Below are 57,671 nucleotides of genomic sequence, written 5' to 3'. Positions count from 1 at the left end.
TTGCCAAGAAACCTTACGGATCTATCCAATTGTAATCACTGCTTTCTTTCGGGTGCTAAAATACCCAATTGAAATTATGGGCTACAAATTACCCGCAGGTACAAGAGTTCTGCCTAGTATTTATTTAGCGCACCATCGCCCAGAAGTTTACCCACAGCCAAACCAATTCAAACCAGAACGCTTTTTAGAAAGACAATTTTCCCCTTATGAATATTTACCCTTTGGTGGCGGAAATCGTCGGTGTATTGGTTTAGCCTTTGCTCAGTATGAAATGAAAATTGCCCTCGCCACAATTTTGTCGCAGTTCCAAGTCTCTTTACTAAATAAACGCCCAGTGCGTCCCGTACGTCGTGGTTTAACTTTAGCTTCACCCGCCGGAATGCAAATGGTAGCCACACCACAACACAAATGCTGAGTAACGTACACTGAGCGAAGTCGAAGTGTACGTTTCGCTCATTGTACGTCTTATCAATATTGCCAGGATGTTTACCAATCAACACAAAGAAAACCAATAAATTGGATCTTAGTAAGCAATTTGGCAGATTGTTGACTTATTTTGCCAAACTGTTTACTGATTTTGGTATATTCCACAAGTAAAATGTCATATTGCTAACTTATTTTGTTAAATTGCTGACTGTTTTTGGTGTATTCCGCAAGTAAAATGCCATACTGCTAACTCATTTTGCCGAATTGTTTACTAATTTTGGTACATTACGCAAATAAAATGCCATATTGCTTTTTAATTCCAGTACATTCCGCAAGCAAAATGCCATATTTTATATAGCAATCCTAAATTAGTCGTGAAAAACATAGATATGGAAACGAACCGCCAAAAACGAGGCAGCGCGTTGGACGGGTTTCCCGGCTTGAAGCGACTGCCGTGCCAAGGACGCAAAGGGAAGAAAGAAGAAAAAGATATAGAAATTTTACAAATGATTTAGGGCTGCTATATAGCAGTAGTTGGAACCCCACCCCGCATTTGCTGACGCAAACGCTCCCCTCCCCGCAAGCGGGGAGGGGTTGGGGGTGGGGTTGAAATGTACCTCATCTAACCGAGAACCGCTATATTCTGCACCAAGCAACTGTAAAGAGTATGGCGAAACAAAAACCTTACACCCCTCACACCCTTTCACCCTTTTTTAAAAGACAACCTCGGTACTGAAATCTTAAATACTAGAAAGGTTGTAAATTTCTGCTTGCAAGTTAGCTCTGGCAGATGCTTCAGCCACCTCAAACATTAGAGGTGTAAAATATATACGCTGTCTTTGCAGAAATTTTTCCAGGACTTGTTTGCGCCCTTGAATATATTCTGATTCTGTTACCCAAGCATATTCTTGACGAATAGCATCAGCATATTTTTGATAATCAACAGAGCCAGCAGCTAAAATTGCCAAATCAGCATCTAATAAAATTTGGCTATCAATATCGTCATTAGCTGCTTTATGGTGTTTGGTGTTGAGAATGAGACGCTGAACAGTTGTAATTTGATTTTGGGGAATTGCCAGATAAGTTAATACCTGTCCAGCATATTCAGCACTTTTGGCTTCGTTATCTGGTGCTTGAGAAGCATACACTACATCATGAAACCAAGCTGCAAGCTGCACAACAGGCAAATGTTGAGCATAAGCTTGCAAAGCTTGAATGTTATGCAACACATTATCAATATGTTGCAGTGTATGGTAGTAACGCCCAGGGGTATGATATGCGTCAACTAATTGAGTAAAAGTTGTGGCTATTTTATCTTGGTCAACGCCAAAAAATTGCAGTGTGTGTTGCCAGTGATGAAATAATTTATGTGTTTCCGCCACTCCCCACTCCTTATTTCCTATAGGAATTACGCAGAACAACAATAAATCAAGGGTATAAGGGTGCAGGGGTGCATCTATCTAAAATCATACCCATACACCCATTTTTAAAGCATATCTATTTTTCAAAGTATTGAAATTACATTTCTCCTCCAGACGTACACTGAGCGTTCGCGCAGCGTCTCCGATAGGAGAAGTCGAAGTGTACAGCACTCAGCACTTGGCTACAACTGAGAAAACAGTGCTTCCCAATTAATTACAGCAGGTCTGGTTCCTTGATTGATGATGTCAAAAGCTTTATTAGTGGTAGATGGTATAGAAATTGATTCTACACAAGCGGCGGCAACATCGATACGGCTGGCATCTCCTGATAAGGTGTCGCCTTGACCTAAAACTACACCCAACTTACCATTAGTAGTGGCTTTGAGGAGAGTATTCAAGTCATAGGAAGTGAAAGGCCCGTCAATTAAACGACCAGGGCGAATGATAGTGTATGGTAAACCAGAATTAGCGATCGCAGTTTCACCTTTTTGTTTAGCATCCAATACACCAAAAGCATTCAGCACACTAAAGGGAAATTTATCTTTGCGGTAAACACCACAAGAAGACACAAACACAAATCGTTGCAAATTGCGAGGTGCAGCCGCTACCAAATTACTCACCCCCTCAGCATCCACCTTCGCCGGCGTATTTTTTGCCTTAGCTTCCCGATATTCAGCATCCAGAAAAATTTGTCCCCATTCTAAAAAATTTGGTTGAGGGTCAAAGTCCCATCTCGTTGAAGGAAAAGCAGTTGTGCCAGTACAACAGATAATGTGAGTAATATTCGGCATCGCTGCTGGCAATGTGTCAGCCTCCCGGATATCTCCTACAGCAATTTCTACTTTGTTATCAAACATCTTTTGGGCTTTTGCCGCATTGCGAGTCAGGACGCGCACCTTGACATTCTTCTTTAGCAGCTTTCCTACAACCAACTGCCCAACCCCACCAGTAGCACCAACAACCAGCACCAAATCTTCAGCACTCATAACTTTCTCTAGGATGGTCTATTCCTAATCTACTCAAAATCTAGACCAGTCTGTTTGTTTCCCAGGGGAGATATTCTTTTTAGATTGACACAGTGATAAGCAAAATCAAGAGTTTGAGGGAGGGTGAAGGGTTATAGGGGTGTAAGGAAGCAAAAACTCTTACACCCTCACACCCCTACACCCAGTCTCTGACACTCAAAAGCCCAGCCATAATGGCCGGGCTTTTGAGAAAGGCAGTGGGGCTATATTCCCCAAATTTACATATAGAGTTTCTGTATAAATCGCTGTACTGATAGGTAATACCACTACACCAAGATGAATTCCGGAAACCGAGGAAAAATTTTTTGGGAATTTGTCTAACTATTTTGAACTTACGCACACAGTTTCTCTGTAGAAACTGGGTGAAAGGGTGTAAGGGTATAGGGTGTAAGGATTTATCCAAAATCCTTATTTTTTAATTACGACTTGCGAATTGCGAATTGGTATAAGTCCTATATTTTGGACAATATTCATGCACAACTAACAACCCCAGCCTTTAGGATTTAAATGGAGAGTCTGGTTTTAGCAACGGATGAACAATACATTGGGTAGCTGGGAAGAATGGGTAACTGTCTTGGGTTATGTGGCGTTTACGGTGTTTATCATTGGTTGTGTGTTTGCCACCCAGAAAAAATAACTCCGAGAAAAGTCAAGGTTTTTTGAAAAACTTACAGATGAACTGTCCAGGGTCTTGATTTTCCAATGGTACAACAGTCCCATCTGACTGAGTTTTGACTTTTTGACGGCAGTTGTATACTTCCAGGGGTCTTTTTTTGCCATCCACACTCAGAACTGCCCGATACTCCCAATAATTTTTGGCGCTGCGGTTAATACTGAGAATGCAAATCTGATGACCATTGTAATTACGGCAGACAGCAGCATACGCGGGGAAAATGTAGAAATTTGAGAGTATCACTAGCAATATCAGAGCAAAATATTTCATCTTGGGCAATTTCTCTTAAATCTACTCTCAATACGGTTCGGATAAGAAACTTACTTGTGTAGGCAAGCAAGGGTGCAGGGGTGAAAGGGGGAACGAAGGTACGCTCTCCCCTGCACCTGAAGCTCCTCCGCCCCCCTGCTCACCTCAACAGATACATTTGTTAACCAAACCGTATTGAAACTCTCACCGATTGAGATGCTGTAAGTCATGTCTATAACAAGCGTTAGCACAACAACTGTTAGTAGGCATTTTAGCGGCGATCGCACCTTCGTCAGCACACAATCATTAATTATTTGCTAATTTTTGCCGTTCATGTGGCATAACCTAAGATAATCCCCATGATTTGAGTTATGACGTGAACTTAAACATCTGCAAAACCAGCCTGGATCACATGCTATTCTTAACTTGTTTTGCTACAACCAGATGCGGAGGTTTAATTCACAAACATTCTCAAATCAAATGGATAAGCCTGACTACACTATATTATTGATGTGAAATGGAGGGGTATATTTTTATCTCGTTAAAAAATAAATAAATAATTATAATTCTGTTTATGTTAATAAATAAAGTAAATAACAATTAGTGTTTGTTAAAATAACAATGGCATAAGTAGAATTTTATTATAAATAGTATATTTAGAAAAATATAGATTGCTTGCAAGTAAACTTTTAAGCTTTCAAGCATTAAGTTAGTATCAAATAAAAACAAGGAACAGCGCATGAAATTTGGAATTGATATCGGCCATAACTCTCCACCAGATACAGGTGCTAGAGGCATCAGAATAGAAGATAATTTAACACTGGAAGTAGGCAATAAAGTTATAGAAAAACTCAAAGCATTAGGTCATGAAGTGATACCATGCAGACCAGACCGTCCGACATCTTCGGTGAAAGACTCACTTTCACAAAGAGTCAATAAAGCTAATGCTAATCGAGTTGAACTCTTTGTATCCATACATTTTAATGCCTTTAACGGTCAAGCCAACGGTACAGAAGTTTTTGCAGGTAGTGAAACAAGTCGAAGAATAGCAAAATCTGTATTAGATGAAATTATCAAACTAGGTTTTTTTAATCGTGGTGTTAAAAGTGGTTCTCACTTATTTGTCATCCGCAATACAAATATGCCGGCGATTTTAGTTGAATGTTGCTTTATTGATTCGCAAAAAGATATTAATCTGTTTAATTCAGAAACAATGGCTAATGCTATTGTCAAAGGTTTAACAGGTCAAGTTCCAACTACTCCAGTTCCGCCAGTACCAGATGAAGAACAGAATGTTGATACAACAACCCTAAGATTGCAAAAAGCCTTAAACCGATTAAAAATTACCGATAAAAATGGTAAGCCCTTGGTAGAAGATAATGTACTGGGCGAAATCACGAGTTCTGCTGTAGAAAACTTTCAAAAAATTGTCGGAATAGCCGCATCAGGTGTTGCTAACACATCTACATGGAATGCAATTAATTTGATTTTGGCTAAACGCATTATCCGCCCCAACCATGCTGGTGGAACAGTTGTGAGATACTTACAATATCGTGTAGGTGTAGAAGCTGATGGGATTTACGGGCCACAAACAGAAGCAGCAATTAAAAAATATCAGCAGCAAAATGGTTTAACTGCTGATGGAATTGTTGGGCCAAATACTTGGCAAAAATTAATTGGCTAATTATTAGCAATTAAGTCAGGCAAAATAAAATCGGGCTTACGTATAAAGATTTTCTGTGAAGACTGGGTGAAAGGGTATGGGGTGTGAGGGTTTTAGATACACACACCCTCTCCCCAATCATTGATTTTTAGTTTTTATGCGTCAGTCCTATAAAATATTTTGCCTGGAGAAATTAGCCACGATTTTTCTCTAATAGCAGCATCATAATTAAACTTAACAAAATCTGTTGTTCTTCGCGATCGCTAATTTGATCAACAGCTTTAATAATAAATTTCCGCGACAAGAAAGTCGGAATTTTCTCCAACCGCATCACCACCGTACCATCCGCCCGACTCACCAAATAGACAGGGTTGAACACAAAACCAGTAAACATACCCACAACGGGAATTTCGGCAAATAAAGCATCCGCAACCTTCACCCAAGGATTTTTTTCTTGGATAGTTAAATAAGTATTTTCGCCATCAAAAATGTCATACCGCGCCCGCCAAATAGATTTTAAACCGCGACGTTTGACCGCACCGATATTTGTACCGTTAGTGTCGCTAAATTCATAACGAGCCGAGAAATCAATAATGCGATCGGCTTTGATGTAGTATTGAGGGTTAGTTTGTTCAGCATCAGCAAAAATTGTTATCGCTTCTTTGAGCTTAAAAAGTTTCTGTTTAACGTAGAAAACTAAATTACCCTGAGCGTTAACAATAGAAATTTGGGGTGCTAATGCCCAAAATTTAAATGTAAGTTCCAAAGGATACTGCATAATTCAGTAGAAGCAACAAGGTTGATGGCTCTATTAATCCCAAAATCAGTAAATAACCAATGTTTTTGTAACTAATATATACAAACTGATATATTCCTTGACTGAAATTGATATTTTATTTTTTTTGGAGGTTGTTTGAAAAGTAACTGGTTGTGATTATTAGCACATTTAAGCTTACATATATAGGACTCATATTTGATTTCTGTAGGACTTACGCAAAAAAACGAAAAAATAAGGTTTTAGAACAGGGTGCAGGGGTATGAGGGTGTAAGGGTGTAATTATCCAAAACCCTTACACCCCATACCCTTTCACCCTCACACCCAATCCCCACAGAAAATTTTGATGCGTAAGTCCTGTTCTGAAAAAAATCAGTATACCCAGGTCAGGCTTTTTCCTACTCCCTACTCACCATTCCCTACTCCCTGCCTATCGCGCTTGCGCTGCGCTTCTCTGCGAGACGCTTTGCGAACGCGCACCACACAACTAGATTCAGAAATCAAATCGGATTCCTCTAGCTCATTTCTAATTAGGAATTTTATTCAGTTTTCTCGTCATCAAAAAGCCTTTAAATCTCCGCCAGTTGGCTTTGACAACTTTCCATTGTTGTAGTATGTGCAGAAGAATCAAAGCTAAAAATGTATAGGCTATCCAAAAATGAACGCTTCGACCTAAGTCTACTAAACTAGAGTTTTGTGGGAAAAAATCTGGTAAAGTCAACCAAAAAAAATTGACATTGTTACTTTTATAAGAATTGGAAAAAAAGAACCCACTAACTGGAACTGCAAACATCAAGAGATAAAGCAGAGTATGGAGTATAAATTTACGTGTCCATTCAGGCGTAAATCTTGGCAAATTTTTAGTGTATTTTCGCCACCATACCTGCAACAACACTAAAATCCGCCAAGTTAGCAAAGCTACTACCAAAGCTCCGATTGATTTATGAAAATCATATAGTTCTGATCTGAATAAAGTTCCACGGGATAAACGCGCCATACCTGAACCAGTTATAAATAAAACTAAATAACAGGCAGACATGATCCAATGTACAGACATGAGTTGCTTAAACGCAGAATTAATCCTACCTTTCTTAACTGCTGATGTTAAATTCATATCAATACATCTGAATTTTGTTATGGTTTTAATTCACAGTGCTATCGGGCGTTTTTTGGTTTTGTCGCTAAGTAAGTAATTATCTTACTTAAATAATCTTAATATATTTTATTTTTTTGCGGTTGTGTGAAAAGTAGTTGGTTGTGATTGTTAGCACGTTTACGCTGACAAGGGTGGAGGAAACCGAATATCTGCATTGAAATTTTCTATATTTGCTGAAAGATGAATAGGTAAAACATATTCGAGATTGTCGTGAGGACGAGGAATAATATGAAAAGAAAGCACCTCACCACCATTGACGCGAGATATTGCGGCTAGTCCTGAGACGACTGCAACGTTAACTTCCCCAACTTCTCCCCGAATCAGTACGGTTATTCTGCCCAAGTCAGTATTTTCGTAACCAACAAAAGTAATACAAGCAGCTTTACACATAGCATCTGCCGCTTCTACGGCGGCGGGAACTCCATAAACTTCAATCATCCCTAGCGCAAGTGTCATACTGATTTTCTCTGACCGAATCTGTTCTGCTGTTGTTCCAAATTGTAAATCAATGAGAACATATAGCGTTTTTCAGTTTGTGCAGTACACCTTTCAAGGGGAGAGAGGCTAGAGGCTAGAAAAATTTACCTCATCCAGATGAAATATGCTGTAATGTTTGATGCTATGAGACATCGAGCAAATATATTAACCATTAACTAGGTTGACTACATAATCCAAAATTTAAAATATGCTAACTATTAGAAACCTAAATAAATCTTATTCTCAAAGAAAAGTTATTCAAAGTTTAAACCTGCACATAGCAGCAGGAGAAATTTATGGCTTACTTGGTGCGAATGGCGCTGGTAAGACAACCACGATTAATATTATTTGTAATTTACTCAAGGCTGATAGTGGTGATATTACAATTAATCATCAGCCAATTTCAGAGGCGACAAAAAAAATTATTGGTGTTGCACCACAAGAAAATTTACTGTATAAAACTTTGACTTGTGAGGAAAATTTAAAGTTTTTTGCTGATATTTATGGATTAGATAAAAGAACTTGCCAGGAACAAATACAAACAACGCTGACGGCGGTAAGGTTATGGGATAGGGCAAAAAATCCTGTAGAAACTCTCAGTGGTGGGATGCAAAGACGATTGAATATTGCTGTTGCTTTGGTTCATCAACCAAAATTTTTAATTTTAGACGAGCCAACTACCGGATTAGATATTGAATCAAGATACGAGATTTGGGAGTTAATTCGACAGTTGAGTAATCAGGGAATTACGATTTTATTGACGACGCATTTATTAGATGAAGCCGAGCGCCTTTGTCATAAAATTGGGATTCTCAAAGATGGGCAAATTTTGGCTGAGGGCAGTTTAACCGAGTTACGTAAATTAATTCCAGCCGCCGAAGTTTTAGTATTACAAACTGCTGAAAAGGAACAAGCGATCGCCCGCGCCCAGGAATATAATTTTACACCTAAATATTACGGTAATGAGTTGGCTTTTTGGCTACCAGAAACACTGGAATTAAAAGAAATTCTTGACCGATTCGCCGGGATAAATATTGAGGCGATCGCGCGTCAGCCTGTACGTTTAGAACATATTTATTTGGAAGTTGCCCAAAATCACTGTTCTTGATGATTACTGTTATGATTTGTTTGCAAAAAAGGTGACAGTTCTTTATTCAACTTCCCTGCACGCACAAACTCAGCGTAGGTTTCTGCTTCAATAGCTAACAGTTCTCCTCGCAGTTCTTCAGCAGTAAACTCTTGTAAATTTGGATATTCATCCAACAATTTATCAATTTTTTCTTGTAAGAAATTAATCTCTCCTTTGAGTAGCGTTTTTTGATAATGATAAAACTCTAGGCTAATACCAGGACGCTTTTGTGCTGTCTCTAAATATTCTAGCGATCGCTGGAGGGCCACTTGACGCGCAATTGCTTCCATATATTGTTGGCGTAATGGTTGCGAACCTAAAAGTTGTAATTTTTCTAATAATGCTTGGGTAGTTAAACCCTGTACTAATAAAGTAAATAAAACTACGCCAAATACTGTGGCAATAATTTCTTCTCTTTGCGGCAGTATAGCTGGTACACTCAAAGCCAAGGCAATAGAAACCGAACCACGAAGTCCACCCCAAGTCAACACAGCTTGTTCAGCTAAAGGAATTTCTGATTTAGCTACCCAATTACTAATACTACTCAAAACATAAATAGATACAGCTCTAGCTAAAGTCATTGCAGCAATTGTGACTGCAATAGTTTTGAGGTTATCTCCTAAAACGAGAAAGTGAACCTGATCACCAATTAACAAAAAGACAATTGAATTCACAAAAAAAGCCAAAAATTCCCAAAATTCTGTGACAATAATGCGTGTACGTGGATTCATCCCAATGCGCGAACCAAAGTTACCTAAAATCAAAGCTGTAGTGACTACACCAATTACCCCAGAACCACCCAAATGTTCTGTAATTAAGTAAGTGCTGTAGGCAGAAACTAAAGTGAGCGACTGTTCTACTAATGGTAAATCAAAACGTTGTGTGAGGTAAGAAATACCAAATCCCGTTAATCCGCCAACGCCAATCCCAATACCTACAACCTGAAAAAATTCTAATACAGCAGATTGTAAATCTAGTTTAGTATCACCCAGTGGCAGAGCTACCAATAAACCAAAAGCTACAACCGCCATACCATCATTAAATAAACTTTCCCCTTCCATCAGGGTTTTTAGGCGTTTACCTGCTCCCAGTTCTCGAAACAAAGCCGTTACTGAAACTGGATCTGTTGCTGATAGACTAGCTCCCACCAATAGCGCAATACTCAACTCAATTCCTGCAAATTGATTCAAACCAAATGCGACTCCAGCAATCGAAATTATTACCCCAATCACTGCATACAAACAAATAGGTAATAAATCTCGTTTTAAGTCTGACCATTTTAAATTCCAAGCAGCTTCAAACAGCAATGGTGGCAAGAAAATTACCAAGATCAATGCTGGAGAAAGGCTGACTAATCGCACATTTACAAATGCTAATCCTAACCCGACTATGACGAGTAGCAATGTATAAGGAATGCGGCGTAACCAACTAAAAATTTGTGGTAGTGTTGCTACACCTAAAGAGACAGAAAGTACTAAAAGAAATTGCTTGAGTTGTTCTGCAATTAAAACTTCGCCTGTAGCCGAATCTAATGTCATAAGGATATTCCAATTTAAGAGAACATTTACCACTAAACTTTGCCGTTATTATGATCATTTCTCTGGGGCTGCATTTGAGTAAGCATTTGAAGTGAATCGCTGATGCGGCGCGGTTTTGGTACTTCGCCTCTGCCAGCCGGCCAGCCTTCTCGCTGACGAGAGCGGTTCCCATCGGTTTCTTCTGTTTGGTCGTGAAACAAAATTTGTTGTGTGGGAAAGGGTAAATCAATGCCGTTTGCGACTAAAGTTTTCTTAATTGCTGACAGTACCTTGTCCCGTGAGGCGAGGTCATCTGCACGTCGCGGCGGTTTTACCCACCAACGAACGCGGATGTTAACAGTACTTTCAGCAAGTTCCATGACAAGGACATCGGGTGCAGGGTCTTGCAGTACTTCTGCCACACTATGTAGGGCTTGAAGCATTAACTCCTTGGCTTGGTCAATATCATCACCGTAGCCAATACCGACATCATACTGGAGCCGCCGACTTTCAAAGGCAGTGTTCACCGTGACTGAGTTAGTGAATAATTCTGAATTGGGAATTACAATGCGGCGACCATCATAAGTTTTAAGTGTTGTGGCTCGTGTTTCAATATTTTCTACAGTTCCTTCAAAATCTTTAAAAACTATTTGGTCATCAATGCGGAATGGCTCTGTCAATAAAATCAGAATACCTGCCAAAAAATTTTGCAGAATATCTCGAAACGCAAAGCCAATTGCCACACCACTAATCCCTAGCAGTTGCACTAAATCTCCGGCGCGGAATGTCGGAATGACAATTGACAAAGCAATAAATAGCCCTAGTAGCAGTGTTGTACCCTGGGCTAACCGTCCTAGTACTAGTCCTAAATTTCGAGCTTGGTGGCGATCGTGGGTTAAGCGTTTAACGAGTCTCTTAATGGCTCTAGCCACAAAAAAGAAGATTGTAAATACAATCAATGCCAGCACGAGATTCGGCAGCAAAACAATAAATCCGTTAATCATTCCCTGGATTTTGTTCCAGAGGGCAGATATATCTGCATTCATGACACTTGCTTAATGATCAGCAATGCTAATAATAAGAAAAACTTTGGTTAATTAACTCCTTCTGTAGTTGGTTTTGTAGTCTATAAATAGGATGAAAAATAAGTTTTATCGAAATAGCATTCAGGAATCAGGAGCCAGAATTCAGAAGGAATTCTGTACGACACTTCAGCAAGCTCAGTACATCGCCGGCGGATGAATCAGTGGGTTTAGTATTACCATTAAATCTTGGACTTAGGGGTAGATTTAGATCCGCCACTAATTGATTCTGACTCCTGAATTCTGACTTCTGGATTCTTCTTTAAATTTTGGCATTTTATTATACAAATTAGGACTTTCTCCCCTAACTTCTGTGACTTGACTGACTTCAAAAACCAACCTGAATACTTGACCCATCTCTTTTTGAATAAATTCTTCTAAAAGATGCACTTGTTTAGATGTTACAGGTTCTTTAGCACGCACACTCAAGCGAACTTCAGGCGGATTAGCAAGCCAATTAGTATCAGTTGTTAGCAGTTCCAAACGCTGAAAAGTTACGGTACGATTTAATAAAGCTTTTTTCAAAGAAGTTTCGAGTTGTGCTTGTCTAAATAATTCGCTAAAGCTCACGGTTAAAGGTATTAGTAAAATCCCTGTTAAAGCTAATGCCCATAACAGTACTTTTCGGGCATGATGAAAAGGCGAATAGCCAGTGACGAAGAATGTCAGCATACAGGCAAGACTAATGCCTAAAAGATTGGTGAGGTAAAGTAAAGTTGCGCCTAAACTTAACGCCCAGTCAGATTTTGCTAGACCTAAACCGATAACACAAATTGGAGGCATCAGAGCCACAGCTATTGCTGTACCTGCCACACTCGCCGAGATTTTTGAATTTACCTTAGCGTAACCACTAATACCACCTGCTGCCACAGCAATTCCTAAATCTAGTAAGGTAGGTTTAGAGCGAGATAGGACTTCACTGCCAAAATTAGGTAAATTAACTAGCAAACCTATACTGTAGGAAATTAAAAGAGCTAATAATGTGCCACATAAAACGGCTATTGTACCTTGACGAAATAAGTTGACATTGCCCACTAATGCGCCAAAAGCTAAACCGCGAATTGGCAACATTAAAGGGGCAATAATCATTGCTCCAATAATTACAGCCGTGCTGTTAGAGAGTAAACCAAATGTAGCGATCGCACAAGAACCAATAATTAAAATCAAATATGTGGTGTTGGGGGTAGATTCTGCAAAAAATTCTTCTACAAGCTGTTGTAGTTGTCCTGGTTCAACTTTTCTTTTCTTGAAATCTCGAAAGCGGTTGTGCAGATGATTAATCAAAGCAATTTCCTAAAGTAAAATCATTCTCCATAGGAAATTTTAAACAATAGTTTTCACCACAGTATCTACCTCAAGATGAAAGTTCCGTATTAAGTATTAAATATTTCAAAATTCTCCCATCACAATCAATAAATCATGGATGATCAATCCCGTCTATTCTGAGAGTATATTTCTCGGAATCAGGAACAGACATAATTGACTGTTCCTGATTTTCTGGAATCAACAACTACGCTTCTGGCAGTTCTTGGGAGAACTTTTTGTGAATTGTCTTGGATTTTTCGCCATCAGCCGCCACTGCCGTCATGATGTAGTCAATCAAGTTCTCGGAGAAGGGAACACGCAAGTGAAATGTGCCATCGGGTTTGAGGGCGATAGGATTTCCGGCAATATTCACAGTGGCATTAGGTTCAGTTGCACCGTGAATAATTAACTCGGCATCGGCGACAAACCAGAAATCGCGTTGGGGACGGCTGAAGATGCGAACCGCAGACGAACGGGCAATTGTCACCCAACCTTCGGTTTCTGTAGCATAGCCAAGTTCGATGAGATAATCGCGATCGCTGGTGGGAATTGCCACATAGCGGTCATGGGTGATTTCTTCGCATTCATACTGCTGAATTAATTGCGGTGGCTGATAACTCATATCCAAATCAGTTGCATCATAAAGCCGCAGTGCTAATTGTAAAATGCCAGCATCTTGCAGTATTTGTTTGCGGGTTTCGGAAAGTTCCCAAGCTGCATAAGCCCATTTAGGAGTGCGTGGAGTCAGGGTAATACTACTGTTGTCGATGGGTGAGGGAGATGACTGTTCTTTAACTGCGGGATGTGCATCTTCGGTAAACAGAGGGCTGAAGACGCGGACAATTGAAGAACGTGTAATACTCACCCAGCGATCGCCAACAATAGAATAGCCAATTTCTGCAATGTAATCATGATCAGCTATGGGAATACCCACAGAGGTTTCGGATGTGGCAAAGTCAAATTCCGATTGCTGTACCAATTGTGGCTGCTGATAGCTCATATCAATATTGGTGACATCATACAGCCGCACCGCTAATTGGAAAATACCGCCATTTTGCAACATTTGTTTGCTGGTGTCGGAAATGTGCCAAGAAACATCAGCTAACTGGTGTGTGCGCGGTATCAAACTCACGCTGCTGGTTTCATCAACTAACACCACATTGGCGGCTTGATTTGTGACATGAGGACTACCAAAAATCCGGGCAATATCAGAATGAGCTAATGTCACCCAGCGATCATCTACGTTGCCATAGCCAATGGCTGCTATATAATCACGCTCAGTTTCAGGAATCGCTACCGAGCCGCCAGAGGTGTGGATATCACATTCATATTGCTGCACCAAGTGGGGCTGCTGATAACTCATATCAATATTGGTGACATCATACAACCGCAAAACAAATTGGGATTGACCCGCATTTTGCAGCATTTGTTGGGCAGTGGGGGAAATTTCCCAACTCACCTCGGCTAAATCATGGGTTTTGGGGATGAGAACCACTTTACTATAAGGATCAGCGATCGCTAAAATTTCCGTTGTGGTAATGGCTGGTGTTTGTGGTGTTGCGGCTGGTGGATTTATCCCCGACCAACTGCCTATCCCTGCACCTGGTAAGCTTTCTGAATTAGTCACAATTAACTCCTCTGTTTCTTCTGGCTCAGGTTCTGCGGCATCGGCGACGAAATTCAATTTCTCGATTTCTGGGTCTAGTTGCGAGTCTGTTGTGGGCAGATTTTCTGTGAGGTCAAAATCCCAATCATTGTCATCCGTCAAGTTGTCAGAAAATTCTGGCAAGTCGATAGTTGCATTGATTTCTGTTTCCGTCGGACTGATTTCTAATGGTTCTGGAGTCGATTCGACCGTTGCTTCTGGCTCGTCAGATATGCTGGATGATTCAGAATTGACAGTGGTTGACCTATCTAAAATCGGCGGATAGGCAGTATTCACAACTGCGGCTGGTGCTTCCATATCCCAAGGTGAGATGCTGAGATCATCATGATTATCTGGGTTGTGATGATTGTTGGAGTCTTTGTTGACAATCAGAGAACCGAGCGCCGCCCCTGTACCCACAGCTAAAGCCGCATCTGTGGCGGAAGCTGCGATCGTACCTTCCAAAACTTTCGCACCATTGTGATACCCATTCCCGTTAGCCCAATTAGTGGGGGGAACTTCTGGAGGTTCGCTAATTACTGTTGGTTCAGTGGCTGCGGCAATATCTGGTGTAGGTGGTTGCGGGGTTGGGGGTGGTGTGTCTTCTGCTTCTGGGGGACTTGAGGGACTGGTTCTAATCATCCACAACAACAAACCTGCAATTACCGCTATGGGTAGGACTAACCACCACAGTGGTATTTGTCCTTGAGTGATGGGATTATTTGCGGCGGGTGCAGGGGTTTGCTGTTCACCTGTTGCGGCTGGAGCATTAGCAGGCTGTGGTTGTTCACCGATAGCGGCTGGGGCAGTGGAAGCTAATGGTTGCGGTTCCCCTGTGGCTGCTGCTGTGGGGGCTGTCGTGGCGATCGCGGCTGGTGTGGTAAACGGCACAGTACTAGTTTGCGGTGTGGCGGCTGGTGTAGATTGGGCATTGACAGCCAACAGCAGGCTAGGAGATTCACCCTTAGCGATCGCTTCTGCTTCTTCCATTCTCGCTGTTTCTATTGCTTGTTTTCCTGGTTTTGCTAAAGCAAAGCCGAGAAAACCTGCGACAGCCGGGTTAGGATTCTTTTTATAAACGTAAACTAAAGGTTGAGAAAAAGGATATTTCGGATCATTAGGTAAAGCTTGATGTAATTGCAGTACCCGCACCCCAGGTAACTGACTGATTTGATTCACTCTGGCATAACTAATACCATCTTTACCCAATTGTTTGACAATTTCGGCGGTGTTATCTTCCGTTAATTTAGTAGCCGTATCTCCTGTAGCGAATTTTGCGGCTTTAAAAACTGGGTAATTGTTGAGTGCTTGACGTGTATCACTACTATCGGGACGATCAATAACTCTGATTTTGCCTGCTCGCCCGCCCAACTGTGACCAATCAGTAATGCTTTTACCCCGGAAAATTCTGGCAAATTGTCTATCAGTCAAACTGCCTTTAAAGGGATTTTCTTCACCGACAATAATGGCAATTTTTTCGCGGTGTAACCGCACTTGCTCTAAACCTTGGGCTTTTTCTTCAGGAGTTAAACCACGCCCAATGGACGCAATATCGGCTTGTCCTTCCAATACAGCTTTAATCGCCGCTTCTGTACCGTTGTTGGCTACTTCTACCTTTGTACCAGCAAACTGTTTCTCAAAACTGGCCTTCATGTTTTGATTTACCAGCGCCAAAGTACTAGAGCCATCAACACGCACCGTAGATCCATTCTCCACTGTTTTTGGCAGTGAAAATGAGGGAGTGTCAGTGGCCGATTGCGCCAACACTGGTGCCGAAACAAGCCAAGTCGCTGCCATCGGAGATGTAGCTAAAGCTAACGATAATACCAGGTTGACGATCGCACTATCTTGTTTTTGTTGTTGCCCCATAAGCTCCTAATCCCAGGTACAGAAAACAGCAAGCGGCCAGTCCTCAATGTGATTTTTTGATCCAAGAGGAGACGCGCTAATTATACATCTGGTGTCAAGGTTCTTTGAAAAATGTGTGATTTACGTATCCGAATCTATACTGTGTTTTACTTTATCTTGACTTTTCCCATTCTTCATGCTTTGTTTAGCTTTTTTAAACTATTCCGCAGCAGACAGATAATAGGTTACAGCGTTACAAATTTGTGACTTTAATTTAATTTACCGATGTCCAAACTAATTTGGCTACTGCTATATATTTCGATGTAGCTAACACATTTATACTTAACCAGCCCAGTTTATTGTCATAAAAATATACACAACTGAGATTGATGTATAAAATTGAGGGGGTAAGGGTGGTGTTACAAGTGTAGGTTTTTAACAGAGTGATGAGTGGCAAATCGAAAAATCACGATTCAATCAAAGTTCCATCCCGTTTACACCTATGATGTACACACATCCGGGTTGAGTAAATCTATTCCGAGTCTCACAGTGCAAGTCCTCTTCAGAGAACTCAAGCAAAAGTTCATTTCAGTCCACTTGAGTGGACTTTAGCTATGAGCCTGGAACTTTAGTTCCAGGCGGGATGTGTTTTCATCGAGCAAATTTTCGACTTGTGCATACACTGTAGCCTTAAAAAGTGGGGAATTTTCTTCAAGCCCACCTTTTTAAAGGGAATTTAGGGGGATCGAGATATGTGCTACTTCACATTGAATTGGTATGACCTGTTTAATTTTATTATGCTACCTTTAAAGACTTGCCCAAAGTTTGCGGCTCTGGCAAAGTTTCACCATCTTCCAAAGCTGATTCAATTAGCATTTCTAAAACTTCCTGAGCATTTTTTAAAGCTTCCTCATAAGTATCTCCGTGTGTACAAGGCTGCATGACATTAGTAAATTCAGGCAGCGAAACTACATAACATTGGTCTTCATCTGACCATTGAATAATAATTGTATATTTCATTCTTCAGTATCCTCCGCTTTTTCTATTTTCTTTAATTCTGCAAGTGCTTCATTAACTTGTTTTTCTAAATAAGCTTTGGCATCGCTACCATCTTTACCAGCGATGATGATAGCTTAAGACAATAGCGGATGTATCCATTTACTATGACTACCCTTTGCAGGTTTATAAGTAATATCATGTCCGGTTAAATGCTTGTCATTACGAACGGAGCGATAGCGAAGTGAAGTAATCGCAGGGTCTTGGCGATTGCTTCGCTCCACTTCGCTGCACTCGCAATGACATATCGTAAGTAATGTGGCAGATATGATATAAACCCAGCTTGCAGCAATAAGCTTTTGAGTTCTCTAATTTTCTTGGGCATAACCTCAGTTTATGTTCACCCTTGCCACCGTTTCAACTGTTTCTCAGCGTACTCCCGCACTTGCTCATCTGGGTCATTTTCGGCTCTGTCACGCAACAGTGGTAAAGTCTGGGGATGCTGGGGATATTGTTTGATAATTATTTCTAGTGCAGTTTGGCGCGGGTTGTCTTCAATATATTCATGTCCATCTTCATCTTTAGTCCGTTTGAATGGATCATTTAGCGTAATATCATAGAAAAATTTAAACATACTAGGATCATCTTTCCATCCGTTTGCTAACTCTTTTAGTGTTTGACATCGTACAGTCCAGCAATCATCTTTTTGAGCGCATTGTTTGAGAAATAATAAAGTATCAAACTCCTTTTTAAAATGGCGTGCTATCGCTCTCACAGCTTGGCATCTTGTATATTCATATTCATCCTCAGAAGCTAAAGTTTTTAACCAAGGCAAAGTTTCTGTATCTCCTTGAAAATGCCATGCTACGTTTGCTATTGCCGCTTGTATATTTATCTCACCTCCATGCTCCATACAGTCATTCTTTAACCAATGCAAAGTCTCAGCATCATCTTTGAAATTTTCTGCTACTTTTGCAATTGCGACAGATTGCTCTATATCTTCCCCATTAAAAGCAATTTTTTTAAGCATAGATAAGGTATTTGGATTTTCATTCCAAATTCTTCCTAGTTTTTCTACTGCTTTGGTATTAATATCAATTGTAATTTCTCTTTCATAATTTTCATTTATGACATCGCATATATTACCTTCAGAGTCGTAAATATAATCATAATAGTTATAGTCATAATGGCTGTAGTATATTAATTGTTCAATGTGTTTATATAATTGATTATCTACTGAAATTATTTGATTTCGCTTTCTGACTTCTGCTAAACAATCAGCAGCCAAAAATATATTAGTAAATTTTTCTTGTTTACCGTTTTGTGCAATTAAATATTCAATAATTTCTCCAGCAAACTTAGGCTCAATCATACCCACAATTAGTTTTAATACTTCATGCCAACTCTCATCTTGCCAGTGTTTTCCAAAAACTTCAGTTTTGAAATTCTCAATTGAAAGGCTGCGTTCCTTCTCAAACTGCCAAACAAACTCCCAAGCACAGAAATATTCTAAAAAAGTCCGATGCACAAAGGCATAATAATCAGCCCCCAAGAAACATAACATAAAGTTACGAGTCCGCAGTTGATTAATCATTACCCTTGCGGCTTGTCTGGGTTGATTAATTTCTAAATTTCTTAAATATGCGGCCAAAATATTTTCTAATTGACTGGCGCTAATCAAATTACCCGCTAAACCTTTATCACTGGTTTGCATACTATAAGCAACTTGACGCAACATTGCCTGTTTATCTTTATAATCAATGGTTTTATTGTCTAGTCGATGATCTTCTACTAAAGCACGTTCCACATCCCACTGATGCAGCAATACCCGCGATGCTTGCTCATAAAGTGTTGCTCTATCTCTAGGTAATTCCTGATTCCGATTCAGAATTGCCATCATCGTTAATAGCAGAGGATTTCCCGCCAGTTCAGTAATAGCTTTAGAAGCTTCAATTCCTCTGTGTAATCTTTCCCGTTTCCTAACTTTATCCACTTCATCACTAAAAGTTAATTCATGCCAACGGTAAATAAAATCTTGAATTTGTTCTGAGTCTAAATCTTGCAACATAAAATGATGAAACTCAGCATCGCGTAAGCGTTGCGGTTTATAACCAATCACGCGAGAAGTGACAATCACCTGCACATTAGGATAGTCATTAGTAAAGCGATGAATATCAGTAATCACATCCTCCCGCTTACCAGGGTCAAATACTTCATCTAAACCATCAAACATCACCACAGCGTTACCAGCTTTTAGCTGTTCATGCAGTTGATGTTGATTTAGATGAGTCATTACACCGCTACATTTATGAAAAAATTCAAGAAAGTTATGACATTCTTGATCTTCACGCCGCCGCATATAAGTGCGTAACTCAATCAGCAACGGAATTGGTAATGAGATAACATTATCTAGTGGTGAATTTGCCCAATTCAAAGCTAAATACTGCAATAATGTAGACTTACCAGAACCAGGATCACCCAAAACCACAATATATTTATAAATCTGCCTTTCATTCACAACATCTAATACAGAACGTATCGGTTGCTCTAAATAAACCCGTTTGTGATTTTCTAATTCTTCGGCTGCAATTTCCGCCTCTAATTGATCACTTTCCCGCAATCGTCTCAAATGTTCTTTTGGCAGTTCATGTACTTGCGGTAAAACTTGATGCACCTCCCGCACATTTTGAGCAATAAACATTCGCCATAACTTCAGTTCGTTATAGGTGTAGCCTGTTGTATCTAAACTATCTAACTTTAAATTACCGTAGCTTTCCCGGATAGCTTCTTGATATTTAACTAAGTTAAAATCTGCAACAACACCAGCAATCTCTTTCGTATGTTTGTCAATACTCGATAATTTTTGTAATTCTAAAATAGAATGTAATTCTTTCGATTCTAAAAGCAATTCTTGAACTTGGTTAAAATACTGCTCGGTTAATGATTGCCAATTAAATTTATCTGGTAACGCTTTGAGTTGGAGTCGCTGCCAACTCTCTGCTAAAATTTCATAACTCAAATCTTCGCAGTTAATATCAAAAGCTTTCCCAAGAGTTTCTTTGACAGATTTATCACTAATAAATTTCTTAATATCCCCGGTATATTCTTTAATTTCATCTTCCCGCAGTTTACACCGCACCTTTAACTGCTGCTGCATCAGTTGTAAAAACTCTTTCAACGCTTTACCCGCAGCAATTTCAATATCTTCCTTTTGCAGTTTCTCAAAAACCTTCCCAGGAATGCCTTTTAATATATCCTTAGCCCAATCTTTTGCCGCATCTTTGGCTAAGTCTTCTAAAATTGGTTTAACAATCAAACCCGCACCTTGAGCAACTCCCCAGATAACTAACCAATCAAGCATAATACCCGCATCCGCAGAGATTTTAATTACGAGTATATACACCAGCCTCAGCCGCCATTTCCGAGTTTAGGATGATTTAACCCCGTCCCGTTATATGGACAAGGGAAGGGGGACAAGGTAGACAAGGGGGACAAGGTAGACAAGGGGGACAAGGGGGACAAGGGAGAGATGATGGATATTGGTGAGCAGCAAGATGACTAGTACAGGTCGGCGTAAATAAACAGACTATAAGAAATTGCTACAAGGCTTGTAGTATCGTTATTCTTTCTTTTTCCTTTTGCCTTGTTGTACTAGGGATTTTTCAAGGGCGATCGCATCAGCACCAGTATAATGAATCGTTGTAGAGACATTGCATACAACATCTCTACAAAATTGAGACATTGCAACTTGAAATTACAAATAATCTTTTTGCTTATCTTCTATCATCATTCGCACTACATCTTTCATTATGTATTGTGCTTGCCATCCTAACTTTTCTTTAGCTCTGGCTGGGTTGCCTCTGCCAATTACAATATCTGTAGGTCTTAATAAACTACCATCAGTAGTCACATATTCCTGCCAATCTAACCCTAAACAAGCAAAAGCCTCTGCAACAAAATCTTCTAGTTTTGATGTTTCGCCAGTTGCAATTACATAATCATCTGGCTCATCTTGTTGCAACATTAAATACATCGCCTCAACATACTCAGGAGCCCAACCCCAGTCACGTTGAACAGATATATTACCTAAATAAAGGTGATTCTGCTCGCCTTTAGCAATACGACAAGCCGCAGAAATAATTTTCTGCGTGACAAATCTTTCTGGTCTTAACGGTGACTCATGGTTGTATAAAATACCAGAACAAGCAAACAAACCATAAGCTTCTCTGTAATTAGCCACTTCCCAAAAAGCCGTAGCCTTAGCCACACCATAAGGACTGCGCGGCCGAAATGGTGTATCTTCATCGGCTGGCTGTTCACCCGTATTTCCAAAGCATTCACTAGAACCAGCATTATAAAGTTTAATCGGCGCACCAATAAAACGAATCGCTTCTAATAAATTCAAAGTCCCAGTAGCAATACTCTCTAACGTTTCCACTGGTTGTTCAAAAGACAAACCCACAGAACTTTGTCCCGCTAAGTTATAAACTTCATCAGGCTGAATTTTTGTCAAAACCTGCAAAACACTACGAAAATCAGTCAACGCCACCGAAGCCAATTTAATTTGATCACGGATACCCAAACGCACTAAATTACTAAACGAGGACATCTGCGCGTCTCGTGAAGTTCCACAGACAATGTATCCCTGATTTAAGAGTAACTCTGCTAAATAAGCCCCATCTTGACCTGAAACCCCACAAATAAGTGCTTTTTTCTGCATAAATTTTATATCAGAAATATTACGTAGATAAATGTATTACCTTAAACCAAGGTAAAAATAAAACAACCATATTATCATGATTTTTTGGAAAGCGTAGAAAACTAGCCTCTATTGCGATTAGGACTTACGCATCAAAACGAAAAATCAAGGGTTTTGGCGAGGGTGTAGGGGTTCAGGGGTATAAGGGTGTACTGATTCAAAATCCTTACCCCCCAAACCCTTTCACCCTTACACCCAATCTCCACAGATAATCTTTGTGCGTAAGTTCTGGTGATGTGTGGGAATTTGTAGCGATCGCCCCCAGTTTGTGCCGTAATTAACTTTTTATGCTATCTGTTAAATATGCTTCTATTTGCATATCAAAATATTTTACTTTTTATATAAAAAAATTAATTTTTGCAACTGATATTCATTAATTTTGACTCGGACAAGAACCGCAAAACCCAACAATATCATACTTTTCAGTGCGATTTAATTTCATTAAACTGATAAAACTTAAGAAAATATGAATTACATTTTTCTCTAAAAAAAAATGATATGTTGTATACAGAATTGAATTTCGCACGTATCTGGAGTAGTACCAACAAATCTACTCCAGTTTTTCCCCCTAAATCCTTTACCCGTCGCGGTTTTGAGCAGGATTTAAGGGACAGTTGAGTACAACTTTTTGTATCCCGAAATCAGCAGCAAATTGCCTCAAAACTTTGCTGAGATTGGGTTATAGCTGAGTACAAAGAAATCCTAAACCCCACTCTAAAAATACAAGAACCCTGACCTAAAAATACTAGAACCCCTACCCAAAAATAAAATATATAAATTTTTTGATAGCTCAATATCAAGGTTTCCAGATTTGAGTACAAATCTAATAAATCCAATAAATTCTATCCAAAAATAACCACCAGCCCTGCTCAACAACGGCTGCTATAAATCATATATCGCCAATCACTTAAAGCTCAAAGCAAAACAGAGAGCCAAAAGTGAGTGGAGGGATGAGATAGCACCATGCCTCGGTGAATTGAAGTCACGGCTTTCCACACCAACTCTACCCAAAACCGAAAAGTTGACACACACCAGCCGGAACACAAGGATTCATAGCCTGCCATCATCAGCAAAGTTGCCCACCAAGTCGCTTTGCTACAACCAAAGGATGCACTCCTGCGGGCAGTGTGAGAGTCGTGACTTCCATTCTACTAAGGCAAATCAAATAGCAACTGCATCTCCCACAGTGGCAGCTTAGTCCACCGACATTTGCGAAATTCAATGACACCACAGGTTACAGGCTCCTCCGTTACTGAATCGACACCAACCCAAGCAAAATCTGGTGGTTGCGGATGCGACAGCAAAAGCAGCGCCACCGTGGAAATGGACGAAAAGCTCCAAGAGCGTATTGCTAAACATCCCTGCTACAGCGAAGAAGCTCACCACCATTACGCCAGAATGCACGTTGCAGTTGCACCTGCTTGCAACATTCAATGCAACTATTGCAACCGCAAATATGACTGCGCCAACGAAAGCCGTCCTGGTGTAGTCAGCGAATTACTCACACCCGAAGAAGCAGCCCACAAAGCATTAGTAATTGCTGGCAAAATTCCTCAAATGACAGTTTTAGGAATTGCTGGCCCTGGCGACCCCCTCGCCAACCCCGAAAAAACCTTCCGCACCTTTGAGTTGGTTGCAGACAAAGCACCAGATATCAAACTGTGCTTATCAACCAACGGTTTGATGTTAACTGAATACATCGATCGCATTAAACAACTAAATATAGATCACGTTACTATCACCCTAAATACCATCGACCCAGAAATCGGCGCACAGATTTACTCTTGGGTTCACTATAAGCGCAAGCGTTACAGAGGCATTGAAGGAGCTAGAATCCTGCTCGAAAAGCAGTTAGAAGGCTTACAAGCTCTGAGAGAAGCCGACATTCTGTGCAAAGTCAATTCCGTGATGATTCCCGGAATCAACGACCAACACTTAGTAGAAGTCAACAAAGCCATTCGTGAACATGGTGCATTCCTACACAACATCATGCCTTTGATTTCTGCACCAGAACACGGCACACACTTCGGCTTAACAGGTCAACGCGGCCCCACACAAACAGAACTCAAAACCGTTCAAGACCAATGCGCCGGCAACATGAAAATGATGCGCCACTGCCGTCAATGTCGTGCAGATGCCATTGGTTTGTTAGGTGAAGACCGCAGCCAAGAATTCACCAAAGAAAATTTCTTGGAAATGACACCAGAGTACGACTTCAGCAAACGCCAAGAAGTTCACGAAGGTATTGAGAAATTTAGAGAAGAAATTAAAGCAGCCAAAGAAAAGGCAAAAGCTGGCACACAGCAAGCAGCCAACAATCCTAAAATCTTAGTTGCAGTCGCCACCAAAGGCGGCGGCTTAGTGAACCAACACTTCGGCCATGTCAAAGAATTCCAAGTTTACGAAGTTGACGGCCACGAAGTCCGCTTTATCAGTCACCGCAAAATTGATCAATATTGTCAAGGTGGATACGGTGAAGCCGCCACCGCAGAGAATATCATGAAGACAATTGCAGATTGTAAAGCAGTATTGGTTTCTAAAATTGGCAACTGTCCCAAAGAAAAATTGCACGCAGCTGGCATACAGACCGTTGAAGCTTACGACGTAATCGAGAAAGTTGCTTTAGAGTTTTACGAACAGTACGTCAAAGAATTAGGGAATCGGGAATAGGGAATAGGGAGTAGGGAACAGGCAATAGGGAATTTTCCCTGACCACTCCCCACTCACCACTACCCACTCCCCACTCCCTACTCACCACTCCCCACTCCCCTCATTCGCAAGGAGAATAATCATGGCTTATAAGATTACCAGCCAATGTATTTCCTGCAATCTCTGTGAGTCTGTATGCCCCACCGGCGCAATTAAAGTAGAAGGCTCACGCCACTGGATTGATTCTGAACTATGCACAGACTGTGTTGGTACTATTCACACAGTACCTCAATGCAAAGCTGGTTGCCCCACCTGTGATGGTTGCGTTAAAGAAACAAACGATTATTGGGAAAGCTGGTTTGCTAAATATAACCGTGTCGTCGGGAAGTTAACAAAAAAACAAGATTATTGGGAACGTTGGTTTGACTGTTATTCTCAGAAGTTCTCTGAACAAATGCAAAAGCATCAGGGTGAAATCCTAGGGGTATAAATAATGAGCGTCATTTATCTAGATAATAATGCGACTACTAAGGTAGACCCACAGGTTTTAGAGGCAATGATGCCTTATTTAACCGAATATTATGCCAACCCCTCAAGTATGCACACCTTTGGCGGTCAACTGGCTAAAGCAGTGAAAACAGCCAGGGAACAACTAGCCGCCCTCTTAGGTGCAGATGAATCAGAAATTGTTTTTACCAGTTGTGGAACCGAGGGAGATAACGCAGCCATTCGCGCCGCTTTGTTAGCCCAGCCCGAAAAGCGCCACATCATCACCACCCAAGTAGAACATCCGGCGGTGCTGAATGTCTGCAAACAATTAGAAACCCAAGGTTATAGTGTTACTTATCTTTCGGTGAATAGTCAGGGGCAGTTGGATCTAGATGAACTAGAAGCCTCCCTGACTGGGAATACCGCCTTGGTGAGCATCATGTATGCTAACAACGAAACAGGTACGATTTTCCCGATTGAGCAGATTGGATTGCGCGTCAAAGAACGCGGCGCACTGTTCCACGTCGATGCAGTGCAAGCAGTGGGTAAGATTCCCCTGAACATGAAGACCAGCACAGTAGATATGTTAACTATGTCTGGTCACAAAATTCACGCACCCAAAGGGATTGGCGCGTTGTATGTGCGCCGGGGCGTGAGATTCCGGCCGCTGTTGATTGGTGGACACCAAGAACGCGGTCGCCGCGCGGGTACAGAGAATGTTCCAGGTATCGTTGGTTTAGGAAAAGCAGCCGAGTTGGAATTGCTGCATTTAGAAGAAGCAACTGCGAGAGAAAGAAAGTTGCGCGATCGCCTGGAACAAACTCTCCTCGCTAAAATCCCTGATTGTGAAGTTAACGGCGATATCAAAAATAGATTGCCCAACACCACCAACATCGGTTTTAAATATATCGAAGGTGAAGCAATCCTACTTTTGTTAAATAAACACAATATCTGTGCCTCATCTGGTTCCGCTTGCACCTCCGGTTCACTAGAACCATCCCACGTTCTCCGGGCAATGGGTTTACCATACACTACTTTGCATGGTTCCATTCGCTTCAGCCTTTGTCGCTACACCACCGACGCTGAAATCGATCGCGTCATTGAAGTCATGCCCGAAATTGTAGAACGTCTCCGCGCTCTGTCGCCATTCAAAAACGACGACGCGGGTTGGTTGCAATCTCAAGAACAAACACTAGCACATCGTTAATTAGGGAGTGGGGGTGTAAGAGTGTAAGGGTGTAAGGGAAGAATATCTTACTCAGCACTCAGCACTCAGCACTCAGCACTCAGCACTCAACACTCAGCACTCAGCACTTAAAATATGTGGGACTACACAGATAAAGTATTAGAACTGTTTTACGATCCCAAGAATCAGGGAGTCATCGAAGAAACGGGTGAACCTGGAGTTAAGGTTGCAACGGGAGAAGTAGGAAGTATCGCCTGCGGTGATGCTTTAAGACTCCACCTGAAAGTAGAAGTAGAATCTGATAAGATTCTGGATGCACGTTTCCAAACCTTTGGCTGTACCAGTGCGATCGCTTCTTCGAGTGCATTGACCGAAATGGTTAAGGGTTTGACTTTAGATGAAGCCTTGAAGGTATCTAATAAAGATATTGCCAATTACCTTGGTGGCTTACCTGAAGCCAAAATGCACTGCTCAGTTATGGGTCAAGAAGCCCTAGAAGCCGCAATTTATAATTATCGTGGCATTCCTTTGGCTGCCCATGATGACGATGATGAAGGCGTTTTAATTTGCTCCTGCTTTGGTATCACTGATACAAAAATTCGCCGCGTAGTGAAAGAAAATAACCTTACGACTGCGGAGCAGGTAACAAATTATGTCAAAGCTGGTGGCGGATGCGGTTCCTGTTTAACAAAAATTGATGATATTATTAAAGATGTAGAGCAGGAAGTCGCCACAGCCAGTAAAAACAGCATTAACGGCATAAAAGCTCCAGAAATTCTTAAATTAGGTCAAATAGCCACAGCCACAAGACCACTAACAAACGTTCAAAAGATTGCCCTAATTCAAAAAGTTCTCGATGAAGAAGTCAGACCCGTCCTGATTGCAGACGGTGGAGATGTAGAACTGTACGACATCGAAGGAAACACTGTTAAAGTCATCCTCAAAGGTGCTTGCGGTTCTTGTCCCAGCAGCACAGCCACCTTAAAGATAGCGATTGAATCGAGACTGCGCGATCGCATCAGCAAAGACATTGTAGTAGAAGCAGTCTAAATCAATGGTCATTTGTCACTAGTCATTGGTCATTAGGGAAATACAAATGACGAATAACGAAGGACAAATGACAACCAAAAGAACTTTCACAACTTCATAACCAACCGAATGTACATTATGCTAACGCGATTTTCGGTAGAGCGATCGCCACCGGCGGCGTTCTACAACCACTCACAGCCATAGCTCAACAGGCGTGAGATTCTCAAACAAAAACAAAGACCCACTAACCAACCAATTGTAGGAAAAGAGAACCATGACTGACGAAAGAATCAGACAGATAGCTTTCTATGGTAAAGGCGGTATTGGTAAATCTACCACCTCCCAAAACACCCTGGCAGCTATGGCAGAAATGGGTCAACGCATCATGATCGTAGGTTGCGACCCTAAAGCTGACTCCACCCGTTTGATGCTCCATGCCAAAGCTCAAACCACCGTATTACACTTGGCTGCTGAACGCGGCGCAGTAGAAGACCTCGAACTCGAAGAAGTAATGCTCACCGGTTTCCGTGGTGTTCGTTGCGTAGAGTCTGGTGGTCCAGAACCCGGTGTAGGTTGCGCTGGTCGTGGTATCATCACCGCCATTAACTTCTTAGAAGAAAACGGCGCTTACCAAGACCTAGACTTCGTTTCCTACGACGTATTAGGTGACGTTGTATGTGGTGGTTTCGCTATGCCTATCCGTGAAGGTAAAGCTGTGTTTGCTAAAGTTGTTGATGATGCAATTGAGTTATAACTTTGATTTTTCCCGCCCTATTTTTTCCCTGGAAAAAGTTTAATAAACTAGTTATTTGTCTGATTATATTCTTTTGTCTACCCTATATTATCCCTTACGTCAATAGTAATACATGATTTTTGATGAATAAGTTACACAATCTGTATAACTTACGCATGAGTTATTACAATAGAAGTTATACTTGTATAATACTTAGGCTATTAGTGTTTTCCCGAAAACTTGCTTTTATAAATGGTTATCCGTACTTATCGCACACAACCTTTTGAGACAACGCATGAAAACCGTATCTTTGATGCGTTGCTGAAAGAATTAAAACAAAACTGGGCTGATTCAGAAGAACTGTTAATCCTACTGGGAAACTTTTACTGTAATGGTTCTGAAATAGATGCGGCTATTTTGAAAAGGAAAAGTATTACCGTCATCGACTTTAAAGACTATGGAGGAAATATCCATTTTTCTGAAAATGGAAAATGGTTTGCAGATAATGTGGAAATTAAAGGAGGGAATAAAGAAAATCCCTATTTGCAGATTAGACATAATAAGTTTGCATTGCTTGATTTTCTGAAAGGAAGACTTAACTTACCATCCGGTAGACAACCAAATTTTGGACATATATCTGGGTTAGCATTATTTCATAAACCTATCATTTTTGATGAATTACAGTTACCAGGTACAATCTCCCCCTGGTTTCATATAGTTGATATTGATCATGTGACGGAACGAATGGCACAAATCACTAGTCGTGAAATTGATCTGACTCATCACGATTTAGAAACAATAGTGTCATTTTTTAGCATTCCTGAGTATATCCCAATAGGAAGAGGTTATAAAGCTGTTACCCCTCAGTTTAAAGACGATAATATTCCAGAGATAGAATTACCAGAATATCTCCAATCTCCTCTGTCACAAATTAACAAATTTTTGGAATCCTCAGAAAAAATTTTAATTCTGAGTGGAATGATTGGAACTGGATTAGAAGCATTCTTCAAAGTTATTGCTCATCAAGCCTTAAGGCAAGGGAGAAATTATTCACTTTTAGCACCAAACCGTCGTATAGCTTCCCAGTATCCTGTTTCAGAAGCAGAGAGTATTTATACTTGTATTTATTCAGGAAATCCTAAAATCAAACAAGATAAAATTATTTATGAATTAATTGAAAATCGAAATAATGACAGACATTTGTATATTATTGGTGATAGTCATTTAATTTCTGACGCAAATTTTGAAGCTAATCTTAGGCGTTATGGTAGTGGACAACTTCTTACGGATTTATGTAATTTTCTTGACCTCAATAATTCAAATAGACAAATTATTTTCATTGGTGATCCATTTCAAATCACACGAGGTAAAATTGATGAATCAGCTTTATGTTCTGAACGTGTAACCGCTATTACTGGTTGTCCAGTCAAAACAGTTTATCTTGAATATATTGTTTCTGAAAATCAGAATAGTTTGCTTATTAAAAATGCTTTAGAATTGGCAAGTAGCATAAGAGATAAAAATTTTAATTATCTTCATATAATGACAGATAATTTACAGTGTCTAGCATCACCAAAAGAAAAAGAGGAGAAGTATAAATTAGTAACGTCTTTGTTTGACCAAGAATCAAACTCCACTAAGTTTTTAGCTTACTCTCATGTAAAAGTAAACGAAATTAATAATTGGATTCGGCAAAAATTTTTTCAAAGGGATCATAATATAGCCTGTGGAGACATCGTTAATATCCATAATAGTTTTTTTGTGAAAAATGATGATATTCCAGATAGTTCAATTTATGTTCCAAATGATTCTTTCGCAGAAGTTATAAAAATTAAAGAAGATATTCAGCCATTAATACAACCCCTCAAAGGGAGAGATGAGCCAATTAAAGTTAACTTTATTCATCTTCGAGTACGCTTACTTCATAATAATCAAGAGATAGAGTTTCTGTGCTTAAAAGACTATTTATACGCTGAAAAACCTGAAATAGATAAAGATACTCTTTTAGCACTTTACATTTCTGCAAAGACAAGGTTTAAGCAGTTGCAGAATTTAGAAACAACAAACATAGAAGAATCAGACTATGAAGAGTCAGTTGCTTTAGCTAATTTTTTGCGAGGTGATCCTTACTTGAACGCAGCACAGTTGAGATTTGGATATGCACTAACAGTTAATCGAGCGCAAGGGCAGAAATTTAGGACTGTAATTGCAAATATGGATACTAATCAAGGAAAAACAAATGAGACTTATTTTCGTTGGGTTTATACTTTGTTTTCTATAGCCAATGATAAACTAATTTTATCAAATATTCCCTCAATAACACCTTTTGACAGAGCAATATGGGATGCTAGTAATAGCAAGATTGATTCTATTTATCCCTGTAATTTTATAGAGTTTGATCCTAATGCTGAAATAGGTATAGAGAATATTATAGAGTTTGATATTCCAGAAGTAGCGTTGAGAAATTTTTATTGGTATATCAAAAAGAAGTTAGATGCTCAAGGTATCAAAATCACATCTTACAATCATCACAATTACCAGGAAATTTATAGTTTTGAGGCAGAAAACGTCACAGCATATTGCTCAATACGCTTTTATTATAATGGAAAATATCAAATCAGTAGAGCCGAAACAATAAAGTCTGATCCTCCTGATTTTGCCGAGAAAGTACGTAATTTTATTTCATCGGAAATTGTATGTGCTACTAAAATTCAACAAGATATATATAAATTAATCCAGAATAAATTAGATAAATATAAAATTTTAATTCAAGCAATAGAGCATAATAATTATGAAGAGATTTATTACTTAACTTCAAAAAATAGTAATCTAAAATTAAAAATTACCTATGATGGAGATGGATTTATAACAAGGTTATCTCCATTGAAATATTCAAACAATGAAATTATGGAAGCGGTTCGTATAGCCTTGGAAATTTAGTCATGCAACCATATCAAGAAGTTACAGCTTTAAGAAAAGAAGGGTGTTTAGAAGAAGCTTATTCAAGAGGATATGAGCTACTGAAAGAATATCCAGAAGATGAAAAATTACGTAATAGTATTGGCTGGGTTATTTATGAAAAAATCAAAAATATAGTTAATTTAGCACATCAACCTAAAACAACCATTAGTGAAAAGCACAGTGAAGAGATTAGGCAAATTCTCAGAAAGTATGCGGCTCTCAAACTATCTCGACCTGATCTTCTTTTTAGTCTTTTATTGGCTCAAACTATTAGGTTTCCAAAGGAGCTAGAATTTTTTCCCAAGTTTATGCAGTGGGCTGGGATTGAAAGTTTCAGGATAGAAGACTACCGTGTAGAAAAGCAAAGCGATAAGATATTTGAACCTTTGATTGAAAAAGCAGCAAGGGAAACAGGAAAAATTGCTCAAGGTTGGAAAGGAGATTCTGATCTGCAAGAGTTTTCCATCTTACTAATCAATAATGCACTTTTGCAAGCAGAAGTTCAAAAGCCTGAATGGTTGCACTATCATAAAGCTTTATTGCTGAAACAGTTAGGTCGATTAGAAGAAGCTAAAACTCTTTTGCTATCATTTATTCAAGTAAAACGTAATGAATTTTGGGCTTGGCGTGCGTTGGGTAAGGTTGTAGAAAATTCTGATACCTCACTAGCCTTGGCTCTTTATGCAAAAGCTTGCTTAACTTGTAATGATTTGAATTTTGGTGTTGGTGTCTTTGAGGATCTCAGCCGACTTGCTGCTCATGAAGGTAAAATATCCTTAGCAAAATGGGCTGCTGATCAAGCTTTTACTACTCGTAATCAGAACCAATGGAAAATTCCTCAGTCGCTGCGTGAGTTATTAGAGGCTGATTGGTACTCACAGGCAAAAGTTATTATCTCTGCAAAAGAAGTTTTATTAGACTTAGCTGCTGATGCAGAGAAAGTAATTTGGGTAAATTGTCCACGTTATAGTGCTAACTTCCTTGGTATATTTACAACCCAAAGTGGTAAGCAAATGGCCAAATTTGGGTTATTATCTAACAGATGTTCTCAAGAATTAGCCAGTCCAGCACGAGGGTTGCTCAATAACGTAAATCTTGAAATCGGTGAGCCAGTCACAGTAACCGTTGATGAAACTGATGAACATCGAACTGTAGTTTTGATGGAAAAACGTCAGTCAGGTATTCATTTTGATCAGTTAGAGCGTATCTATGGAATTGTTGATCACCATCACGAAGGAAAAGCTTTTATTTACTTAAATCCACAAAAGCAATTTACACTCACATACACTGATTTTCCGGTTATACAAACTATGAAACCTGGAATGTCTATAGAAATGATATGTGCAAGACACCGCGATCGCATTAATCCGTACCAAATATTTGCAGTTCCTTTTCGCCAAACAGAAAATATTTATCTTGTGGTTGGCGTTTTGCGGTTACATCCAAATGGATTTGGTTTTGTTGGAGATGCTTTTGTTTCACCTGAGTTAGCTAGTCAGTTGAAGGATGGACAAGAAATACATCTGATTGTGGCGAAAAAATTAGATAGGAGGAAAAATCAACTAGGATGGAAAGCGATCGCACTACTCCCCAACCAACCTCAGTGCTGACTCCACAACTTGTGTACTCACTCTGAAACCAACCTGAATTAGTTGTTCAAAAATCGGTCTAGCAGCTTCTATCTTACCTTCCTGTTTCGCTAGTAAAATTACACCTAAAGTTCCCCTGGTCAGCATCCCTAAAGCAAGTGCGGCTATTTTTGCAGCGCGATCGTCTAAAATTGCTTCATAGCCTGGGTTGTTATGTATCCAGGTAAGAACTTGACTTTCTCCCAAACCAAGATCCCATGCTGCAATCATGGGTTCAATTTGTTCTACATCTCGAACATAGCCAGATCCTTCATTCAAAATCCAGAGTTTTGCCGGGTCATTATCTGGTGCAACGCAGATTTCCCGAACCACACCACTAGGAATAATAACTTCATCGCAGAGTTCAAACAGCAGATGAACCTGATTAATCTTAGTAAGTACAATCAATGGCGAAGAATTTACAACCCATCGTCTAGTCACGCTCTAACTCCTCGGCTAATTCTTCGGGAGTTACTTGGAAAGGTGAAACATTATAGCGATGCAATGCTTCTAGAAACTGATGGCGACTCACTCCAGCAATTTCCGCAGCTTTAGATTGAGAAAGCATCCCAACCTCATACCATTTGACAGCCGCAGCTAAACGCATTTCCTGAACAAAAGTTTCTGGGTTACTGCGGAGAGCAGAAAACACATCATTTGGCAGTTCAATACTAATTTGTATGGTCATAGATTCAGTTCAGGTTACAGATTTTTATTAAGCTAACATCTATCATCCATTTTGCAGCATCCAAACTAACATACCCACAATCTCTTCCACTGGTGGGAGGGGATAATCTAGCAAATCGATAGTTACTAAATCATTTTCTAGCTTGAGAAATCGCCACTGTGTACCACTGCTAATCGAACCATAAATAGTCGCAATTGAACGATTTTTTGCTGCATTAAATCTTTGTGCAGCCACCATCTCTGCAATACATTGTCCAAACCCAGTTCTTAAATCAGCCTTTTTTGCTTCAACAAGTACAAGTACAGGTGCTTCTATTTCTAATACTTCAGTGGAACGACTTAATAAAAAATCACACATTCCATTAAGTCCAACTGATTCATCAACTGTAAAATCTTCACCCGAAAATAAGCTAATTTGCCGATTTAATATCCTTCTTACTTCTAACAATATTGGATAAATAATACCTTCTGAACGTGCTTTTTCACTAGCAGAAGAAGCAAGTGGTATACTTTCTTCCAGATACGCCTTTAACGTAGTCGATACCTCGATTTTATCGATTTCAGGAATAAAACGTCCGCCTTCCTGTGTTTTTAGCCCAAAAGCTTCTTTAACCTTACTAATATTAGTAAATTGACTATAAGGCATAATTAATAAAATTCCTTACCTTAAATTTATTTGATTTATTCCTTTGGATATTTGCCATAAAAAATTAACCCCGTTACCAACAATTATATCGGAACTCGGCTTGCTCGATACATATTTAATTGATTATCCGTATTAACTCTTGATTTTCTATTTGTAACCGCAATTTCTCATTTTCCAATCTCAATTTCTCATTTTCCTGCTGAAGTTCAATCACCATATCTTGTAATTCTTGCACCTTAGACTTTTTCTTAATCGCCTCTTCAATAGCAACCTTACGATTTTCCAAACTAAACCATTTTTGATAAATGGATGTGTGCATATTCACAGAATGACCCAAATTATCAGCAGCAGCTTTAATTGGTATTCCCATTAAATGCGCTCTAATAGCCCAAGCGTGACGTAAATCATAGGGTTGAAAAGTAATACCGACAAATCTAAACCATCGGTCTGTACCGTGTCGCGCCGAATTAATCTGTTGACTAGAAACTTTGTTGTGGATTTTTGCTTTCAATAACTCGATGGCTTCTGTGTCAGTTTTTAAGTTAAAATTTTCCACCCAACGGGGATATAAAGGTAAAGCTTCCCTTTCCCCTGTTTTACATTCTTCATTCACACGCCAAGTATTCATTGTATTATCTGATGATAACCACCAATCTAAATCAGGATTGAGAAAAATTTCTCTAGGTCTTAATCCATAGGTAGCTAACATTCCATATACCCAACGCCATAACTTCCAATTACTTCTATCTTCCCTTGTCAGCAATTTACTGGGACGATTCAGGGCATAATTCTCAAACTTGAGATATTCCTGTTCTATTTCTGCATCAGTAGGTATATCACGCTTTCGTTGAGCAGCTGGTTTTATTTTCAGATTACTTAATTCTGGAACTTCCAAACCAGAACACTTACATAAAACCCTAATAACTTTAATTAACTCATTTTTAACACTATCGGATGAATTACAACAGTTTACAGCTTCAATAAAATTGGCGTTGTTTGCTAGTTTATCCTTGGGCAAATGCGTTTGAGCAATATAGCGATAACTATTAAATGTATTTTCACTTCTCAAAGTACGTTTTCGAGTTTGGAAATAATTATTCTCGAAATCTGCAATCAAATCACCAATTGTTTTTCCTGTAGTTTTTTTGTGCGTTTTGCCTAAGTATTTATCATTCCATTGAAATTGTTTTCTTGCTATTAGCTTTCCTAACTCATGAGCTTCTTCTTCCGCAGTATTTAATCCATCAAAATTAAACGGTATACCCAAAGAAATGTCGTATTGCTTTGTTCCTATACCGTTTTTATCAATATCTCCTGGTTTAATGGGTAGGGTAGTTCTCAGTTGTAGTGCTTTACCAGATTTTCTAACGGAGACATTTACCCTAGCTGCTTTGAGTCTGGCATTTACCGCCTTTAACTCGATTGCCAATTTTTCCGCCAGGTGATTTTCTTGATTTGTGACTGCTTGCATTCTGCCTAAATATCCTCCATCAGTGATGGCTGTTTGTTGAAAATCGGCAAATGCTTCCTGTGTTCTGTTCATACCCTATATTTACCCTAATAAAAAAACTGTCCATCATTGACATTGATGACAGCAAACATTGTTAAAAATGAACATTTTAAGCTATTAAGAGCATATCACTGCTCTTTCCCGTGAAGGTAAAGCACAAGAAATCTACATCGTTACCTCTGGTGAAATGATGGCGATGTACGCTGCAAACAACATCGCTCGTGGTATTTTGAAATACGCTCACTCCGGTGGTGTACGCTTAGGTGGTTTGATTTGTAACAGCCGTAAAGTTGACCGTGAAGCTGAACTGATCGAAAACTTGGCTGAACGTTTGAACACCCAAATGATTCACTTCGTACCTCGTGACAACATCGTTCAACACGCTGAATTGCGTCGGATGACCGTTAACGAGTACGCACCAGACAGCATTCAAGGTAACGAATACCGTGCATTAGCTAAGAAGATCATCAACAACGACAAGCTCACCATTCCTACACCAATCGAGATGGATGAACTAGAAGCACTGTTGATCGAATACGGTATTCTCGATGACGATTCTAAGCACGCAGAAATCATCGGTAAGCCCGCAGAAGCTACCAAGTAAGTAATTCCCTAATTAGGAGACAAGGAAAGTATGAAGTATGAAGTGTGAAGTATGAAAATTCCCTTCATTCAGCTTTAGCCTTCAGCCTTCATTCTTCTCCTCTCCCTTTTTCCCTGATTTCCCCATCTTTAACTGTTACCGAGGCAGACTATGACACCTCCAGAAAACAAGAATCTTGTAGATGAAAATAAGGAACTAATTAAAGAAGTTCTGCAAGCCTATCCCGAAAAAGCTCGCAAAAAACGCGAAAAACACCTCAACGTCCACGAAGAAAGCAAATCCGATTGCGGCGTTAAGTCTAACATCAAATCCATTCCTGGTGTAATGACCGCTCGTGGTTGTGCTTACGCAGGTTCTAAAGGTGTGGTTTGGGGGCCTATTAAGGACATGATCCACATCAGCCACGGCCCAGTAGGTTGCGGTTACTGGTCTTGGTCTGGTCGTCGTAACTACTACGTAGGTGTAACAGGTATCAACTCTTTTGGTACTATGCACTTCACCTCCGACTTCCAAGAACGCGACATCGTATTCGGTGGTGACAAAAAACTCACCAAAATCATCGAAGAACTAGAAGTTCTTTTCCCCCTCAGCCGTGGTATCTCCATTCAATCTGAATGTCCCATCGGTCTAATCGGGGATGACATCGAAGCTGTTGCTAAAAAAGCTTCTAAGCAAATTGGTAAGCCAGTTGTACCCCTACGTTGCGAAGGTTTCCGTGGTGTATCTCAGTCTTTAGGCCACCACATCGCTAACGACGCTATCCGTGACTGGATTTTCCCTGAATTTGACAAAGCTAAGAAAAACAACACAATCGACTTCGAGCCAAGCCCCTACGACGTAGCATTAATCGGTGACTACAACATCGGTGGTGATGCTTGGGCAAGCCGGATGTTATTAGAAGAAATGGGCTTGCGTGTTGTAGCTCAGTGGTCTGGTGACGGTACACTCAACGAGTTGATTCAAGGCCCTGCTGCTAAATTAGTTCTGATCCACTGCTACCGTTCTATGAACTACATCTGCCGTAGTTTGGAAGAACAATACGGTATGCCTTGGATGGAATTCAACTTCTTCGGCCCCACCAAGATTGCTGCATCTTTACGCGAAATTGCAGCTAAATTTGACTCTAAGATTCAAGAAAACGCTGAGAAAGTCATCGCTAAGTACACACCAGTGATGAATTCGGTACTTGAAAAGTATCGTCCTCGCTTGGAAGGTAACACCGTAATGTTGTACGTAGGTGGTCTACGTCCTCGCCACGTTGTTCCCGCTTTTGAAGATTTGGGTATCAAGGTTGTCGGTACAGGCTACGAATTCGCTCACAACGACGACTACAAACGTACCACCCACTATATCGATAACGCCACCATCATTTACGATGACGTTACCGCTTACGAATTCGAGGAATTCGTTAAAGCTAAGAAGCCTGATTTAATCGCTTCCGGTATTAAAGAGAAGTACGCCTTCCAAAAAATGGGTCTTCCCTTCCGTCAAATGCACTCTTGGGATTACTCCGGCCCTTATCACGGTTATGACGGATTCGCTATCTTCGCTCGTGATATGGACTTAGCCCTCAACAGCCCAACTTGGGATTTGATTGGCGCTCCTTGGAAGAAAGCTGCTACCAAAGCTAAGGCTGCTGCTTAATTCATTCCCAAGAATCAAACGGATAGCCTGGGGTTTGTCGCCCCAGGAACCTAGGGAAGAATGGTGAATGCTGAATGCTGGATGAAGACTTTTATTCATTATTCATGATTCATCACTCGTGACTCCCCAGGGGAGGAGCGAAGTCCCCAGGCTCTCCCAACACTTCAATTACTACACCAACAAGCAAGCGTAGAGAGATACACAAATGCCTCAGAATCCAGACAGAATTGTAGACCACGTTGATCTATTCAAACAGCCAGAATACACCGAGCTATTTGAAAACAAGAGAAAGAACTTTGAAGGCGCACATCCTCCTGAAGAAGTTGAAAGAGTTTCTGAATGGACAAAATCTTGGGACTACCGGGAAAAGAACTTCGCTCGTGAAGCTTTAACCGTTAACCCCGCTAAAGGTTGTCAACCTGTAGGCGCAATGTTTGCTGCTTTGGGTTTTGAAGGTACTCTTCCCTTCGTTCAAGGTTCTCAAGGTTGCGTGGCTTACTTCCGTACCCACCTCAGCCGTCACTATAAAGAGCCTTGCTCCGCAGTTTCTTCTTCCATGACAGAAGACGCAGCAGTATTCGGTGGCTTGAACAACATGATTGAAGGTATGCAAGTTTCATACCAACTGTACAAGCCTAAGATGATTGCTGTTTGCACCACCTGTATGGCTGAAGTTATCGGTGACGATTTAGGGGCGTTCATCACCAACTCTAAGAATGCTGGTTCTATTCCTCAAGATTTCCCAGTACCTTTTGCTCACACCCCCAGTTTCGTAGGTTCCCACATCACTGGTTACGACAACATGATGAAGGGAATTCTGTTGAACCTGACAGAAGGCAAGAAAAAAGCTACCAGCAATGGCAAAATCAACATTATTCCTGGTTTTGATACATACGTTGGTAACAACCGCGAAGTTAAGCGGATGTTGAATGCAATGGGTGTTGACTACACCATTCTGTCTGACAGCAGCGACTACTTCGATTCACCCAACACTGGTGAATTTGATATGTACCCAGGTGGTACAAAGCTAGAAGATGCTGCTGATTCTATCAACGCTAAGGCAACAGTAGCTCTCCAAGCTTACACCACACCTAAGACCCGTGAGTATATCTCTACTCAATGGAAGCAAGAAACAAAAGTTCTACGTCCCTTCGGTGTTAAAGGTACTGACGAGTTCTTGACTGCTATCTCTGAATTGACTGGTAAAGCGATTCCTGAAGAATTGGAAATCGATCGCGGTCGTTTAGTTGATGCTATCACTGACTCCTACGCTTGGATTCATGGTAAGAAATTCGCTATCTACGGCGATCCCGACTTGATCATCTCCATCACCAGCTTCTTGTTAGAAATGGGTGCTGAACCAGTACACATCCTCTGCAACAACGGTGATGAAACCTTCAAGAAAGAAATGGAAGCTATCCTCGCTGCTAGCCCATTCGGTAAAGAAGCTAAAGTTTGGATTCAAAAAGACTTGTGGCACTTCCGTTCCTTGTTGTTCACCGAGCCTGTAGACTTCTTCATCGGTAACTCTTACGGTAAGTACCTGTGGCGCGATACCAAAATCCCAATGGTGCGGATTGGTTATCCTCTCTTCGATCGCCACCACTTACACCGCTATGCTACCCTTGGCTACCAAGGTGGTCTAAATATCCTCAACTGGGTTGTTAACACCCTGTTGGATGAAATGGATCGCAGCACCAACATCACTGGTAAGACCGATATCTCCTTCGACTTGATTCGCTAGAAATTGCTACAAGCTGGTTTGTTAAAAACAGCTAAGTAAGTCAAAAGGTAAAAGGCAAAGAAATTTACTCTTTTGCCTTTTGACTTTTTACCTTTTACTTTTCAACCTACCTATCCCTTGATTCGTTTTCTCTATCATGGACAGCATCAATCACGCTCATTCTCACGTTAATTACCATCCACCTAACTATAAAAAGTCTCCTCTACTTAATCCTCTGCGTCGTTTTGTGGACGGAATTAATGTTAAAAATAATCGCTTCGCTCATCTCATCTGTCAGGTTATTCCCTGCTGTTGCCCTTTTGAGCGAAATATTAGTTTATTTGGACGGACTTATCATATTCCGGCTTTGTGTAAGCTTAATCCTCTCTATGATGAGTTTGTTGGCTTACGTTTTCGGGCTTTGTCTTACCTCGCTGATGAATGTGGTGAGGACGTGACAAGGTATATTTGCTAATTTACTTATTATCTGGAAGTTATAGCAATCCTTGTGAGTTGTGAACGGAGTTTTTTATCTAACCGCAAAGTACACAAAGTACGCAAAGGGAGGAAAGAAAAAGTTTCACAATTAATTTAGGACTGTTTGGAGAGGCAAGAAAGTTTTTTGTTATTGGTAGTCGAGCATACTTTAAAGTTTCTTGTAAAAGTCGATGTTATAGAAATGAATTACTGATGCACATGGGGAATTGTGTGTCGGGTATAGTGAAGATTTTTGCAGGAAGTTTTTGTGACAGTAATCAGTTAACAGTTAACAGTAATCAGTAGACCTCTTGCATATATATTTTTTTGTCTCACGCAGAGGCGCAAAGACGCAAAGAGGTCTAGTGAATATATAAGTGATTATTGTTAACTGTTTTTTCTCAAGCAGAGAAGATGGGATTTTTATCGAACTACAGAGGAGCCAGTCGCGTGGTGAGGTAACGCGGTCTTGGGGGTTTCCCCCATGAGCGACTGCCGAAAGGGTTTCCCGACTTGAGCGAACTGGCGTAGCGCGGAGAACACAGAGGAAGAGAGATGAACACCCAAAAGAAGGTTAATGAACTGCTGAATGAGTCAGGATGCGAACATAATCAGCAGAAGAAGGGCGAGAAGAAGAATAAGTCTTGTACACAACAAGCGCAACCTGGAGCAGCTCAAGGTGGCTGTGCTTTTGATGGGGCGATGATTGCTTTAGTTCCAATTACTGATGCGGCGCATTTGGTTCACGGCCCGATCGCCTGTGCGGGTAATTCTTGGGGTAGTCGTGGTAGTCTATCTTCTGGGCCTGTACTTTATAAAACAGGTTTCACTACCGACATGACGGAAAATGATGTGATTTTCGGTGGTGAGAAGAAGCTTTACAAGGCAATTTTAGAAATTCATCAGCGTTACAATCCCAAGGCTGTGTTTGTCTACGCTACTTGTGTGACGGCTTTGATTGGCGATGATATCAATGCTGTTTGCAAGGCGGCGGCGGAAAAAATTGGGACTCCGGTTGTCCCGGTGATTGCGCCGGGATTTATTGGGAGTAAGAATTTGGGCAACCGTTTTGGCGGTGAAGCTTTATTAGATTATGTTGTCGGGACAGCAGAACCGGAGTTCACAACCCCCTATGATATAAACTTGATTGGCGAATACAATATCGCCGGGGAAATGTGGGGAGTCCTGCCTTTATTTGAAAAATTAGGCATCCGCGTACTATCTAAAATCACGGGTGATGCTCGTTATGAAGAAATTCGTTACGCTCACCGTGCCAAGTTGAACGTGATGATTTGTTCGCGGGCTTTGCTCAATATGGCGAGAAAGATGGAGGAGCAATATGGGATTCCCTACATTGAAGAGTCTTTTTATGGGATTGATGATATAAATCGTTGCTTGCGGAATGTGGCGGCGAAGTTGGGCGACCCTGATTTACAAGCGCGGACTGAACAGCTAATTGCTGATGAAACTGCGGCTTTGGATATCGCCTTGGCTCCCTATCGCGCCCGCCTCAAGGGTAAGCGTGTAGTTCTGTATACTGGCGGTGTGAAAAGTTGGTCTATTATCTCCGCCGCTAAGGACTTGGGGATAGAAGTTGTGGCTACTAGCACCCGCAAGAGTACTGAGGAAGATAAGGCAAAAATCAAACGCTTGCTCGGTACGGATGGCATCATGCTAGAAAAAGGCAATGCTCAGGAGTTGTTGCAATTGGTACGTGACTCCAACGCTGATATGTTAATTGCGGGTGGTCGTAACCAATACACAGCCCTGAAAGCGCGGATTCCTTTCCTTGACATCAACCAAGAACGCCATCATCCGTATGCTGGGTATATGGGAATGTTAGAGATGGCAAGGGAGTTATACGAAGCCCTCTACAGCCCGATTTGGAGTCAAATCCGTAAACCTGCGCCTTGGGATGAAGCAGCAGGGACTTTAAATAATTTTAGTTTGTCAGCAGAAGATATTTTCTCTGCTTCAATAGAAGAGGTATTTTAGATGGCGATCGTTACTGTTCCCGAAAAATCAGTTGCAGTTAATCCCCTCAAACAAAGCCAAGCTTTAGGTGCATCCCTCGCCTTTTTGGGATTAAAGGGAATGATACCTCTGTTTCACGGTTCTCAAGGGTGTACCGCCTTCGCCAAAGTTGTGCTTGTACGGCATTTTCGGGAAGCGATTCCCTTAGCCACTACAGCCATGACTGAAGTAACTACGATTTTGGGTGGCGAAGAGAATGTGGAACAGGCGCTTCTGACGTTGGTAGAAAAGGCCAAGCCAGAAATTATCGGTTTGTGTACCACTGGATTAACCGAAACCAGAGGCGATGATATTGAACGCTTCTTAAAGGATATCCGCGATCGCCATCGGGAATTAGACCACATCCCCGTTATCTTTGCACCAACACCAGATTTTAAAGGTGCATTACAAGATGGTTTTGCTACTGCTGTGGAAAGCATCGTTAAGGAAATTCCCCAAGCAGGCGGAATTAGAAGCGAACAAGTCACAATTTTGGCTGGTTCTGCTTTTACTCCCGGCGATTTACAAGAAATCAAAGAGATTGTCACCGCTTTTGGATTAGAACCTATCTTTGTACCTGACCTTGGCGCTTCTTTAGATGGTCACTTAGAAGATAACTATAGTGCGGTGACAGGTAGCGGTACAAGTGTCAAACAACTGCGTCAAGTAGGTTGTTCTGCTTTCACCATCGCTTTGGGTGAAAGTATGCGGGGTGCTGCCAAAATTCTCGATGAACGGTTCAACATTCCCTACGAAGTGTTTGGGGAATTGACTGGTTTAGAACCAGTAGATGAGTTTTTGCAAGCATTATCAATTTTAAGCAGCAACCCAGTCCCCGAAAAATACCGCCGCCAACGTCGCCAGTTGCAAGATGCAATGCTCGATACGCACTTTTATTTTGGTGCAAAACGGGTATCTCTAGCATTAGAGCCTGATTTACTTTGGGGAACAGTGCGCTTCTTGCAATCGATGGGATGTCAAATTCATGCGGCCGTCACCACAACGCGATCGCCTTTACTCGAAAAACTCCCCATCAAGAGCGTTACTATCGGCGATTTAGAAGACTTTGAAGAACTAGCAGTAGGTTCTGACCTAGTGATTGGTAATTCTAACCTGGCTGCGATCGCTAAACGTCTGTCGATTCCTCTTTATCGTTTAGGTTTGCCCATCTACGACCGTTTAGGAAATGGTCTATTCACAAAAGTTGGTTATCGCGGCACGATGGAGCTTTTGTTTGGCATTGGCAACCTCTTTTTAGAAGCTGAAGAAGAGCGCGTTAAACACTTTTTCAATGATTAGTAATTGGGGAATTGGGATTAGGGAATAGGGAGTAGTGAATTTTAGGATTGCTAAATCAAGGGATGATTCTTGTAGGGTGGGCATCTTGCCCGCCCCGAAATAAATAAGGACGGGCAAGATGCCCATCCCACAAAACTATAAAAATCATCTCGCAAATAAGCAATATCTGAATTTCTACTCCCCACTCCCCACTCCCCACTCCCTACACAAGTAGGAGAACAGAATGAAAATTGCCTTTACAACCAGTGACCACATTCATGTCAATGCTCACTTTGGCTGGGCGAGAGAAATTGATGTCTACGAAATCGATGGCGAAGGATATCAATTTTTACACACTCTCAACTTTGAGGGTGAGCTAAAAGAAGATGGTAACGAAGATAAAATTACACCCAAACTTGATGCACTGGTTGACTGTGCAATTGTTTATGTAACAGCAATTGGTGGAACTGCTGCTGCTAAGTTAATCAAGAAAGGTGTCACCCCAGTTAAAGCCCGCACTGAAGAAGAAAAAATTGAAGAGTTATTGACTAAATTAGTCCAAACTCTTAAAGGTAATCCTCCACCTTGGTTGCGGAAAGCTCTCCAACCCAAAACCAAAAGTTTTACAGATGAACTTGAAAATGAAGCAACTGTATGACCGCAGATAATACTGTTAACGGCACTACTAGTCTCGCAGCCTTAAACTCTCCCTTCATTAAGGCTTTAGTTCTCCAAATTCGTGGGCAAGATAGTTACGGATTCTACCGTAATTGGTCAGATGAATTAATCCTCAAAGCATTCGTCGTCCCCAAAAAAAAGAAACGCGAAATCCCCATTGAAGGCGAAGTCGATGCCGCAACTCAAGCCCGGATTTTAGTGTTTTACCGTGCTGTTGCTGCCAGAATTGAACAAGAAACCAATCTAATTTCTCAGGTTGTAATTAATATCAATCATGAGGGCTTCGGCTGGGCTTTAGTATTTTCTGGTCGGCTTTTGCTAACAGTAAAAACTCTCAGAGATGCTCATCGTTTCGGCTTTGAATCTCTCGAAAAGTTAGCAGAAGAAGGCGAAACTTTTGTCCAAAAAGGATTGGATTTAGTTAATCGCTTCCCAGAAGTAGGCAAGATTTAAACGTTAGTCATTAGTCATTAGTTATTCGTTATTTAAACCCCTCTCCAAACCTCTCCCCCCCAGGGAGAGAGGCTTTGAAAACGCAGAATATTTTTGCCCCTCTCCGCGTCGGAGAGGGGTTGGGGAGAGGTTTATCAAACTCATGTTTATTTACAAATGACAAAGGACAAATGACAAATGACCATCGAGGAATTGAAAACTCAAATTAAACGCCTCAACAGCAAAGCAGGTCAAATGAAAATGGATCTGCATGATTTAGCCGAAGGTTTGCCAACAGATTACAAACAACTTATGGATGTTGCAGCCGCAACTTATGAAATATATCGGCAACTGGATGAGCTAAAGCAGCAGCTAACAGCATTGGAGGGTAAATGAGTAAAACTATTGAAGAATTCAAAAAATTAAGTGATGCCGAAGAATTTTTGAAATTCTTTGAATTACCTTACGACCAAAAAGTTGTAAATGTAAATCGTCTCCATATATTGAAAAAGTTCTCGCAATATATCCAAGAAATTGACGAACAAGCTGCTGATTTAACTGCTGAAGAAAAACTGAATCAATATTGCTTGGCTTTACAACAGGCTTACGAGATATTTCTCGAATCAACACCCCAAGAACAAAAGGTGTTCAAAGTCTTTAAAGACAAGCCCAAAAATGTAATTACGCTGACAGAACTCTCTTCTGATTAGGAGGTAAATAGTGATCAACCTAACTCCTACCGAGTTAGAACGTTATAGTCGCCAAATGATGCTTCCGAATTTTGGCGAAGCGGCTCAGAAGCGCCTGAAGTCAGCGACAGTATTGGTTACAGGTGTGGGGGGATTAGGTGGTACAGCCGCGCTTTACTTAGCAGTAGCAGGCGTTGGCAAACTAATTCTCGTCCGGGGTGGTGATTTACGCCTTGATGATATGAATCGTCAGATTCTCATGACTGATGATTGGGTTGGTAAGCCAAGGGTATTTAAGGCTAAAGAAACCTTGCAAGCCATCAATCCTGATATTGAAATCGAAGCGGTTCATGATTATGTTACTGCTGAAAATGTAGATTCTTTGGTACAGTCCGCAGATATGGCACTGGACTGCGCTCATAATTTTACAGAACGCGATTTGTTGAATGCAGCTTGTGTGCGCTGGCGCAAACCAATGGTAGAAGCTGCAATGGATGGGATGGAAGCTTACCTGACAACAATTATTCCCGGTGTCACGCCTTGTTTATCTTGTCTGTTTCCCGAAAAACCTGAGTGGGATCGGCGTGGTTTCTCCGTGCTAGGTGCCGTTTCTGGGACATTGGCTTGTTTGACAGCACTGGAAGCAGTCAAGCTGATTACTGGGTTTAGTCAGCCTTTATTGTCACAATTGCTGACAATAGACTTCAACCGGATGGAATTTGCCAAGCGTCGTTCATACCGCGATCGCTCTTGTCAAGTATGCGGTAACAATGCACCTTGGAGATACTCGCAATCTCCATCAATGGAAACCACCAGTAATTTTACAACTTAATATTTTTGTCCTTTGTCATTAGTCATTTGTATTTACAAATATGTTTTCAAACTATTTGTTTAACTGGCGAACTTTTTAGATCCCCCTAAATCCCCCTTAAAAAGGGGGACTTTAAGAGGCTCTTAGCCCCCCTTTTTAAGGAGGGTTGGGGGGATCTAAGACTTTTGAAACACATCCTAATGACAAAGGACAATTATCACAAAAAACCCAAATTCTAGATTAGAACAATCAATCGCTACAGATTAGGAGATTGAATGACTGTTACTTTAACAGAAAAAGCAGAATTTCGTTTGCGGGCTTTCCTGCGAGGTTCCGGTTCTGATGAGAATAGCACTAAAGGTATCCGAATCTCTGTCAAAGGTGGCGGTTGCAATGGCTATGAATATGGTATGGATGTCACCAGCCAACCCCAACCAGATGATTTAGTAATCCAACAAGGTAGTGTGTTGGTTTACGTCGATGCCAAAAGTGCGCCCTTATTAGAAGGAATCGTGATTGATTTTGTCGAAGGGGTGGTAGAAAGCGGTTTCAAATTTACCAACCCTAATGCAACTAGTACCTGCGGTTGCGGCAAATCTTTCAAAACAGGAGACTGTACGCCAGATGGTGTTCCTTGTAGCTAAAAGAGTCTTCTTTTAGTGTTAAGTCAAACCATATAGGCTTTTCGTAAACGTACTCCGCACTAAATGTCAGAGACACTAGCTAATACTATTTTGGATTTTAGATTTTGGATTTTGGATTGAGAATTACTATCTGCATCTAAGTTATATCAATCCATTTGTCTTAATCATTATCTAAATAGGTATAAAACTCATCAAATGCTGTGTCTTCCTATTCATGCTTTCTCGAAGAGGAGCCTGACACACTTCGAGAACCAACCGAACCGTAATGAGGAGAATCGGAAAATGGCTACCTATCAAGTAAGATTAATCAACAAAAAAGAAGACATCGATACCACAATTGAGGTAGATGAAGACACTACAATTTTAGACGCAGCAGAAGAAGCTGGTATTGAGTTACCTTTCTCTTGCCATGCAGGTTCTTGCTCTAGCTGTGTAGGTAAAGTTACAGAAGGTGAAGTTGATCAATCTGATCAAAACTTCTTGGATGATGAGCAAGTATCTAAAGGATTTGCTCTGTTGTGCGTTACCTATCCTCGTTCTAACTGCACAATCAAGACTCACCAAGAGCCTTACCTCGTATAATTGATGTCTTAGATTATGCACAGAAGTTGCAGCTATACAGTCAAAATCTCTCTACACAGATTCAGATTGTATAGCTGCAATTTTTCATCACTACAGCTATTTTTAGCAATCCAAAAAATATGAAAGGTAAAGAAAATTATCTTTCATACTTCATACTTCACACTTCATACTTTTAATGTTTAAGCCTTTTAGTGTAAGCGGCTGTTCTTTAGCACTACTCCAACCTGGAGAGCAAGGTATTATAGCTTTTTATCAAACTCAAGATCAGAAAATCCTAGACCAGATTCATTCAGCAGGCATAAAAATTGGAACTTGTATTACTCTAGAACAGCTACTTCCTTTATTACAAATGAAAGTTGCTGGAGAATCTATCAGTTTAAGCCAAGAAGTTGCTCAGACTATTTACGTGCGGATAGTTGATAACTAAATTCAAGCTAAAATCTACTACTGGTGAAGTAGAAGGACTAAATTAAACCTAACGTGAGATTACCTAGTTTCGATACTTCGACACCTTCGACAGGCTCAGGGCGGCGCTACGCTCAGTATTCACACTCCAGCAAAGCTCAGTGAACGCTTCGCTCAACCCTCTTTGAGTCAGCTTATTGAGCATTGAGCGTAGTCGAAATGCGTCTTCTCAATGAAAATTTGTAAGATATAAATTCTGTAGAGACGTTGTATACAAAGTCTCTACAAAAATAAAAAAATTCCATTTAATGAATTAGTGATTTATCAATCAATAGCGACAATAACATCGGACGCTTTAATAACAGCATAAGCTTGCTTACCTTCTACCAAACCCAGGTTATCGGCTGAGGTTTTGGTAATAATAGAGACTAACTCTATTCCAGGCGCTAATTCTAAAGTTACTTCAGTATTAACTGAACCAGTTACAACCTTCTTAACGGTGGTTTTTAACGCATTACGCGCACTAATTTCCATGTTTTTATTTCCTTTTAAATCATGATTGCTTGAAACAATACCAACTTTTTGGAATATCAAGGTTATTTTTTAGATTTTCTTTATAAAATTACTAGATATAGTTTATACAAAATCTGTATAGCTAACAGTCCACTACTAAAAATACTCCGCTAGAGGGAGAATTTGAGTTGAAATAATTTAGCACAATATATCACTACTTAAGAATATTTTTAGTTAAAATATTGATACATGAACTTTGTCTACAAAACTTAATTTCAAAAAATAATTGTTACCTAGTAAACAAATCAATATCTATAAATTTTGATATTAAACAAATATCCTGAATAAACATACTATTAAAAAAATAAATGTAGTTTGTGCTGCATTTTGATATTTTTTTGTGATATTTAACCAATATCTTTATGAGAATACACACTTGTTTATGGAACAAACCTATCAGAGTGATAATATATAAGTAAGCTAAATTGTTGCTAGTGAACCAAACTTCAGCAGCAAGAGATTACAGGGTTATCCAAGACAGTTTCTACCGAAATCCTGGTACATCTGAAAGTTAGACAGCCGATGCGATCGCTTCAGCAATAGAGTAGGGAAAATGTGTAAATCTTATACTGATAATTGATGATTCTACTTAGTAGAATTTAGGGCTAATACTGCGTAAAACCTGTGTCTAATTTTCATCATACTTAGACGAAGCAAAAACAGTTTGGGAATAAGTGCAGCAGTTTAGAAACAATTCCCTTACTTGCAATAAATAAGGAGCAGGAATTATGCGAGCCAAACATATTATGACTCAAGATGTAGCTACCATTCGCGGCTCCGCTACAGTAGCAGAAGCAGTGAAATTATTAAGGCTCAAACAACTGCAAGAATTGATTGTAGAACCTCGTCATAGTGGTGATGCTTACGGCATTATGACTGAGAGTGATATTGCAGCCAAAGTGGTTGCTTATGGAAAAGATCCTCAAAGAACTTATGTTTACGAAATAATGAGCAAACCCTGTGTCACTGTAGATCCTGACCTTGATTTAGAATATGTTGCAAGGTTATTGATTAATACAGGGATGCGGAGTGCGCCTGTCATCCGTGGTGAATTACTTGGGATGATTACTATCAGCGATATTATCCACAAAGGCGACTTTGTAGATAAACCAAAACTCCTATTCTTGCAAAAAGAGATATATAAAGCAGTCTCCAACGCACGGGCAATTTCTGCGAATTATGGCCCAGACTCTAAACGCACAATTGAAGCTTGGGATTTCGTAGATGAACTCGAAGCTGAAGCTGGTTTTTATGGCGCACCCAAGCAAGATAAATCTTCTAGAGAACTATTCTCTGAAGAACCGAAACCAATGGTCGCAGGTGAGCAACCTAACCAAACAATGAATGCTGTCTAATGAGGATATCTGAGAATTATTAAACTGTTGATCCCCCCTAGCCCCCCTTATAAAGGGGGGAAACTAAGAAATCTAATTCCCTCCCCTTTCCAAGGGGAGGGTTAGGGAGGGGTAAAAGTTCATCTCATGGACAGTATTTTCAAAAAGTTTTTGTGAATGGTGGGCATTGTCCACCATTCCCTTTTATTAGTGAATAAAAGCAGTTTATGAAACAACAAAATCAGCAAAGTTTGAGTCAAACAACTTGTGAATGGTTGATAGGTAATAATTACAATCTTGAAGATTTAAATCAGCGTGGTGAAAATGGTGATACAGCTTTAATGAAAGCCACTAGGATAGGTAATTATTCAGTCGTTCAAGAATTGATTAGTGCAGGCGCGGATATTAATGCCAGAAATAATGATAGTAATAATGCCTTATGGTTTGCTTGCTTTGGCAATCATTATGAATTAATTAATTTGCTGCTAGAAATGAAAATTAATATCGATAACCAAAACGATAACGGTGCAACAGTGTTAATGTATGCAGCTTCAGCAGGTAAAGCAGAAGTAGTCAAGTTACTTTTACAACATCATCCGAATTTAAATTTAAAAAACTTAGACGATTACAAAGCTATAGATTTTGCCAGCACTATCGAAGTTTTAAGGATGCTGAAAGATGCTACAAAATGAATTATCTAGCAAAAGTTTTCATCAAAGGACTAAACATTCTTACCTATCAGTGCAGCTTGACCCTAATTATGTAGACCCAACAACGCAACCATCTGCTTTTAAGCAATATCCAAAATTTTATCGCAGGCTGCAATTAAATCTCAATCATCCCATTCATTCTTTCATTTACTTAACAAGTGCAATCACCTTAGAAAAGACTTATAAGGATGTAGCCTATCAACTACGTGTTAATCCTTCTGCGGGTGGGTTATATCCTACTGAGATTTATGTACAAATTCGTGGCATCCCGGAAATAGTTGATGGCATCTACCATCTAGAAGTTGAGAATAATTGTCTAACACTCATCTATGAATTAATAGATGATGGCTTGGAAAGTTATATTATACCGGGCAAATGTATCAAGGGAGTCATTTTTTTAATTAGTTGCGTTTATTATAGGTCTAGTTGGAAATATAAAAACAGAAGTCTGAGATATTGCTTTTTAGATAGCGGACACCATTTAGGTACAATTGCCGCATCGGCTGATCTCTATGACAAAAATATCCAGCTAATGTTTGACTTTGATAAGTTAGCTCTTAATTCTGACTTAGGTTTTGAGAATAAAGAGTTTGTGACGGCTAGTGTTCTATGTGGGGAAGTAGAAGAAAAGCATGTGAGACGCTTAAGGCTGAAAATTCCTTTTGTGAGTGGTACAGATTATTTTGAAGCTCATCAATTTATTGAAGATGGCTATCAGGTAACAGCTTTACACAAGAGTCCAAAACAACAGCTAGAGCATCCCAAATTTAAGTTTGACAAGGATAAATTTTATCAAACTGTTTGGCATAGACGTTCAAATAGACGTTTCCGGAAACAGTTGATTTCTCAAGAAGATTATTTCAGGATATTGCAACAACTAAAGCAACCAATTCCCACAGAAAGTTGTGAAGCAATCAAAGTTTATTCAGTCGTGCATCGAGTAGAGGGGATATCCCCTGGGTTATATCAAAACAATCATCTGATTAAAAGTGGCGATTTTAGCGAACATACTGGTTATTTGTGCATTAATCAGGCTATTGCGCGTGATTGTGCAGTAACTTTGTTTTTTGTGTCTGACTATACAAGTTATCAAACCGCTATGCAGTTAGCAGGTTTTTTAGGACACAGAGTTTACCTGAGTAGTAATTACTTGGGGATACAATGTAGCGGAATTGGCGCGTTTTATGACGATGAAACCCAGAGTTTCTTAGAAACAAAAATGGATATTCTCTACGCAATGGCTATTGGCAATTAAGTAGTTTTGTAAGTAGAGATGGCTAGGTATATGTTCTGTTACAACGATGATTACGATTACCGTCCAATGCAACCGTCATCGGCAGATATTATTTTACGGCAACAACTAGAGCATTCTATTAGTAAATACTTTTATGAAGCGTGCGATCGCACAATTCAAAATCTTCTTTCTCATTGTCGTTGGTATGTCACCAGTGATGCTAGTGCTATGACCTTAGTAATTGAATGTCCCGACCCTGTTACCAACTGGCGAGTTCTACAACAAATCGTCGCAATGGGGTCATTACTCCAGTCAATTGTCACCAGTGCTAAAATCCGCGTTTGTCCTCCCGAAAGCCAAGGTATACCTTTTGAAATGAGGGTAGATGAAATTGCTGTTTACCGTGATATGGCTGGTTAGAAAAAGCGTGTATGAAGAGAGTAGGAAAGACTATTGATTATTTATCATTGACCAATTACAAATAATTGTAACTACCTCTTCAAAAACTAAGTTAGCCGAACTTTTCACCACAGGACTTAACTCTAGTCCAAGGCTAAGATTTGCCGCCTCAATTAAATAAACTGTCACATCTTCGGGAAATTCATCCTGAAATATTTTCCTTCCGGCGGCTAGTGCATTATCCCAACGAAAATCATGCAAGTTATAACTAGGTTCCGGTAAAGCTTCTAATTCTTTACCTGGAACCTTAAATATTGCACCCGCTTCAGAATTGGTTGAACTAGCATCAATAATTACTAATTTTTTACTACCTCTAGCTTGAAACATTACCTCCATCCCTGCGGTTCCACAGTCATACACGCGCACATAAGGGTGAGGGTTTTCGGCTAGATATTGTTGTAAGCGTTGGGCGATAATTACACCTACAGCATCATCGCAGCGATTAAGATTTCCGCAACCAATAATAGTTAGCATAAATTACTAATTGTGACACTATACTTAATTTTTAATGGTGTAGCTTTCATAAAAAAGCAGTTTATGTCACAAGAACATTGGTATTTTATTAAAAATTATTATCAAAATCCGTCAATGCCTACTCAGTATCTTTCTTTTGAGGTTATGGCTTGGTTGGTAGATCAAATTATTGAATCTAGATTTTCCAACCTATTTTTTCCATTGCTATCACATCAAGCTCTACATATTCAAATCTCTAGTGATTGGTGCAAAATAAGTAAATTATCTAAAGTTACTATTTACCCCAAGCGGAACTGGTTAACATTTCACTACTGTATATTCAATGAGTTTAATAAGTATCAGTTCGATGAATATAAAGTTATGCTTGACCAGTCTGATTATCTGACAGAAACTATGTTCACACTTCTTGAACGCCTAGAAAACTACTATTTACCTGTCCAAATTGAATAAAAACTGCTCAACTAGCACTCGAAACAAAGCTTAACAATATCCCCAAAACCTTATCGACAGGAGGAATGTTGTACTCTGTGAGCCAGATTGTGACGGTTTGGGATTCTAGTTTGAGAAACTTCCAGCGATCGCCTGACGTAATTGCACCGTAAATTATAGGTATCGGACTATTATTCGCCAAGGCTAAACTTAAGCGTTTATTGATAGTCTCTATTAAAAACTGGCTAGGAGTTACAGGTTCAATGTCTTGGAGAAAATCAAAAGGTTCAATAACCGTCAGCCCAAAATCTTTTTTAACCTTTTTGAGTGTAAAGTCACTATAAGGCATAATTTAATTCATAATCTGCTTTGTTGTATCCTTATGTTACAACTTAATGGCTTTGTCTCATAAAAAAGACAAAGCCTCGGAATAATTAACAAATAACCACAATTTAGAACGTTACATTATATTTATCAGCCAGTTCAGATAGCTTTTCATACTGCTGAATGGCGGCTTCTGTGATTAACTGTTTCGCTTCTTCTGGCGTTGTGCCATTTTCGGGAATCAAATACTTCACATAAAGGGCGATAAAATCAGCCATAATTGCCGAACCTATCAAACCATGACTATCAGCTTCTTGACCAGCCATTGTTGCTACTAAACCCGCTTTGATGGGGTCTGGTTTCTCTTTCATGAACTGATCAATTAGTTGCCAAATATACTCGTTTGGTATGAGATTTTCTAACTTGGTTTTGTTAGGTGTAAATTCTATACCTGCGGCTTTTGACTGTTCTAAAACACACCATTCTGTAAATTCTTGTAGTGCTGCTTCGGGAAGTTTGGGAAGATATTTGTGTAGTTCTAAATCAGACACAAGCTTACCTTATAAATTTCAGGTTGGTTGAAGTGTAATAAAGCAAGCCTAACGCACTATTTCTAGTAGTTTTAGTGTGTTATGCTACGGTCGTAGAATAATATAGTAGACGAATGAACTTATATGTGCTAAACACAGCCTATTGAAGCTGAGAAACATCTAAAATCCAGAACCAGTCCCAGTGTCCATTGTCAAATGACAGGCTCAAGCAGAGAATATACAACTTGAATGCACACTAGTTTCATAGAGTAGATAGCTAAAATAAAGCATCAAGTATTCCAGGAGCTTGTAATAACATATTGATTCTTGATGTCATGGAGAAAATCAGATAAAAGATTTCTGAGATTGGGATGGACAATTGATCAATATATGTATTACAATAAGACTACAATCTAAAGTTAAAGGCTAAAAAATTTTTATGCGCTTAAAAAGATGGGAATCTCCCCGCCGAGAAGGGAGAAATGATAAAGGTAAAGGCGGTTCAGCAAGAAAGCGGCAACTTAAAAAACAAAGACAGATGCTGAGGCAACGCTTAAAGGAAAATAAGCAATCAGATAACAAAGGCAACAATCAAAAGGGGGGGGAGAATTTCTCCCCCTCTTTTTTGGCTAATTTTTGTAATTTAAGCCAGTGAAATAATATCAACCGTATACAAATATAGGACTCATATTTGATTTATGAAAAAAATCAGTACACCCAGACCAGCCGTCTTTCCTACTCCCTACTCCCCATTCCCTACTCCCTGCTTACACAACTAGATTCAGGAATCAAACCGTATTTCTATAGCTTTATGGATAATAAGTTGCTTTCAGAAATACTATTCCCACACCGTTTCATGGATTAATATACTTATCTGACTACTTGACACTGTATTTTGAGAATCTAGGTTAAATTAGACCTTGTAGAAATAATTTTTTATAAAAAAAAATTATGAATTTATACGGTTATGCCTATTAATTTAAATATATATGATTGTACTAACTCATCTTTTAGACAGATGACAAGTAAAAACTTTGCCGAAGATAGATACACTCTCGTAAGAGGCATGAAGTAGTAATGTAATGTTTGGATGAACTAATCTCTAGAAAAACATAAAGTAAATATAAAGTTTAATATCTCCTTGTAATAAACTTTCGTTAAGCAAGTAAGCTAATCTACGGTTATGATGGTTTTGAAGAGGATTCAGCAAACAGTAAAATTGCTGAAAAACTGTGATAAATCAATGTGTGTTCTTGTAAGAATGCTACAAGCTCAGAAAAAGTCAAGATTCATCTAATTGGCTTATTTAGACATAAAGGTTGCTCTAGGTAATCTGTTGTTATTTATCTTTGACAGAAGGAGTGAGCTATGGTAGCAGAAGTGTTACTACCTACTCAAAAAGTGCTTGATTTCCCTATTACTGCTTTAAGCTTTGAGGATCAGATACAGAAAATTATAGAATGGGCGATCGCTCATGAAAGTAGAAGTGTATATGTAGCAAATGTACACATGCTCATAGAAGCGCACTGGCAGCCTGAGTTCGCTAACATTCTGAGAAATTCAGATATGGTGACTCCTGATGGTATGCCTTTAGTCTGGATGATGCGCCGAATGGGATCTCCTTACCAAGATCGTGTAGCGGGTATGGATATTTTTTTGGAAACATGTCAATACGCCCAAACACATAATTTAAGTTTTTTCTTTGTCGGTTCACAAACTGAAATTCTGGCGAGAATACAAGCCAGATTAAAACAAGAATTTCCCCAACTAAAAATAGCTGGAATGGAACCCCTACCCTTCCGCCCACTCACAGAAACTGAAGATGAAGTTTTAGTCAATAAAATCAACTCCAGTGGGGCTGGTGTAGTTTGGGTATCTTTGGGATGTCCAAAACAAGAAAAATGGATAGCGCAACACAAAGGTAAAATTCGTGCAGTCATGATCGGAGTAGGCGGCGTTTTCCCTGTGTATGCCGGCATTCACAAGCGTGCGCCACGTATCATGAGAGACTTAGGCTTAGAATGGCTATATCGCTGGCTTCAAGAACCGCGACGACTGTGGCGGCGCTACACAACAACAATCCCTATATTCATTTGGCTGGCGGCTAAACAGTTATTTTTATCTAGTCGTATTGCTGCCGTTTTTCCAAAAACTACAGTGGAATAACGATTGTTTAGTCAATATGAGTTTTCATGATGATTCAAAACTCATATCAAATTCAAAATAGCATTGAGTAAATTTTGAAGATCACTGCATATTTATCTTGATTCATAGTTAATTTATTATGTTGAGAGATAATCTTTTTTCATAGCAATTTTTCACAGTTGTGAATCAAGATGAGATGCTTGTCTGCTCAAATAGACAGTGGGAGTGAAATATAATAGGTATTTTCATCCTTTGCATAGGTAAAGCCTGTAATGGAACCACCAAAACAAACATCAAATTTACGACAAAAAGCAGTTAAAGGCGTACTTTGGTCTGCGATTGAAAGTTGGGGAAAACAGGCTGTTTCCTTTGGAGTGTTCTTCTTACTCGCCCGATTATTAGGGCCGGAAGCATTTGGGTTAGTGGCTTTATCGGGGATATTTTTAAGCTTTCTGCAAATTTTTGTAGATCAAGGATTTTCGACAGCAATTGTTCAGCGCCAAGACTTAGAACCAGAGCATTTAGATACTGCTTTTTGGACTAACTTAGGAGTGAGTATATTACTGACAACAATCAGTATCTCTTGTGCTGGATTAGTAGCTTCTTTCTTCAAAGAACCACATTTAATACCAATAATTCGCTGTCTTTCTTTGAATTTTGTATTTGGTGGTTTAAGTGGTGTACAACAAGCAATACTCCAGCGAGAACTTGCCTTCAAAGTTTTAGCTGTGCGCTCATTAGTTGCAGTACTAGTTGGTGGTTCTGTTGGTATAGTATTGGCACTTCTGGGATTTGGCGTTTGGAGTATTGTTGGTCAATCTTTAGCAAATTCTATAGCCCAAGTTATCGCTTTGTGGTGGGTTAGTAGTTGGCGGCCAAGATTTAAGTTCTCCCAGAAACATTTTAAAGAATTATTCACATTTGGGATTAACATAGTTGGTATTAATGTACTTAATTTTGTTAATCAAAATTCCGACAATTTTTTAATTGGTTACTATTTAGGTTCTGTTGCATTAGGTTACTATGCTGTTGCCTATCGAATTTTAACAGTAGTATCTCAATTATTGATAACAGTTATTCAAAAGATTGCAGTTCCTGTCTTTTCAAGGTTGCAGCAAGAGCCGGAAAAAATGCGAAAAGCTTTATACTCTGCTATTCACTTAACTAGCTTAGTTGCTTTTCCTGCATTCATTGGGTTATCAATTCTCGCTCCCGAATTAATAGTGGTTGTTTTTGGTCAAAAGTGGATACCAAGCATTCCCGTAATGCAAATTCTTAACCTTATTGGGCCTTTGTATGCTGGGTTTTTCTATAACGGTGCTGTTTTAATGGCACTTGGTAAACCTACATGGAACTTGCTACTCAACTTTATTCAAGCATCTGGGAACTTAATTGGGTTTATCATAGCTGTTCAATGGGGAATTACCGCAGTTGCATCTGCCTATATCATTCGTGCTTATTTAACATGTCCTATTCCAATATGGATGCTTTATAAAACACTTAATATAAAAATCAGTACTTATCTACGTCAATATGTTGTTCCAACTGTTGGCACTTTAGTGATGGTTATTGTAATACTAATAACTAAGAAATTTCTGAGCCAAGCGATGAGTTTATATGGAGCATTATTCATCTACATAGTTTTAGGTGGAATAACTTATTTAGGAATAATCAAATTAATAGAACCAAAAGTTTTTGAAGAGATAGCAAACTTAATGGGAGAAATTACATCCAATCTTCCAGGAAGAAAAAATCAAATATAACTTTTTTTGAAACAATTAAGTGAGGATTCATTAAATGTCTAATTTACTGCAA

General features: G+C 39.8%; 55 protein-coding genes and 2 pseudogenes (2 of these 57 only partly in view). 34 read left to right on the top strand and 23 right to left on the bottom strand.

Annotation, left to right across the window (positions count from 1 at the left end; translation table 11 throughout):
• A protein-coding gene (locus H6G28_RS07345; protein WP_190669970.1) for a cytochrome P450 crosses the window boundary here: on the top strand, positions 1-415 show its end. Its footprint begins 944 nt before the window's first position; only the last 415 of its 1,359 coding nucleotides appear in the window; its start codon lies off the left edge, out of view; it ends in the stop codon at positions 413-415.
• 400 nt (positions 416-815) lie between these two features.
• Positions 816-941 (top strand): hypothetical protein, encoded by a 126-nt coding sequence (locus H6G28_RS37315; RefSeq protein ID WP_277877204.1) that lies wholly within the window; start codon positions 816-818, stop codon positions 939-941.
• Between the two features lie 225 nt (positions 942-1,166).
• Here the strand turns inward: H6G28_RS37315 and H6G28_RS07340 are convergent, their stop codons facing one another.
• From H6G28_RS07340 to H6G28_RS07330, 3 genes are all read right to left on the bottom strand, one after another.
• Positions 1,167-1,808 (bottom strand): HD domain-containing protein, encoded by a 642-nt coding sequence (locus H6G28_RS07340; protein ID WP_190669969.1) that lies wholly within the window; start codon positions 1,806-1,808, stop codon positions 1,167-1,169.
• Positions 1,809-2,029: 221 nt separating this feature from the next.
• Positions 2,030-2,833, bottom strand: a complete 804-nt coding sequence (locus tag H6G28_RS07335) for an SDR family oxidoreductase (RefSeq protein ID WP_190669968.1) — start codon at positions 2,831-2,833, stop codon at positions 2,030-2,032.
• A gap of 688 nt (positions 2,834-3,521) precedes the next feature.
• Positions 3,522-3,815, bottom strand: coding sequence for a hypothetical protein (locus H6G28_RS07330; protein ID WP_190592105.1), 294 nt, complete (start codon positions 3,813-3,815; stop codon positions 3,522-3,524).
• Positions 3,816-4,533: 718 nt separating this feature from the next.
• On the opposite strand from H6G28_RS07330, the gene H6G28_RS07325 reads away from it, so the two are divergent.
• A complete protein-coding gene (locus H6G28_RS07325) occupies positions 4,534-5,478 on the top strand; it encodes an N-acetylmuramoyl-L-alanine amidase (RefSeq protein WP_190589880.1) in 945 nt (314 codons plus the stop codon).
• A 172-nt stretch (positions 5,479-5,650) separates the two neighbouring features.
• On the opposite strand, the gene H6G28_RS07320 is transcribed toward H6G28_RS07325, so the two are convergent.
• From H6G28_RS07320 to H6G28_RS07310, 3 genes are all read right to left on the bottom strand, one after another.
• Positions 5,651-6,235, bottom strand: a complete 585-nt coding sequence (locus H6G28_RS07320; RefSeq protein ID WP_190589879.1) for an LURP-one-related family protein — start codon at positions 6,233-6,235, stop codon at positions 5,651-5,653.
• Between the two features lie 523 nt (positions 6,236-6,758).
• On the bottom strand, positions 6,759-7,346 hold the full coding sequence (locus tag H6G28_RS07315) for a cytochrome b (protein WP_190589878.1): 588 nt from the start codon (positions 7,344-7,346) through the stop codon (positions 6,759-6,761).
• 159 nt (positions 7,347-7,505) lie between these two features.
• The gene (locus tag H6G28_RS07310; protein ID WP_190589877.1) at positions 7,506-7,844 is read right to left on the bottom strand and encodes a carbon dioxide-concentrating mechanism protein CcmK; all 339 of its coding nucleotides are present in this window, start codon (positions 7,842-7,844) and stop codon (positions 7,506-7,508) included.
• Between the two features lie 229 nt (positions 7,845-8,073).
• Between H6G28_RS07310 and H6G28_RS07305 the strand changes: the two genes are divergently transcribed.
• Positions 8,074-8,973 (top strand): ABC transporter ATP-binding protein, encoded by a 900-nt coding sequence (locus H6G28_RS07305; RefSeq protein WP_190669967.1) that lies wholly within the window; start codon positions 8,074-8,076, stop codon positions 8,971-8,973.
• Here H6G28_RS07305 and H6G28_RS07300 read toward each other — a convergent pair.
• The 9 genes and pseudogenes from H6G28_RS07300 to H6G28_RS07270 all read right to left on the bottom strand — a co-directional run bounded on the left by H6G28_RS07300 (position 8,961) and on the right by H6G28_RS07270 (position 22,107).
• Complete coding sequence (locus tag H6G28_RS07300) at positions 8,961-10,532, bottom strand: cation:proton antiporter (protein ID WP_190589875.1); 1,572 nt, start codon at positions 10,530-10,532, stop codon at positions 8,961-8,963. The two genes, H6G28_RS07305 and H6G28_RS07300, sit on opposite strands and share 13 nt — an antisense overlap.
• A 32-nt stretch (positions 10,533-10,564) precedes the next feature.
• Positions 10,565-11,557, bottom strand: coding sequence for a mechanosensitive ion channel family protein (locus H6G28_RS07295; RefSeq protein WP_190669966.1), 993 nt, complete (start codon positions 11,555-11,557; stop codon positions 10,565-10,567).
• A 255-nt stretch (positions 11,558-11,812) separates the two neighbouring features.
• Positions 11,813-12,877 carry a TIGR00341 family protein gene (locus H6G28_RS07290; protein ID WP_190669964.1) on the bottom strand — a complete coding sequence of 355 codons (1,065 nt, stop codon included), beginning with the start codon at positions 12,875-12,877 and terminating at the stop codon, positions 11,813-11,815.
• A gap of 226 nt (positions 12,878-13,103) precedes the next feature.
• Complete coding sequence (locus tag H6G28_RS07285) at positions 13,104-16,412, bottom strand: DUF4912 domain-containing protein (protein WP_190669962.1); 3,309 nt, start codon at positions 16,410-16,412, stop codon at positions 13,104-13,106.
• 774 nt (positions 16,413-17,186) lie between these two features.
• Positions 17,187-17,411: a type II toxin-antitoxin system HicB family antitoxin gene (locus H6G28_RS07280; RefSeq protein WP_190589871.1), complete on the bottom strand. Its 225-nt coding sequence runs from the start codon at positions 17,409-17,411 to the stop codon at positions 17,187-17,189.
• A pseudogene (locus tag H6G28_RS36750) lies at positions 17,408-17,584 on the bottom strand (type II toxin-antitoxin system HicA family toxin). The gene H6G28_RS07280 and the pseudogene H6G28_RS36750 overlap by 4 nt, the downstream one beginning before the upstream one ends.
• A 203-nt stretch (positions 17,585-17,787) precedes the next feature.
• Positions 17,788-20,748: an NACHT domain-containing protein gene (locus tag H6G28_RS07275; RefSeq protein ID WP_190669960.1), complete on the bottom strand. Its 2,961-nt coding sequence runs from the start codon at positions 20,746-20,748 to the stop codon at positions 17,788-17,790.
• A 258-nt stretch (positions 20,749-21,006) separates the two neighbouring features.
• Entirely contained in the window at positions 21,007-21,129 is a 123-nt protein-coding gene (locus H6G28_RS37310; protein ID WP_277883223.1) for a hypothetical protein, read from the bottom strand.
• Between the two features lie 12 nt (positions 21,130-21,141).
• On the bottom strand, positions 21,142-22,107 hold the full coding sequence (locus H6G28_RS07270; RefSeq protein WP_190669958.1) for a GDP-mannose 4,6-dehydratase: 966 nt from the start codon (positions 22,105-22,107) through the stop codon (positions 21,142-21,144).
• 1,260 nt (positions 22,108-23,367) lie between these two features.
• On the opposite strand from H6G28_RS07270, the gene nifB reads away from it, so the two are divergent.
• The 7 genes from nifB (at position 23,368) to H6G28_RS07235 (ending at position 32,803) form a co-directional block, all read left to right on the top strand.
• Entirely contained in the window at positions 23,368-24,816 is a 1,449-nt protein-coding gene (gene nifB, locus H6G28_RS07265) for a nitrogenase cofactor biosynthesis protein NifB (protein ID WP_190589868.1), read from the top strand.
• Positions 24,817-24,937: 121 nt separating this feature from the next.
• Positions 24,938-25,285, top strand: a complete 348-nt coding sequence (locus H6G28_RS07260) for a DUF362 domain-containing protein (RefSeq protein WP_190589867.1) — start codon at positions 24,938-24,940, stop codon at positions 25,283-25,285.
• 3 nt (positions 25,286-25,288) lie between these two features.
• On the top strand, positions 25,289-26,491 hold the full coding sequence (gene nifS, locus H6G28_RS07255; protein ID WP_190589866.1) for a cysteine desulfurase NifS: 1,203 nt from the start codon (positions 25,289-25,291) through the stop codon (positions 26,489-26,491).
• 114 nt (positions 26,492-26,605) lie between these two features.
• The gene (nifU, locus tag H6G28_RS07250; RefSeq protein ID WP_190589865.1) at positions 26,606-27,520 is read left to right on the top strand and encodes a Fe-S cluster assembly protein NifU; all 915 of its coding nucleotides are present in this window, start codon (positions 26,606-26,608) and stop codon (positions 27,518-27,520) included.
• 253 nt (positions 27,521-27,773) lie between these two features.
• Positions 27,774-28,253 carry an AAA family ATPase gene (locus tag H6G28_RS07245; RefSeq protein ID WP_277880572.1) on the top strand — a complete coding sequence of 160 codons (480 nt, stop codon included), beginning with the start codon at positions 27,774-27,776 and terminating at the stop codon, positions 28,251-28,253.
• Positions 28,254-28,484: 231 nt separating this feature from the next.
• Positions 28,485-31,172, top strand: coding sequence for a nuclease-related domain-containing protein (locus H6G28_RS07240; protein WP_190669956.1), 2,688 nt, complete (start codon positions 28,485-28,487; stop codon positions 31,170-31,172).
• Between the two features lie 2 nt (positions 31,173-31,174).
• Positions 31,175-32,803 carry a DUF7017 domain-containing protein gene (locus tag H6G28_RS07235; protein WP_190669955.1) on the top strand — a complete coding sequence of 543 codons (1,629 nt, stop codon included), beginning with the start codon at positions 31,175-31,177 and terminating at the stop codon, positions 32,801-32,803.
• On the opposite strand, the gene H6G28_RS07230 is transcribed toward H6G28_RS07235, so the two are convergent.
• The 4 genes from H6G28_RS07230 to H6G28_RS07215 form a co-directional block, all read right to left on the bottom strand.
• Positions 32,777-33,262 (bottom strand): PIN domain-containing protein, encoded by a 486-nt coding sequence (locus tag H6G28_RS07230; RefSeq protein WP_190669953.1) that lies wholly within the window; start codon positions 33,260-33,262, stop codon positions 32,777-32,779. The genes H6G28_RS07235 and H6G28_RS07230 overlap by 27 nt on opposite strands.
• Positions 33,255-33,509 carry a UPF0175 family protein gene (locus H6G28_RS07225; protein WP_190669951.1) on the bottom strand — a complete coding sequence of 85 codons (255 nt, stop codon included), beginning with the start codon at positions 33,507-33,509 and terminating at the stop codon, positions 33,255-33,257. Before H6G28_RS07225 ends, H6G28_RS07230 begins: the two co-directional genes overlap by 8 nt.
• A 42-nt stretch (positions 33,510-33,551) precedes the next feature.
• The gene (locus tag H6G28_RS07220) at positions 33,552-34,154 is read right to left on the bottom strand and encodes a hypothetical protein (RefSeq protein WP_190669949.1); all 603 of its coding nucleotides are present in this window, start codon (positions 34,152-34,154) and stop codon (positions 33,552-33,554) included.
• 115 nt (positions 34,155-34,269) lie between these two features.
• On the bottom strand, positions 34,270-35,697 hold the full coding sequence (locus H6G28_RS07215) for an integrase (RefSeq protein ID WP_190669947.1): 1,428 nt from the start codon (positions 35,695-35,697) through the stop codon (positions 34,270-34,272).
• 109 nt (positions 35,698-35,806) lie between these two features.
• Between H6G28_RS07215 and H6G28_RS07210 the strand changes: the two are divergent.
• The 14 genes and pseudogenes from H6G28_RS07210 to H6G28_RS07145 all read left to right on the top strand — a co-directional run.
• Positions 35,807-36,268 (top strand): annotated as a pseudogene (locus H6G28_RS07210) (NifH family ATP-binding protein); the annotation flags it as partial.
• Between the two features lie 150 nt (positions 36,269-36,418).
• Entirely contained in the window at positions 36,419-37,912 is a 1,494-nt protein-coding gene (gene nifD, locus H6G28_RS07205; protein WP_190669946.1) for a nitrogenase molybdenum-iron protein alpha chain, read from the top strand.
• Between the two features lie 205 nt (positions 37,913-38,117).
• Complete coding sequence (gene nifK, locus H6G28_RS07200) at positions 38,118-39,656, top strand: nitrogenase molybdenum-iron protein subunit beta (protein ID WP_190669944.1); 1,539 nt, start codon at positions 38,118-38,120, stop codon at positions 39,654-39,656.
• A 136-nt stretch (positions 39,657-39,792) separates the two neighbouring features.
• Positions 39,793-40,110 carry a Mo-dependent nitrogenase C-terminal domain-containing protein gene (locus tag H6G28_RS07195; RefSeq protein WP_190589861.1) on the top strand — a complete coding sequence of 106 codons (318 nt, stop codon included), beginning with the start codon at positions 39,793-39,795 and terminating at the stop codon, positions 40,108-40,110.
• A gap of 557 nt (positions 40,111-40,667) precedes the next feature.
• Positions 40,668-42,107, top strand: coding sequence for a nitrogenase iron-molybdenum cofactor biosynthesis protein NifE (gene nifE, locus H6G28_RS07190; protein WP_190589860.1), 1,440 nt, complete (start codon positions 40,668-40,670; stop codon positions 42,105-42,107).
• Positions 42,108-43,424 (top strand): nitrogenase iron-molybdenum cofactor biosynthesis protein NifN, encoded by a 1,317-nt coding sequence (gene nifN / locus H6G28_RS07185; protein ID WP_190589859.1) that lies wholly within the window; start codon positions 42,108-42,110, stop codon positions 43,422-43,424.
• Positions 43,425-43,647: 223 nt separating this feature from the next.
• A complete protein-coding gene (gene nifX / locus H6G28_RS07180; protein WP_190589858.1) occupies positions 43,648-44,061 on the top strand; it encodes a nitrogen fixation protein NifX in 414 nt (137 codons plus the stop codon).
• Positions 44,058-44,534, top strand: a complete 477-nt coding sequence (locus H6G28_RS07175; protein ID WP_190669941.1) for a NifX-associated nitrogen fixation protein — start codon at positions 44,058-44,060, stop codon at positions 44,532-44,534. The genes nifX and H6G28_RS07175 overlap by 4 nt, the downstream gene beginning before the upstream one ends.
• 177 nt (positions 44,535-44,711) lie before the next feature.
• Positions 44,712-44,909: a CCE_0567 family metalloprotein gene (locus tag H6G28_RS07170; protein ID WP_190589856.1), complete on the top strand. Its 198-nt coding sequence runs from the start codon at positions 44,712-44,714 to the stop codon at positions 44,907-44,909.
• Positions 44,906-45,223, top strand: coding sequence for a nitrogenase-stabilizing/protective protein NifW (gene nifW / locus H6G28_RS07165; RefSeq protein WP_190589855.1), 318 nt, complete (start codon positions 44,906-44,908; stop codon positions 45,221-45,223). The genes H6G28_RS07170 and nifW overlap by 4 nt, the downstream gene beginning before the upstream one ends.
• Before the next feature lie 10 nt (positions 45,224-45,233).
• Positions 45,234-46,034: a HesA/MoeB/ThiF family protein gene (locus H6G28_RS07160; RefSeq protein ID WP_190589854.1), complete on the top strand. Its 801-nt coding sequence runs from the start codon at positions 45,234-45,236 to the stop codon at positions 46,032-46,034.
• 254 nt (positions 46,035-46,288) lie between these two features.
• Positions 46,289-46,657 carry a HesB/IscA family protein gene (locus H6G28_RS07155; RefSeq protein ID WP_190589853.1) on the top strand — a complete coding sequence of 123 codons (369 nt, stop codon included), beginning with the start codon at positions 46,289-46,291 and terminating at the stop codon, positions 46,655-46,657.
• Positions 46,658-46,939: 282 nt separating this feature from the next.
• Complete coding sequence (locus tag H6G28_RS07150) at positions 46,940-47,239, top strand: 2Fe-2S iron-sulfur cluster-binding protein (RefSeq protein WP_190589852.1); 300 nt, start codon at positions 46,940-46,942, stop codon at positions 47,237-47,239.
• A 175-nt stretch (positions 47,240-47,414) separates the two neighbouring features.
• A complete protein-coding gene (locus H6G28_RS07145) occupies positions 47,415-47,666 on the top strand; it encodes a FeoA family protein (protein ID WP_190669939.1) in 252 nt (83 codons plus the stop codon).
• A 302-nt stretch (positions 47,667-47,968) separates the two neighbouring features.
• On the opposite strand, the gene H6G28_RS07140 is transcribed toward H6G28_RS07145, so the two are convergent.
• Complete coding sequence (locus H6G28_RS07140; RefSeq protein ID WP_190669937.1) at positions 47,969-48,178, bottom strand: TOBE domain-containing protein; 210 nt, start codon at positions 48,176-48,178, stop codon at positions 47,969-47,971.
• A gap of 767 nt (positions 48,179-48,945) precedes the next feature.
• Between H6G28_RS07140 and H6G28_RS07135 the strand changes: the two genes are divergently transcribed.
• The 4 genes from H6G28_RS07135 (at position 48,946) to H6G28_RS07120 (ending at position 51,915) form a co-directional block, all read left to right on the top strand.
• On the top strand, positions 48,946-49,572 hold the full coding sequence (locus tag H6G28_RS07135) for a CBS domain-containing protein (RefSeq protein WP_190669935.1): 627 nt from the start codon (positions 48,946-48,948) through the stop codon (positions 49,570-49,572).
• Positions 49,573-49,778: 206 nt separating this feature from the next.
• The gene (locus H6G28_RS07130) at positions 49,779-50,243 is read left to right on the top strand and encodes an ankyrin repeat domain-containing protein (RefSeq protein WP_190669933.1); all 465 of its coding nucleotides are present in this window, start codon (positions 49,779-49,781) and stop codon (positions 50,241-50,243) included.
• Complete coding sequence (locus H6G28_RS07125) at positions 50,230-51,516, top strand: nitroreductase family protein (RefSeq protein WP_190669931.1); 1,287 nt, start codon at positions 50,230-50,232, stop codon at positions 51,514-51,516. Before H6G28_RS07130 ends, H6G28_RS07125 begins: the two co-directional genes overlap by 14 nt.
• Positions 51,517-51,546: 30 nt before the next feature.
• Positions 51,547-51,915 (top strand): hypothetical protein, encoded by a 369-nt coding sequence (locus H6G28_RS07120; RefSeq protein ID WP_396020674.1) that lies wholly within the window; start codon positions 51,547-51,549, stop codon positions 51,913-51,915.
• Positions 51,916-51,945: 30 nt separating this feature from the next.
• Here H6G28_RS07120 and H6G28_RS07115 read toward each other — a convergent pair whose 3' ends face one another.
• Positions 51,946-52,428 (bottom strand): hydrogenase maturation protease, encoded by a 483-nt coding sequence (locus H6G28_RS07115; RefSeq protein ID WP_190669929.1) that lies wholly within the window; start codon positions 52,426-52,428, stop codon positions 51,946-51,948.
• A 12-nt stretch (positions 52,429-52,440) separates the two neighbouring features.
• Between H6G28_RS07115 and H6G28_RS07110 the strand changes: the two genes are divergently transcribed.
• Positions 52,441-52,878: a hypothetical protein gene (locus H6G28_RS07110; protein WP_190669927.1), complete on the top strand. Its 438-nt coding sequence runs from the start codon at positions 52,441-52,443 to the stop codon at positions 52,876-52,878.
• A 7-nt stretch (positions 52,879-52,885) separates the two neighbouring features.
• On the opposite strand, the gene H6G28_RS07105 is transcribed toward H6G28_RS07110, so the two are convergent.
• Positions 52,886-53,206 (bottom strand): hypothetical protein, encoded by a 321-nt coding sequence (locus H6G28_RS07105; protein WP_190669925.1) that lies wholly within the window; start codon positions 53,204-53,206, stop codon positions 52,886-52,888.
• 103 nt (positions 53,207-53,309) lie between these two features.
• Positions 53,310-53,732 carry a hypothetical protein gene (locus tag H6G28_RS07100; RefSeq protein ID WP_190589843.1) on the bottom strand — a complete coding sequence of 141 codons (423 nt, stop codon included), beginning with the start codon at positions 53,730-53,732 and terminating at the stop codon, positions 53,310-53,312.
• Between the two features lie 418 nt (positions 53,733-54,150).
• Here H6G28_RS07100 and H6G28_RS36745 point away from each other — a divergent pair, with 418 nt between their 5' ends.
• The 4 genes from H6G28_RS36745 to H6G28_RS07085 all read left to right on the top strand — a co-directional run.
• Entirely contained in the window at positions 54,151-54,366 is a 216-nt protein-coding gene (locus tag H6G28_RS36745; RefSeq protein ID WP_242049218.1) for a hypothetical protein, read from the top strand.
• A gap of 713 nt (positions 54,367-55,079) precedes the next feature.
• Entirely contained in the window at positions 55,080-55,877 is a 798-nt protein-coding gene (locus H6G28_RS07095) for a WecB/TagA/CpsF family glycosyltransferase (protein WP_190589842.1), read from the top strand.
• 251 nt (positions 55,878-56,128) lie between these two features.
• Positions 56,129-57,619 (top strand): lipopolysaccharide biosynthesis protein, encoded by a 1,491-nt coding sequence (locus H6G28_RS07090; RefSeq protein WP_190669922.1) that lies wholly within the window; start codon positions 56,129-56,131, stop codon positions 57,617-57,619.
• A 34-nt stretch (positions 57,620-57,653) separates the two neighbouring features.
• On the top strand, positions 57,654-57,671 hold the 5' end (the start) of the coding sequence (locus tag H6G28_RS07085) for a nitroreductase family protein (RefSeq protein WP_242054477.1). The gene runs 1,089 nt beyond the window's last position; the window shows 18 of its 1,107 coding nt (coding positions 1-18); the start codon lies at positions 57,654-57,656; its stop codon lies off the right edge, out of view.

The organism is Nostoc sp. FACHB-190 (assembly GCF_014696905.1).
In the GTDB taxonomy this organism is placed as follows: Bacteria; Cyanobacteriota; Cyanobacteriia; order Cyanobacteriales; family Nostocaceae; genus Nostoc_B.
The sequence above is the reverse complement of the archived record's forward strand: the minus strand, read 5'-3'. Positions and strand labels throughout refer to the sequence as shown.

Excerpts from the sequence above, each read along its gene's own strand:
- H6G28_RS37315 (WP_277877204.1), top strand. The coding sequence starts at position 816 with ATGGAAACGAACCGCCAAAAACGAGGCAGCGCGTTGGACGGGTTTCCC.
- H6G28_RS07335 (WP_190669968.1), bottom strand. The coding sequence starts at position 2,833 with ATGAGTGCTGAAGATTTGGTGCTGGTTGTTGGTGCTACTGGTGGGGTT.
- H6G28_RS07330 (WP_190592105.1), bottom strand. The coding sequence starts at position 3,815 with ATGAAATATTTTGCTCTGATATTGCTAGTGATACTCTCAAATTTCTAC.
- H6G28_RS07325 (WP_190589880.1), top strand. The coding sequence starts at position 4,534 with ATGAAATTTGGAATTGATATCGGCCATAACTCTCCACCAGATACAGGT.
- H6G28_RS07320 (WP_190589879.1), bottom strand. The coding sequence starts at position 6,235 with ATGCAGTATCCTTTGGAACTTACATTTAAATTTTGGGCATTAGCACCC.
- H6G28_RS07315 (WP_190589878.1), bottom strand. The coding sequence starts at position 7,346 with ATGAATTTAACATCAGCAGTTAAGAAAGGTAGGATTAATTCTGCGTTT.
- H6G28_RS07310 (WP_190589877.1), bottom strand. The coding sequence starts at position 7,844 with ATGACACTTGCGCTAGGGATGATTGAAGTTTATGGAGTTCCCGCCGCC.
- H6G28_RS07305 (WP_190669967.1), top strand. The coding sequence starts at position 8,074 with ATGCTAACTATTAGAAACCTAAATAAATCTTATTCTCAAAGAAAAGTT.
- H6G28_RS07300 (WP_190589875.1), bottom strand. The coding sequence starts at position 10,532 with ATGACATTAGATTCGGCTACAGGCGAAGTTTTAATTGCAGAACAACTC.
- H6G28_RS07295 (WP_190669966.1), bottom strand. The coding sequence starts at position 11,557 with ATGAATGCAGATATATCTGCCCTCTGGAACAAAATCCAGGGAATGATT.
- H6G28_RS07285 (WP_190669962.1), bottom strand. The coding sequence starts at position 16,412 with ATGGGGCAACAACAAAAACAAGATAGTGCGATCGTCAACCTGGTATTA.
- H6G28_RS07280 (WP_190589871.1), bottom strand. The coding sequence starts at position 17,411 with ATGAAATATACAATTATTATTCAATGGTCAGATGAAGACCAATGTTAT.
- H6G28_RS07275 (WP_190669960.1), bottom strand. The coding sequence starts at position 20,748 with ATGCTTGATTGGTTAGTTATCTGGGGAGTTGCTCAAGGTGCGGGTTTG.
- H6G28_RS37310 (WP_277883223.1), bottom strand. The coding sequence starts at position 21,129 with ATGTCTCAATTTTGTAGAGATGTTGTATGCAATGTCTCTACAACGATT.
- H6G28_RS07270 (WP_190669958.1), bottom strand. The coding sequence starts at position 22,107 with ATGCAGAAAAAAGCACTTATTTGTGGGGTTTCAGGTCAAGATGGGGCT.
- nifB (WP_190589868.1), top strand. The coding sequence starts at position 23,368 with ATGACACCACAGGTTACAGGCTCCTCCGTTACTGAATCGACACCAACC.
- H6G28_RS07260 (WP_190589867.1), top strand. The coding sequence starts at position 24,938 with ATGGCTTATAAGATTACCAGCCAATGTATTTCCTGCAATCTCTGTGAG.
- nifS (WP_190589866.1), top strand. The coding sequence starts at position 25,289 with ATGAGCGTCATTTATCTAGATAATAATGCGACTACTAAGGTAGACCCA.
- nifU (WP_190589865.1), top strand. The coding sequence starts at position 26,606 with ATGTGGGACTACACAGATAAAGTATTAGAACTGTTTTACGATCCCAAG.
- H6G28_RS07245 (WP_277880572.1), top strand. The coding sequence starts at position 27,774 with ATGACTGACGAAAGAATCAGACAGATAGCTTTCTATGGTAAAGGCGGT.
- H6G28_RS07240 (WP_190669956.1), top strand. The coding sequence starts at position 28,485 with ATGGTTATCCGTACTTATCGCACACAACCTTTTGAGACAACGCATGAA.
- H6G28_RS07235 (WP_190669955.1), top strand. The coding sequence starts at position 31,175 with ATGCAACCATATCAAGAAGTTACAGCTTTAAGAAAAGAAGGGTGTTTA.
- H6G28_RS07225 (WP_190669951.1), bottom strand. The coding sequence starts at position 33,509 with ATGACCATACAAATTAGTATTGAACTGCCAAATGATGTGTTTTCTGCT.
- H6G28_RS07220 (WP_190669949.1), bottom strand. The coding sequence starts at position 34,154 with ATGCCTTATAGTCAATTTACTAATATTAGTAAGGTTAAAGAAGCTTTT.
- H6G28_RS07215 (WP_190669947.1), bottom strand. The coding sequence starts at position 35,697 with ATGAACAGAACACAGGAAGCATTTGCCGATTTTCAACAAACAGCCATC.
- nifD (WP_190669946.1), top strand. The coding sequence starts at position 36,419 with ATGACACCTCCAGAAAACAAGAATCTTGTAGATGAAAATAAGGAACTA.
- nifK (WP_190669944.1), top strand. The coding sequence starts at position 38,118 with ATGCCTCAGAATCCAGACAGAATTGTAGACCACGTTGATCTATTCAAA.
- H6G28_RS07195 (WP_190589861.1), top strand. The coding sequence starts at position 39,793 with ATGGACAGCATCAATCACGCTCATTCTCACGTTAATTACCATCCACCT.
- nifE (WP_190589860.1), top strand. The coding sequence starts at position 40,668 with ATGAACACCCAAAAGAAGGTTAATGAACTGCTGAATGAGTCAGGATGC.
- nifN (WP_190589859.1), top strand. The coding sequence starts at position 42,108 with ATGGCGATCGTTACTGTTCCCGAAAAATCAGTTGCAGTTAATCCCCTC.
- nifX (WP_190589858.1), top strand. The coding sequence starts at position 43,648 with ATGAAAATTGCCTTTACAACCAGTGACCACATTCATGTCAATGCTCAC.
- H6G28_RS07175 (WP_190669941.1), top strand. The coding sequence starts at position 44,058 with ATGACCGCAGATAATACTGTTAACGGCACTACTAGTCTCGCAGCCTTA.
- H6G28_RS07170 (WP_190589856.1), top strand. The coding sequence starts at position 44,712 with ATGACCATCGAGGAATTGAAAACTCAAATTAAACGCCTCAACAGCAAA.
- nifW (WP_190589855.1), top strand. The coding sequence starts at position 44,906 with ATGAGTAAAACTATTGAAGAATTCAAAAAATTAAGTGATGCCGAAGAA.
- H6G28_RS07155 (WP_190589853.1), top strand. The coding sequence starts at position 46,289 with ATGACTGTTACTTTAACAGAAAAAGCAGAATTTCGTTTGCGGGCTTTC.
- H6G28_RS07150 (WP_190589852.1), top strand. The coding sequence starts at position 46,940 with ATGGCTACCTATCAAGTAAGATTAATCAACAAAAAAGAAGACATCGAT.
- H6G28_RS07145 (WP_190669939.1), top strand. The coding sequence starts at position 47,415 with ATGTTTAAGCCTTTTAGTGTAAGCGGCTGTTCTTTAGCACTACTCCAA.
- H6G28_RS07140 (WP_190669937.1), bottom strand. The coding sequence starts at position 48,178 with ATGGAAATTAGTGCGCGTAATGCGTTAAAAACCACCGTTAAGAAGGTT.
- H6G28_RS07135 (WP_190669935.1), top strand. The coding sequence starts at position 48,946 with ATGCGAGCCAAACATATTATGACTCAAGATGTAGCTACCATTCGCGGC.
- H6G28_RS07130 (WP_190669933.1), top strand. The coding sequence starts at position 49,779 with ATGAAACAACAAAATCAGCAAAGTTTGAGTCAAACAACTTGTGAATGG.
- H6G28_RS07125 (WP_190669931.1), top strand. The coding sequence starts at position 50,230 with ATGCTACAAAATGAATTATCTAGCAAAAGTTTTCATCAAAGGACTAAA.
- H6G28_RS07120 (WP_396020674.1), top strand. The coding sequence starts at position 51,547 with ATGTTCTGTTACAACGATGATTACGATTACCGTCCAATGCAACCGTCA.
- H6G28_RS07115 (WP_190669929.1), bottom strand. The coding sequence starts at position 52,428 with ATGCTAACTATTATTGGTTGCGGAAATCTTAATCGCTGCGATGATGCT.
- H6G28_RS07105 (WP_190669925.1), bottom strand. The coding sequence starts at position 53,206 with ATGCCTTATAGTGACTTTACACTCAAAAAGGTTAAAAAAGATTTTGGG.
- H6G28_RS36745 (WP_242049218.1), top strand. The coding sequence starts at position 54,151 with ATGCGCTTAAAAAGATGGGAATCTCCCCGCCGAGAAGGGAGAAATGAT.
- H6G28_RS07095 (WP_190589842.1), top strand. The coding sequence starts at position 55,080 with ATGGTAGCAGAAGTGTTACTACCTACTCAAAAAGTGCTTGATTTCCCT.
- H6G28_RS07090 (WP_190669922.1), top strand. The coding sequence starts at position 56,129 with ATGGAACCACCAAAACAAACATCAAATTTACGACAAAAAGCAGTTAAA.